This is a genomic window from Streptococcus sp. SC1, from assembly GCF_030272855.1.
GTDB lineage: Bacteria > Bacillota > Bacilli > Lactobacillales > Streptococcaceae > Streptococcus.
On sequence record NZ_JAQCMU010000005.1, the window covers coordinates 57672 to 115342 of the forward strand.

Below are 57671 nucleotides of genomic sequence, written 5' to 3' on the forward strand. Positions count from 1 at the left end.
TCTGACAGAAAATCCAGAGGACAAGTCGGTCACGGTTCAATATAGCTTGGAAGACAAGACAAAATCCTTGCGCTCAGCGACAGCTGAATTGTACAAGGGAGACCAGCTTGTCCGCTCGCTTCCGATTGACAATGTGGCAGGAAGTCTGAAGATTGACGACTTAGACTACTACACAGGCTATACGCTAAAAACCAAGCTGACTTATGAGCTTGATGCTGGCAGCTTGACTGACCTTGAAAAAGATAGCCGCAACTTTGAGTTGCAATACAAGAAGATTTCCTTCCGTGATATTGATTCGGCTGAGTTTTACACTAAAGAAAATGACCAGTTCAAGCGTGTCGTTTCCATGAGCGCTATACCTACGGACCTGTCAAACTACTTTGTCAAAGTCAAATCAAGTGAATCCAAGGACATGCTCCTGCCGGTTCACAGCATGGCAGAAGGGCAGAAGGATGGCAAGGCTGTCTACAAGGTAAGAGTTTCTCTGCCTGAGCTGGTACAAGAGGGCGAAACAGGCTACTACAAGTCTGGCTATGACTTCTATATCAGCAGGACAGTCCCTAGCCAGCAAAATGTTTACACAAGCTTTACTGGTTTGGTAGACGCCATGAAGAAAAATATGGCTGGCAACTTTGTTCTAGGAGCTGATTTGGATGCGAGCGAGGTCAGTCTGGCCCCTGCAGATTATGTCTATCTCCGAGGAAACTTCACAGGCAGTCTGACAGGTAACAACAATGGCAAGCAGTATGCGATTTATAATCTAGCCAAACCTTTGTTTGAAAACCTCAAGAGCGGTTCCTCTATTTCTAATTTGGACCTGAAAGAGGTCAATATTGTCGGGACCTATGACTCTGCTGCCTTGGCTCGTAGTGCAGATAATGCGCAAATCACGGATGTTTCTGCTCAAGGTAGAGTGTCGGTAGTGGGCAATGCTTCGCAAGTGGCTGGTTTGGTCGTTGTTGCAAGTAATAGCCAAATCACCAACAGCTCCTTTACAGGAACTATCCAAGCCAATGACAAGCAGTACAAGGCTTATAATGTCGGCGGTTTGGTTGCCAACCTCAAGGGAGGAAATTCCTTGCTGAGTCAGAGCAGGGCGGATGTGACCATTCTAGCAGGTGCTCGAACAAACGAGCAGCGCTTCGGCGGTCTGGTCGGTCGCTTGGAAGACAATGCCCGCATCAGCCGTTCCTATGTGACTGGAAAGATCCAAAACTCTACGAAGAATGGTCAAATCGGTGGAGTAGTCGGTTCCAATTACTTCAATGGCTTGATTGACAATGTTATCAGCAATGTCAGCGGTACAAATGTCTACAGTATTTCTGGCGACCAAGATTACAAGAATGATCGCATTAAAGAAGCCTATGCCGTTGAAGGAAACGAAACTCTAGGCAATGATCAGTTTGTCACGTCTACTCTGACTTTGGACGAGGCTGAAGAGAAGCTGGCGAGCCTAGACATTAGGACCACGCTAGAAGACAGCAATCTCAATCTTCATACTGTTGACTACAGCAAGGAAAAGAATACTCGTGCAGACCGTCTGATAGCCTATGCTAATATGGAAAAACTTCTGCCATTCTACAATAAGGAAACCATCGTTGCCTACGGCAATAAACTTCCAGATAATCACAAGCTTACTAGAGAGTATTTGCTGGATGTGGTTCCGATGAAGGGCGACCAGATGATCATGGATATCAATAGCAACAAGACTACGATTAACCGCCTGATGCTGCACTTTGAGGATAAGACGGTTGATTATCTAAATCTGACCTATAAAGGAGACTTCAAACATCAAGCTATCGCAGAGTACACTGTGAATGGCTTAGACCTCCTTTATACACCAGAAACCTTCCTATCAGACTATAGCAGGGTTCTTAACCAAGTGCTGCCAGAGTTGAACAAGGTTGTCCTTGACTCACCAGCCATGCGAACTGTTTTAGGCGTGAATGCGGATGCTTCTCTGGATGAGCTCTATCTGGACACAGCCTTTGACCAAGTCAAGACCAAGTTGGCAGAAGAGTTGCGCAAGGTTCTGGCTATGGACAAGTCCATCAATACTGAAGGCGATGTTGTAGCTGACTATGTAGCTCAGAAGATTAGAGCCAATAAGGAAGCATTACTGCTGGGTCTGACCTATCTCAACCGCTGGTATAATATCAACTATGACAAGACCAATGTCAAGGATTTGTCGGCCTATAAGTTTGATTTCTTTGGTAATCATAAGGCTTCGACGCTAGATACCATCATTGCACTCGGTCAGTCTGGTTTTGAAAATCTCAAGGCCAAGAATAACCATCTGGCCTACGATAACTCGCTCTCTGAAGCAACTGGTAAGCGTGGCCTTTTCAACTATCTGGAAAGCTATCGCCAGCTCTTCCTGCCAGACAAGACCAATAACGAGTGGCTCAAGACCAATACAAAAGCCTACATCGTTGAGGCTAAGTCGGATGTGGCAGAAGCTAGACAGCTTCAAGATACAGCTAAGGCCAAGAGCAAGTATTCTGTCGGCGTTTACGACAAGATTACTGCAGATAACTGGGAACACAAGGGCATGCTTCTGCCGCTCTTGACCATGACTGAGAAGGGTGTCTACGTCATCTCCAATATGTCCACCGTCTCCATGGGAGCTTATGATCGCTACCGCCTTGATGCCAATAACAGGGTGCGAACAGATGCAGAATTGGTTGAGTATGTCGAAGACCGAGTTAGAAAGTCAGCTGAATGGCAACGTGACCACTATGATTTCTGGTATAAGATTTTAAGTCCTGAAAGCAAGGACAAGCTCTTCCGTTCTGTTCTAGTTTACGATGGATTCTCATTGGTTGACAAGGATGGTAAAAGATATTGGGCTCCAGCTAATGACAAGAAATCACTAGCTATGCAGGAATTCTTCGGACCAGCCGGCAAGTGGTATCCAAGCAAGGGATACAATGCCTATGCTACGGGAAGTGTCACCCACTTTGATGCTGCTCGCTTGTTAGAAGACTATGGGAACTCTGTCTACACCCATGAGATGACGCATAACTCTGATGGTTCGATCTACTTTGAAGGTTATGGTCGCCGCGAAGGACTGGGGGCTGAGCTCTATGCGCGTGGTCTCTTGCAGTCCACACCAAGTCCAAATGAACCTACCATTACCCTCAATACCCTCTTCAAGACGGACAAGGACTCTAAGACACGGATGCATACCTACAACTTCAAGGAACGTGTCCAAAATGCAGCAGATTTGCAGCACTATGTCCATGGCATGTTTGACATGATTTATACGTTGGATTACCTAGAGGGGACATCGATGGTCAAGCAGAGCGATGCAGCCAAGCTCCAGTGGTTTAGAAAGATGGAGAATTACTATATCACTGATAAATATGGCAAGCAGACCCATGCTGGCAACCAGACCCGCAGCTTTACTGCCGAGGAAATCAAGCAGCTGAAGAGCTTCGAGTCCCTGATTGACAATGATGTCATCACCCGTCGGGAGAATAAGGATAGCGGACAGTATCCACGCAATGGCTATCTCAGTCTCAGCCTCTTCTCGCCAATCTACTCAGCCTTGAGCAATCCAAATGGGGCGCCGGGTGACGTCATGTTCCGTCGCACAGCCTATGAATTGCTGGCAGCCAAGGGCTACCATGAAGGATTCGTCCCTTATGTTTCAGGGAAATTCTCCGAAGAGGCTGCTGCAGAAGGCAAGACAACTTGGGATGGCTGGCTCAGGAGAGATGTTGGTCTGGTGACAGACCAGAAGGTCTTGGAAAATGTATTCAAAGGTGAGTATGCTTCGTGGGCAGCCTTCAAGAAGGCTATGTACCAAGAGCGGATTGACCAGCTAACCAAGCTCAAACCCATCACCATCGAGTACGAACTCAGAAATCCTAACAGTACCAAGCAAGTAACCATTCGCTCGTATGCAGAGATGCAGAAGCTGATGGATGAAGCAGTCGCGGAGGATGTGCGCAACATTACCAATGCGACAAATCGTGTTGAAGCTAGCTGGGTCAACCTGCTCAAGAAGAAGATTTACAATGCCTATCTTCGTGAGACAGACGACTTCAGACAATCAATCTTTAACAAATAAGTCTTAGGTTGCTTGTCGAAAATAGTAAAAAGCTCATGAACCTGCTGAAAAACTGGGTTCATGAGCTTTTTATCTGTTGAAATTCTAGATGGCTGCTTCAATCAAGAGCTTAAGATTGTCTAAGAGGCTATCCAAGGCTAGGACCGCTTTCTGTTGCTGGTCTGGCTGGTAGAGATGTTGGAAGTAGTCTTGGACATTGGCTTCAAAATCCTGAGGCAGGCGGGAGCAATTTTCTTTGGCATACTGGAGCATGCGCTTTTCGCCTGGATGGAGCTGCTCATTGAGGGCAAAGAGGGCATCAAAGTAAGAGGCGAAAAACTCGCTGCTGCGGTGATTAATGCTGAGCAGGTCCTGGCGCTTGAGGGTCTTTTTGATCTGTCTTGAAAAAGCTGGCATAGCTTGGTCGAGAAGTAGGAGCTGCTTACTGATGATATTCCTTTTCAGCTCAGCCGGATAGGGCAGACTGTACTTGCTCTGGAGAGCAGCATAGCGGCCGTCTCGATCGTAGAGAATCTTGCTGTGGATCAGATTGTACCACATACAGGTAGTGTAAGAATTCTGGGCTTGGTGCTCTAAAACGACAGTTCGCAGGTCTTGGTCAAAGTCGTCCAGCGAGCGGTAAATCAGCTCAATCTCGATACCATTATTGAGGACGCAGTCGTCTTCCAGTTCCCAAAATTGATTGCCGATTTCCATATAGGAGCAGTACTTGCTGAGGATTTCCTGGCGGATGGCTGGCTCGAGAGGAGCGCTCAGGTAGACATAGACATCATAGTCTGAGTCTTGGTCAAAATGTTGGCCGGCCCGTGATCCTCCGAGAGCCAGAGCTTCAACTTGCTCCAGTTGAGCTAATTCTTTAAAGAGATTTTGTGGCATAATTTTGTCCTTCTTAATTTTTTGACATCATTCTAGCAAAAAGTGAAAAGGTTTGCAAGGGGGTAAATGGGATCTTTTCTTTCTTTTAAAAAACGTGATGAAGTGGAAGTGCCTAGAGTATTATTTTGATCAGAAAAGCCTTGGTCTTTCTAGGCGGTTTGTGATGTGATTTAGTTGTTTTCTATAAATCTTTCTATTGATTTAATTTATACTTTTCAGTAAGGTAGGTAGGATTTTTCCTAAAAAACTCCATAATTCCTACAATAACTTTCCCTACTACAACAATTATAGAGTATATGATATCGGATACGAACAATAGGAGGTCGGGATGTCCCAGCCTCCTATTCTCCCTTCATCTGTTCAAAGACATAGAGAAAAAATTCTTTCGAAATTTCAAAATGTCCATAACGTAGTTGAGAAGCATATTGACGCCATTCGGGATGTGGCCGTACTTTCTCAATGGGGCAGTCTTTGACAGGGTGGTAGTAGCTGACATTTCGCCGAAATGGTACAAAGCCTTCGAACATCTCTACTTGATAAGCTGTGTCATCTAGAATCTTGCCAACTGCTGTAAAGGCCTGCAGCTTTTCCTGACCATTCAGCTGATACTTGGGGCTGTAGTACAAAAGGTAATCTCCTTTTTTCATTCGGTTCAGCGGTGCTTTCTTTCCATGGCAGACTTGGCAAAAGCCTCCCTCTACACCTCTTAGGACGTGTTCTTTTGATACGACACCCACCCAAAATCTAGTCATTTTCTGCCTCCAGTTTCATTAAGAGTTGATTCAATATTTCTGTTTTATTTCCTAATTTTCCAAAAAATGCCTGATCAATGCTTTCTACCAGAGGAAGAGCTTGGTTAACCTTTTGCAGCCCCATATCTGTTAGAAGTATGATGTTGGCGCGGCTGTCTTTGGGATGGACTTCCCGCATGATCAATTCTTTTTTGACCAAGAGGCGGATGATTTGGGATACGGTCATGACATCCATGTCAGAAAATCGGGCAATATCGGTCTGACTCACCCATTCTTGCTGACGCAGAAGCGCTGCAAGAGTGGTCAGAACGACAAACTGGGGATGGGTCAAATCAATGGTTTTCAGCTCATTTTTAATCAGCCCATGCCACTTGTGGTAGGCGCGGATAAAGAGTAGACCGGTTGATTTTTTATATTCATCCTTGTAGATGGAGTTAAACTGCGATGTTTCCATTAGCTTTCCCTCTAAATATTTTATAAGTACACTTATTATATTCCGACATCTTATTTTTGTCAATAAAAACCCAGTTTAGACTAAAAAGTCCGAACTGGGTTCTGTTTATAGTTTTTCCACATAAATCTGCTGGGCAATCATAGGACTAACCTGGATTGCTCGGCCGTCCACTTCTAGTTGATAGAGCTGGCTGTAGTCGTCATACTGGAGGAAATTGATTTCTTGGTTTATGTTCAGATTGTGCTTTTCCAGATAAGCCAAAAGCTCAAAGTCGTCGTGGACACGGCGGATGAGGTAGCTACCAGGCTCTTGAGCGGAGGCCAGAGTTTGATGGTATTTTTCTTTCAGCAGCTGGTGTTTGGCTGGGATTGTGCCACCATGAGGGCAGGTCTCTGGGAAATCCAGCATTTTTTCCAAGCCTGCGACAAAGCGCTCAGAAACGGTATGTTCCAGAATTTCGGCTTCCTGATGGATTTCGTCCGTGGTGTAGCCCAGCTTTTGGACCAAGAACACCTCAATCAATCGGTGCTTGCGGTAGAGGTCAGAGACCAGTTGCAGGCCTAGGTCGGTCAGCAGGTAGCCGGCCTTTTTGTCCTTGATTAGGAGTTCTTCAGCCAGCATTTTCTTCATCATCTCCGTCACGGCCGGCGGAGAAACCTGCATGTGTTGGGCGATTTCTTTATTGGTGATTTTTCCCTGGCGCGTGCCAATCTCGTAAATACATTTTAAATAGTCTTCTTTATTTGGCGTCATCTTTTGTCCTCGTTGTTTTCCTAAGACTAGTATAGCAAAAAATGCTGAAAGAATACAATTTGAGGCCGAAAGTTCCTTTGTACGTTGACTTTTACATGAAATTTTGGCATATTTAGAGATAAATAGGAGAGGTCTCAAGGATGCATGAGTCTGCTAGCGAAGCTCCGAACGGTGCTGAAGAAATTTCATATGATGGATGTGGATGGTGATGAAAGTAGAAATCAAGCAATACTGCCTAGAATTACAAGCGCTCGGCTGGTCCCAAGCTGCTCTTGATAAAGTTTTTCTAGTAGAAATGGCGTCATTGCCGCATGAATCAGCTTGCCAAGGTCTTTTTGAGGAGGCCCTTATATTTGGCAGTCCGCTCTTTCAGAAGCTATGGTCTTTTGAATGTCGAGCAGTCCAGCCCCAGCAAGCTGAGCAGTTGTTAGAGCTAGCTATGTTCTATATGGACATGCCTGACGAATTGAGTGGGGAAGCAGCAGAAATCACCCACTTGCTCTCACGTATACATCCGGACTTATCGCCACACGCTCCCTTTTGGCGCCAGTTTTCTCAAACGGTTCGGCAGGCTTTTTTTCCAGCAGACTTTATTGCAGACAGTGGCAATCAAAGGTTAAAAGGTCAGTTGCACCAGTTTCGCTACGTCATTTCCAGTCAGCAGGCCCAGTGGATTAGAGAGCATTTTCGTAAGCCGGGGATGACAGATGGCCAGGCTCTCCTAGCCTATTTTCAGGCGCATCCTGATCTGGATTGCCAGCTCTGGGAATCTTCACGGCTGCACAATAAAGCCTTTGTCAATAAGGGCAAGGTGACCTACCCAGACCAGCAGCCCTATCAGGCCAATATCAAGATTCTCCATCGTTTTCATACCGAGTTTATTCTGGATAGGGGAGGGCAGTTTCTCAATATCCTAGATCCAGAAAAGAGCAGTCAAAATGGGCTAGTCAATGGAGCTAGTTTTAATTACGGGGAGAAACCCTCGCTTTTCAATCACAGTTCCCATTATTATTACGATGTCAAAAGTCCAGTCCAGTGGGATCCCCAGTTTCGCAGGCTGGCGATTCGGAATGGCGGGCAAGCTTTCAAAGCTCCTCAGAATAATCGCGGCTTGGCTGGTTACCATACGGCTAAGGGTTGCTATGCAATTGCGGGGAAAAGCGCTAAAAGTCAAGTTGATGCCCAAGTAAAAAACTTTGAAAAATCATTAGTCGAAAAGTTAAAAGGAAAAAATCATCTCAAATATTTATGGAATAAAGTAAAAAATAAGTATCTGAGATTATAGAAGTGAGGTAGGAAGATGCCGATTAAAATGATCGCTACGGATATGGACGGCACCCTTTTGGATCCGAGAGGCGAGCTGGATTTGCCACGCCTGACAGCAGTTTTAGACCAGCTGGAGGAGCGGAACATCAAGTTTGTCATTGCGACGGGCAATGAAATTCAAAGAATGCGTTTATTGTTGGGCGATTTGACAGAGCGTATGACCCTGATCGTCGCCAACGGCGCTAGAATCTTTGAAAAGAATGAAATGTTGCTGGGCACTTTCTGGCAGTCTGATTTGATTGCGGATACGCTGGCTTATTTTCAGGGTCAAGAACGAGAGGTGCATCTGGTGGTTACTTCTACTAAAGGTGGCTTTGTTCAGGACGGCACTGATTTTCCGATGATTAGCAAGATTATGACAGAGGAAATGGCGGCCCATTTCTACAAACGAATGAATTTCGTACCCAATCTGCAAGATCATCCGTTTGAAGAAGTGCTAAAGATGAGTGTTATGGTAGATGAAGCGCAAGCAGCAGAGATTACGCAGCAGATCAATACAGCATTTGCTGGAAGATTGAGTGCTGTGACCAGTGGCTATGGTGCGATTGACATTATCCAAGAAGGTCTTCACAAGGCTTGGGGACTTCGCCAGCTCATGGATCGGTGGCAAATCAAAAGCAAGGAAATCATGGCTTTTGGCGACAGCGAAAATGACTTGGAAATGCTGGAACTAGCGGATTTCTCCTATGCTATGGAAAATGGGGATGAGAAGATTAAGCGTATTGCCAGTCGCTTGGCACCAGCCAATGCAGAGGCCGGCGTTTTGCAGGTGATTGAGCAATACTTAGAAAAAGGAGTCTAAATGGCAGTTCAACTATTAGAACAGTGGCTTTTAAATGAGCAGGCAAAGATCCAGAAAAATTATCGGGATCTGAATCAGCTCGCGGTAAAAGAGCCAGCGATTATTTTTATCGGTGATTCGATTGTGGAATATTTCCCGCTGCATGAGCTATTGCAAAGTCCTAAAACCTTGGTCAATCGTGGCATTCGTGGCTACAAGACTGATTTGCTTTTAGAGAACTTGGATGCCCATCTTTTTGGGCAGGCTCTAGACAAGGTCTTTCTCCTGATTGGAACCAACGACATTGGCAAGGAGATGCCTCAAACTGAAACACTGGCCAATCTGGAGGCAGTTATTCAGGAGATTTCCCGTGACTATCCTTTAGCTCAGATCCAGTTGCTGTCCGTCCTTCCTGTGAATGAGAAAGAACAGTACAAAGGGACGGTTTATATCCGGACGAATGAGAAAATCCAGGCCCTCAATCGTGCCTACCAAGACCTAGCAAGCATTTATACCAATGTCCATTTTATTGACCTTTATGATAACTTCCTGGATGAGAGCGGTCAGCTGCGGGAGGATTTTACGACGGATGGCTTGCACTTGACTATTGCTGGCTATGCGATGCTGTCCAAGGCTCTGCAACCGTATCTCTGAGAAAATCTTTTTCTTGACCAGCTTAATCAAACAGTTAAAACTGACATTTCAAAACGAGTGTGACTTTGTTATCACACTCGTTTCAGACTGAAGACAAAGTTCTTAGAACAGAAGTTGCTAAGGGCTTTGTCTTCAATCTGAAAGAACAGTTTCAACTGTTCTTTTTTGTTTCTTTTTATGAATCAACTACGACTACTTTCTCTTTACCAATCTTCACGCCGATGCCGAGACTTGACTTCAAAACCACTCTTAAAAAATATCGAAAAGAAGCTTGATATTAAGAATGGTTAAGATAATTGAAATTGCATAACCTAGGATTGTGTTCCACTTGGCATTAGTAAATTCTCCCATCAGTGACTTCTTAGAGGTAAGATAAATCAAAGGGAAAATTGAAAACGGAAGAGCGATTGAAAGAAAGACCTGTGAATAGACCAATAACTGATCCAAGGTTTTTTCTTGATGCCCAAACAAGACGGCGACTATAATCACAGGGAGTAAGGCAAAAATCCGTGTACCGATACGGATAATCCACTGAGGTAATTTCAGATGCAAGAAACCTTCCATGACAATCTGTCCAGTCAATGTACCTGTAATAGTTGAATTTTGCCCACTTGCTAAGAGGGCCAGAGCAAACAAAGTTGACAGAGTTGAGCTGGCTATCGCTCCTGCTATTGTCGAATCTTGTAAAGCATTGTACATTTGAGAGAATGCCGAAATTTCAGACGCATGACCAAAAAAGAGAGATGCTCCTAAAATGAGAAGTAAGGAATTGACAATAAATGCTAAGGACAACTGAAGATTTGAGTCCCAGGTCATAAAACGCACAGCTTTTCGAACGTCCTTCTTATCTTTGTGGTTGATTTTCCTTGTTTGGGATAGGGACGAATGAAGATAGAGATTATGGGGCATGACTGTCGCACCTACAATCCCTAGAGCCAAGGTCAGTTGACTCTCATGTCCTGGCAGGGGACTTTCAAATAAAGTTGAAGTCGGTAAATAACCACCAAATATCCCCTGAATACTTGGATTGGATAAAGCCACTAGATAAGCAAAGATACCTAATATGGTTAAGATAAGAGTCGTAACGATGGCTTCAATTTTTTTGAAGCCAAATTTCATCAATAACAACAAAAGAAATACATCTAAAACGGTTAGGAGGATAGCAACCATAATCGGTATTTTAAACAAAAGATTTAAGGCAATCGCTGAACCTAAAACCTCAGCCAAGTCTGTCGCCATTAAAGCTAATTCTAAAATCACCCACAGACTATAACGGAGCCACTTGGGAGCATGATGAGCTGTTGCCTGCGCTAAGTCCATCCTCGTCACGATACCAAGCTTTCCAGCCATTTGTTGTAACTGCATAGCAATGATGGATGAAATCAAAATAACAAATAAAAGGCTATACTTGTAGGAAGCACCACCAACCACACTGGTGATCCAATTTCCAGGATCCATGTAGCCAACTGCCACAAGTGCACCAGGTCCTAAGAATGCTTTTAGATTTTGCCAAAAATGATTGTTATTTGGAGTCTCAATAGATTGATTGATCTCAGAAAGAGAGACTTTTTTATAAGAGGACATAGTGATTTCCCACTTTCTAATCTGTCTTTACATATTTCTTAATAGAATATTTTTTGAAAGAATGATGAAAATAGTTTACCTATTTCCAATTCACCGTTATTATATCACATTTTAGAATGATTACAAATAAAAAAATGATAGTTGAAATAAGCAATATCAGTATTGCAAAAGCCAGCGTAGTAAAACGCTGGCTTCAGATTGAAGACAAAATCCTCAGAACAGAAGTTTCTAAGGACTTTTTTGTAAAGTCGTATAATAATGATAAGAAAAGTTATGAGGTGCTCGCTATGTTTCACAAAGAAAAACCAGATTATAATCGCTGCCAATATGGCTTCTATACGATAGACGAATTGGTTCCCAAAGATCACTTTCTTCGACAATTGGAAGCAGAGGTTGATTTCGACTTTATCTATTCTATATTTATTAAAGATTTTTGCTTGCTTTAGTCTAACCACTGGTTAAAGGCAGTTTTATCATGATGATTGTAACCTGCCCGCTTATAAAAATTCCAGGTGCTTTCTTTCTGGGAGCCCGTCAGCAGCATCATTTTGTAGCGATTGGTTTCGGTCGCTATTTTCTTAGCAAAATCAAGGCATTCACTAGCATAGCTCTTGCCTCTAAAGTCATGATGAGTAACGACATTTTCGATCAGGGCGTAGGGACGTAGTCCTCTCGTGAGATTGGGAATGACGACACAAATACAAGAAGAAACAATCTTTCCGTCAAGCACTTTGACAATGATATGGTGGTCTGGATCTTCTATCATCCGCTGCCAGACTTTTTGTAGGGTTGGGCTTTTTCTGGAATGGCCGTCTCGTGCAAGGAGAGGTACAAATTGAGTAATTCATCTAGGTCGTGTGGACTGGCTTCTCTGATCATCTTTTCACCTACTATTGTGGAATATTTTCGTTTACCTAGCAATATTATAGCATGTTTAGCCCTTAAATTTCTAATTTACTCTGAATTAAAATTTTGCACAGTTTCAAAGGTTAGCGAGAGCCACTTTCACCTTTTTCCGAAATCTATTATAATATACATTTCAAAAGTCAGAAAAATCTCATAATTGTTATGTAATAGTTCTAAAGCAATCCTGAGCATATTCTTATACAAGAGTTGGAAAAAGTGATAAATTTGTAGAGTAAGTTTATTGAAACGTTTTCATTAACCTATCTGAAAGTTTTCAATAAATAATTTAATTTTGAAGGAGAGTTATTATGACTCAAGGGAAAATTACTGCATCTGCAGCAATGCTCAACGTATTGAAAACATGGGGCGTAGACACAATCTACGGTATCCCATCAGGAACACTCAGCTCACTCATGGATGCTTTGGCTGAAGACAAAGATATCCGCTTCTTGCAAGTTCGCCACGAAGAAACAGGTGCTCTTGCAGCGGTCATGCAAGCTAAATTCGGCGGCTCAATCGGGGTTGCAGTTGGTTCAGGTGGTCCAGGTGCAACTCACTTGATTAACGGTGTTTACGATGCAGCTATGGACAACACTCCATTCCTTGCTATCCTTGGATCACGTCCAGTCAATGAACTCAACATGGATGCCTTCCAAGAATTGAACCAAAACCCAATGTACAACGGTATCGCTGTTTACAACAAACGTGTCGCTTACGCTGAGCAATTGCCAAAAGTAATTGACGAAGCTTGCCGTGCTGCAGTTTCTAAAAAAGGTCCAGCTGTTGTTGAAATTCCAGTAAACTTCGGTTTCCAAGAAATCGATGAAAATTCATACTATGGTTCAGGTTCATACGAGCGTTCATTCATCGCTCCTGCTTTGAACGAAGTGGAGATCGACAAAGCGGTTGAAATCTTGAACAATGCTGAGCGTCCAGTTATCTACGCTGGTTACGGTGGTGTTAAAGCTGGTGAAGTGATTACTGAATTGTCACGTAAAATCAAAGCACCAATCATCACAACTGGTAAAAACTTTGAAGCTTTCGAATGGAACTACGAAGGGTTGACAGGTTCTGCTTACCGTGTTGGTTGGAAACCAGCCAACGAAGTGGTCTTTGAAGCAGACACAGTTCTTTTCCTTGGTTCAAACTTCCCATTTGCTGAAGTTTACGAAGCATTCAAAAACACTGAAAAATTCATCCAAGTGGATATCGACCCTTACAAACTTGGTAAACGCCATGCCCTTGACGCTTCTATCCTTGGTGATGCAGGTCAAGCAGCTAAAGCAATCCTTGATAAAGTAAACCCAGTTGAGTCTACTCCATGGTGGCGTGCAAACGTGAAGAACAACCAAAACTGGCGTGATTACATGAACAAACTCGAAGGTAAAACTAAGGGTGAATTGCAATTGTATCAAGTTTACAATGCAATCAACAAACATGCTGATCAAGACGCTATCTATTCAATCGACGTAGGTGACACTACTCAAACATCTACTCGTCACCTTCACATGACACCTAAGAACATGTGGCGTACATCTCCACTCTTTGCGACAATGGGTATTGCCCTTCCTGGTGGTATCGCTGCTAAGAAAGACAATCCAGATCGCCAAGTATGGAACATCATGGGTGACGGTGCATTCAACATGTGCTACCCAGACGTTATCACAAACGTTCAATACGACCTTCCAGTTATCAACGTTGTCTTCTCAAATGGTAAATATGCCTTCATCAAGGACAAATACGAAGACACAAACAAACACTTGTTTGGTTGTGACTTCCCTAATGCTGACTATGCGAAAATCGCTGAAGCGCAAGGTGCTGTTGGATTTACAGTTGACCGTATCGAAGACATCGATTCAGTTGTTGCAGAAGCTGTTAAATTGAACAAAGAAGGTAAAACTGTTGTTATCGATGCTCGCATCACTCAACACCGTCCACTTCCAGTAGAAGTACTTGAATTGGATCCAAAACAACACTCAGAAGAAGCCATCAAAGCCTTCAAGGAAAAATACGAAGCAGAAGAACTCGTACCATTCCGTCTCTTCTTGGAAGAAGAAGGATTGCAATCACGCGCAATTAAATAATTCCTCCCGTGGAAAATCAAAGAATAAACTGCGTTATCTTCACCTTGCCGTACTCCAGTACTGCCTGCGGTTCGATGCCTTGTTTATTCATTGATTTTTATAGAGAGAAACTTGAAAAGATCGGAGCAATCCGGTCTTTTTGCTTGTTTTGCTTCATATGTCTTTTTGGAGGAGGGCTGAGGCTTATTATCTGGGTAAATGATAGGAAGCCTAGAAAGAGTAAGATTAGAAAACAGACAGGGAGAAACATAGGATAGTATCACTATTCCGCAGTATTTCACAAGTAAAGGTCTGGATATTGGGGTATAATATAAGTAAATGAAGAGATAAAATAAGAAAGTGAGTAGAATTATGACTGAAAAACTGACTTTTCCTGATGGTTTCTTGTGGGGCGGAGCGACAGCTGCCAACCAGTGCGAAGGCGCTTATGATGAGGATGGTCGCGGGCTGGCCAACGTAGACGTGGTGCCGATTGGTGAGGAGCGTCTGGCCATTATCACGGGTAAGAAAAAGATGTTTGACTTTGAGGAAGGCTATTTCTACCCAGCTAAGGAAGCTATTGACATGTACCATCGCTTTAAGGAGGACATTGCCCTCTTTGGCGAGATGGGTTTTAAGACCTATCGTCTGTCCATTGCTTGGAGCCGGATTTTTCCTAAGGGGGATGAGATGGAGCCCAATGAAACTGGCCTGAAATTTTACGAAGACCTCTTTAAGGAATGCCACAAGTACGGCATTGAGCCCTTGGTGACTATTACTCACTTTGACTGTCCCATGCACTTGATTGAGCAATATGGTGGGTGGCGGAGCCGTAAGATGCTGGAATTTTACGAGCGTCTCTGCCGCACTCTCTTTACCCGCTACAAGGGCTTGGTCAAGTACTGGCTGACCTTTAATGAGATTAACATGATTCTTCATGCACCATTTATGGGGGCGGGGCTCTGCTTTGAAGAAGGCGAAAATGAGGAGCAGGTCAAGTATCAAGCAGCCCATCATGAGCTAGTCGCGTCAGCTATTGCCACCAAGCTGGCTCATGAGATTGATCCAGAAAATAAGGTCGGCTGTATGTTAGCGGCGGGTCAAAATTATCCTAACACCTGCCATCCACGCGATGTATGGGCTGGTATGGAGGAAGACAGGAAAAATTATTTCTTCATCGACGTGCAGGCGCGTGGTGAATATCCTAACTATGCCAAGAAAGCTTGGGAGCGCGAGGGCATCACTGTCGAAATGACAGAAGAAGACCTGCAGCTGCTCAAGGAGCATACGGTGGACTTCATTTCCTTCTCTTACTATGCGAGCCGGGTAGCTTCGGGCGACCCTGAGGTCAATGAATTGACAGCGGGCAATATCTTTGCTTCTCTGAAGAACCCTTATTTGGAAGCTTCTGAGTGGGGCTGGCAGATCGACCCTCTGGGCTTGCGCATTACGCTTAATACCATCTGGGATCGTTATCAAAAGCCCATGTTTATCGTGGAAAATGGTCTGGGTGCAGTGGATAGTCCGGATGAAAATGGCTATGTAGCTGATGATTACCGGATTGACTATCTGGCGGCTCATGTCAAGACCATGAGGGAGGCCATCAATGAGGACGGCGTGGTGCTGTGGGGCTACACGACCTGGGGGTGTATCGACCTGGTATCAGCCGGCACTGGTGAGATGAAGAAGCGCTATGGCTTTATCTATGTCGATCGGGACAATGAAGGAAAAGGAACTCTAGCCCGTTCGCGCAAGAAATCCTTCTATTGGTACAAAGAAGTCATTGCGACTAACGGAGCATCTGTGAAATAATATCAAGGAGGCTGGGACAAAAGTCCTAGCCTCTCAATTGTCTTTGGATTGTCGAGCAAGACGCAGTGGTTGAGTGGGCTCTATTACGCTAATTTCATCAGCTTTTACAGCCCTACTCAACTGTGCGGAGGTGGGACGACGAAATCGAATTCTAACGAATTACCGATTTCTGTCCCACTCTCTTTCTTTTGCATCGTTTATATTTGATTGACTTGCTGGCTCATCCTTGCTACACTAGTTTTATCAAGCTATTGGAGAATGAGAATGGCCAATCTTTTACTAATTGAAGACAACAATGATATTCATGAGATTTTGAAAAATCTCTTTACGCAGGAGCATGTCGTGTTTTCAGCTTATTCTGGGACCGAGGGACTGCGGATTTTTGCGGAAGAAGAGATTCATCTAGTTCTGCTGGATATTATGCTGCCGGGAAAAAATGGCGATGAGGTGCTGAGGGAAATTCGCAAGACCAGTCAGGTGCCAGTAGTCATGCTGACCGCCCTGGGCGAAAAGAGTCTCGTGAGCCAGTATCTGCTGGACGGTGCCAATGATTATATTGTCAAGCCTTTTAATCTAGACGAAGTGGCGGCGCGTGTCACTGTCCAACTACGAGGTAGTCAGAAGTCTCAGTCCAAGCCTGCTGGGGAGACCTTGATCAAAAACATCCGCCTCCTGCCAGATACCTTTGAAATTGCTTCTGGTGACCAGTCCATGCGGCTAGGGAAAAAGGAATTTCAGATCTTCCAGACCTTGCTGGCTCATCCTAAAAAGATTTTTACTAAGGAGGAGCTGTATGAGTCGGTCTGGGAGGAGACCTATCTGCCAGGCGATAATACGCTCAATGCCCATCTCAGTAACCTCCGTAAGAAATTAGCCCAGTTGGATAGTTCGACAGACTATATCGAGACCATTTGGGGTCTGGGCGTGCGGCTCAAGGAGGATTAGCTATGTGGTTGATTATAGCCTTTGTGCTCATACTCTTCTTGTCAATCATGCTGGTTCGCTATCATCTGACGATTCGTAGTCTGACCAGCCAGATCCGTGACAAACGTCGTACAGGGAGTCAGATTCGGCTGACTTTGAGAGATCAATCTCCGAGCCTAGTGGCTCTGACTGACGAGGTGGAGCAGCTTTTTCAGGAAATGGATAAGATGTCCTTTGTGACCCAGCAGGAAAAGAAAACCTTGGACATGGCTATCAGCAATATTGCCCACGATATCCGAACGCCACTGACCATTGCTAGTGGCTATACGCAACAGCTACTCAAAGACGCTGATAAGGAGCAGATGGACCAGCAGTTGCAAAAGATTGCGGATAATCTAGGCATGGTATCCAGACGCTTGGAGGCTCTGATGGAATACCGTCGCTTGATGGAAGGAGCTATTCGACCGAGCCTTCAGCGGGTAGACCTATCCCAGCTGGTCACCCAGCAACTCTTTGCCTATTATGATGCCTTTCAGCGAGCAGGGATTGATTTAGATGTGGATCTCTCTGAAAATCTGTTTCTGGAAACAGACAGTGACATCTTTGATCGAATCGTCCAGAACATGCTCAGCAATGTCCTCAAACATGGTCGAGAAACAGCCAGCATCAGTCTGAAAAATGAAGGGCAAAAGGTTATTTTTCAGGTCAAAAATAAAGTTCAGCAGCCTATCTTGCATCTGGATAAGCTGACCAATCGCTTCTATTCTGAAAATCTCTCCAGTAGTGAGGAATCCTCTGGACTGGGGCTTTATATCACCCAGCAGCTGGTCGAAATCTTAGGTGGTGACTTGACCATTCAAGCAGAGGGAGATTGGTTTGAATTGATTGTGGCTTTATAAAAAAAGAATCAGCTAGTCAGAAGATTAGCTGATTGCTTGGTTTTAGAGATCTTTTTTCTTGAAAATGAGGAGGCTGTTGCCTAGGAAGAAGACTGCTATGCCAATTGCTACTAAACTAGCTTGCAAAACGACAGCGGGATCCGCAGCCATTTCTATTCCAAATCGTAAGGTTAAATAGCGGAACAATTCTACATGGGGATAGAGTAAGACTGGAAAGGCAAGCAGGGCGCTTCCGATAAAATAGGTAACAAAGACCGCAGCAATGGAATGGCTGAGATAGAGGACGAAGGACACGATGCCAATCCAAGCAATGGTCACAATGAGTTGGACGAGAATGGTTACTAAAAATTGGCCAAAGAAACCTGCCGGAGCTGTTCCAATTCCGTTGATAGAGCTAGCGATGATGAAGGATAGTCCTAGTAAGAGGATGAATTGGAAGATGGCAACAACAAAGGAGACCAAGGTTTTAGATAAGAAGAACTCTGTCCGTGAAATGCCGTGAGCGAGGCTGTTTTTATAAAGCTTGCGAGACAAGTCCACACCTAATAAGAGGCAGACGACAATGAGAGTGAAAAATATAATACTGTCAGAATTTCCAGAGAAATGGGCAAGAGCATTGATACCCGTCATTTTTTCTGGTACTTGCTGAGCGACATCCTGGCTATCCGTTGAGATGGATGTTCCAAATCTGCTGGTAACCTTATAGATGACTCCGAGCAGAATATTGGCTAGCAAAACGAACTCGGTAATCCAAAATCCCTTGGAGTGGAAGAGGCGGTAAAAGTCAGCGCGAATTGTTTGAATCATGATAGACCTCCCTGGTTTTGATCAACTAAATCTGTAAAGAAGTTTTCGAGATTTTGCCGTGCATAGTAGATTTCTTGAATGACTAAGTCAGCTGTGACCAACTCTTTTACGATATTGTTGATGTTATGTGAGTGAGTAAAGACATGGATCTCATTGAGAGCATTGACAACCTTGATGCGGTAGCCCAATTGATCTTGGAGCAGCTGGCTGGCTTCCTCCAAATGATCCGTTTTCAAGACGATATAGTCTTCGCTTTGCTCTTCAAATTCAGCTTTGGAAATTTCCTTGATCATATGACCTTGGTCGATGATGCCAAAGCGCGTAGCGACTAGATAGAGCTCGGATAGGATATGGCTGGAAATAACAAAGGTCATACCCAGCTCTTCATTGAGCTTTTGGACAAGCTGGCGGAATTCCTTGATGCCGACGGGATCTAGTCCGTTGATAGGTTCGTCTAGAATCATCAAATCTGGCTTAGACAATAAGGCAATGGCAATTCCCAAACGCTGCTTCATACCGAGAGAAAAATCTCTGAATTCCTTCTTGCCAGTATCTGTTAAGTTCACGTATTCCAAGGTTTCTTGGATGGCCTTCTCGGCATTAGGTATCTGGCGGAGTTTGCAGTAGTAGCTGAGATTTTCGTAAGCGGTCAAGTGGTTGTGGGCAACGGGCGTTTCAATGACCGAGCCGACCCGCTTGAGGGCTTGTGTCCATTCGGCCTGGTTGCTGGAACCAAAGAGAGACACGGTTCCGTTGCTGGCATGCATCAGCTGGGTCATGATTTTGATCAGAGTGGTTTTACCAGCTCCGTTTTTACCGATGAGACCGTAGATATCCCCTTTTTTGATGGTCAGATTGACATCGCTCAGAGCTTGCTGCTGGCCGAACTTTTTGCTGACCCCTTGTAAAACTAAAATATTTTCCATGGTTTTACTTCTCCTTTTTGAATTATCTTTGGAAATCCTTTCCTCACCATCTAGTATATCGGACACTTATTAAGTATTCATCAAGCATTTCTAAAATATTTCTAAAATCTTGAAATAGCAGGCCTACTTCTTGTCTTAGCGGACTGAGGCCTATAGAAAACGAGGCTGGGACAAAAGTCCTAGCCTCTCAATTGTCTTTGGATCGTCGAGCAAGACGCAGTGGTTGAGTGGGCTCTACTACGCTGATTTCATCAGCTTTTACAGCCCTACTCAACTGTGCGGAGGTGGGACGACGAAATCGAATTCTAACGAATTACCGATTTCTGTCCCACTCTCTAATTATCTATTTCCAATTCATAAAGGCCTCGCAGTGCGTTGCAGGCGTAGATTTTTTCTGCTGATTTTAAGTCGTCTAGGCTGAGAATTTTTTCTGTGGCTTGACCTGTTGCCAATAGATGCTGGCGGTAGATGCCATTCAAAAGGCCTAGCTCGACTGGTGGTGTGTAGAGGTGGCCCTCCAATAGGAGGACTAGGTTACCGATGGAGCTTTCTAGCAGCTGCCCTTGGGCATTGTAGTAAATCTGCTCCTGCTGACCTAGGTTTAAATGTGGCCGATAGCTGGTTTTGAAGTAGGTGAAAGGCTGCTGCAAGTTGGCATTTTGCGGAACGAGAATAGCCTTACAGAAAGCTTCTGGGAGTGCTTGCAGCTCTTCTAGCTGGCAGGTCACTTTTCCAGATTTGGCGATGGAGATCCGCAGGCGGTAGTCCGTACTTGGCTCTAGTTCTGCTAGGCTTTGGTTTAACTCTGCCTTCAGTTTTTCTTCATCAAATGGATAAGCAAAGTAACGAGCGGATTCCCGCAGTCGCTTCAGATGTTGGGCTTGGAAGGTCAGGCGACCTTGCTCAATCTTCCCTGTCGTAATCAGGTTAAATTGCGGATTTTTCCGATAAAGAACAGCGGATTTTTGCTGGGTTTCGATGTACTCGGATTCCCATGTGCTATCCCAAGTGATGCCGCCGCCGACACCGTAGATAGCCTTGCCAGCTTCTAGCTGAATGGTGCGGATGGCCACATTGAAAATCCGTCTCTGGTCTGGCAAACAGATGCCAACTGTACCGCAGTAGACACCGCGGGCGGCTTTTTCGGTCGCCTTGATGATAGCCATGGTCGAAATCTTTGGAGCACCAGTGATAGAGCCGCACGGAAAGAGGGCATCAAAAATGTCTCCTAGGCCAATCTCGGGCCGCAGTTGGCTCTTGATGGTGGAGGTCATTTGCCAGACAGTGGAATACTGCTCGACCTGACACAGCTGCTCGACCCGCTCGCTGCCAATCTCTGAAATGCGATTCATGTCGTTGCGCAGTAAGTCAACGATCATCATATTTTCCGCTCGGTTTTTAGGATCCTGGCGCAGCCAGTCCGCCTGTTCCAAGTCCACAGCGACTGTTAGACCGCGATTGGTAGTCCCTTTCATCGGTCGCGTTGTCAGCTCGCCTCGGTGCTCCTCGAAAAAGAGCTCAGGACTGATGGATAAGACTGCTTGATGATCGTGCTCTACGTAGGCATTGTAGGCGGCGTTTTGCTCAACGACCAGACGGTTGTAAATAGCCCAACTGTCCTGTGGATTAAGCTCTGCGCCCAGCTGCACCGTGTAGTTGACCTGATAAGTATCGCCCTGACGGATATGATGGTGAATGGTTCCGATGGCTTTTTCATACTCTTGCTCAGTCGTCAGGCTCTGCCATTGCGCCGGCATATCTACCTCGTCGTAAGCCAAAGGGAAAGGGGCTTCATCAGCTCTATCATGAATGGTAAAGTAAATCAGGTACTCGCCCAGCAGAGGGGCTTTGTGGACCTGGAGTTTTTCCTCAAAAGCAGGAGCCGCTTCGTAGCTGACATAGCCGACTGCATAAAATCCCTTTTTCTGCCAGTCCTCGACTTCTTGCAGAATCGCTCTGACTTCGACCAACTCGCGCGTTTTGAGCTCTTTGATGGGCTGGCTGAAAATCAAGCGCCGACCCAGTTCTTTAAAATCAATAACTGTTTTCTTGTGCATGAGTTTATTGTATCATAAGATAATTTGAATGAAAACGGATTTATCGGATGAGACACTCATTCTTTTACAATAGTTGACAGATTAGAGAGTGACTCGGTATACTAATTTAAAAAAGAAAGAATGAGATGCTTATGAAATCAAACAAATTGCTATGGATAAATGGAATTGTTGGCATTTTAGGAGGCCTTCTGATCATTTACGCTTCTTCTAATAGATGGCACTGGGAAATTATTAATTTAGTTCCTAAACTAATCGAAAACCCTGGCTGGGGTGATATGGTTATATTGACCAGCTGGCTGCTCTTGGGGCTTTCTATAGTTGGAATGTATCATTATAGCAACGACCCAAGAGTCAATAAGACGAGTCATGAGCTTCTTTTCTGCGCCTCCATCATGGGCTTTATCTCTTTTCTATTTACTTTTTCAGGTCTTCTGTCTATCATCTCAGGAGTTCTATATCTTCGAGATTTGCCAAAATTTAAGAACGACGAAAAAGTTGATTGACAAGTGTGGCGACTAAGTTTCTCCTGCTCGAAAGGCCTTGAAAATTATGATAAAATAAGGAAATGACAAAACTGTAAAGGAAGCCTTATGAAAAAAATCAATGAATCCTATAAACTCATCGTCTTTGCGGCGCTTGCTCTGGCTCTGGTTCTCTATATCGGAAACATTTGGTCGGGCCTGCAGAGCCTGACGTCAGTATTTTCACCTATTATACTGGGCGGAGTATTGGCTTTTATCTTTAATGTTCCGATGAAAAAGCTGGAAGACCTCCTAGACAAATGCCAAGTCCCTCAGAAGCTGCAGCGCAGTATGGCCTTGGTTTTGGAGGTGCTGATTTTAGCTCTCATCATGACGGGGATTGTCTCCATCGTCGTACCGACTCTGACCACAGCGGTCAATCAGCTGAGCGCGACCATCGGAAAGGTAGCACCGCAGCTAGCCAAGTGGCTGCAGCAGTCTGGCTTGCTTTCCTCTAGTCAGCTGAAAGATTTGACCAAGCAGCTGCAAAACAGTGGCATTGTCAATCGAGCCATCTCTCTTCTGGGCAGCCTGACAGGCAATATCTCTGCCATCTTTGGCAATTTCTTCTCTGTCATCATGTCTATCTTTCTCATGTTTGCTTTCTTGAGCAGCAAGGAGCATTTGCAGACGATTACTAGCCGTCTCTTGCAAGTCCTGCTTCCTGAGAAGGTTGTGAAGCGCCTATCCTATGTCGGTTCTGTCATTGTTGAGACCTATGATAAGTTTCTGATGGGGCAGATGATAGAGGCCGTCATTGTTGGGATTTTAGTCTTTATCGCCTACTCTCTGACAGGCCTGCCTTATGCTGCCTTGACAGGAGTTTTGGCTGGAGTGCTCTCTTTCATTCCCTACATTGGGCCTTTCTCTGCTTGTGCTCTGGGTGCTATCTTTATCTTTACCGACAGCCCTTGGAAAGCCCTTCTATCAATCGCAGTCTTTCAGCTGGTGCAGCTGATTGAGGGCAATATCATCTATCCGCGTGTGGTCGGCCAGTCCGTTGGTCTCCCAACTCTCTTTACCCTTGCCGCAGCCCTGATTGGGGGTAACCTCTTTGGCTTGGTCGGCATGATTTTCTTTACGCCTATCTTCGCAGTTATCTACCGCTTGGTCAGAGAGTTTGTTGTGGAGAAGGAGGAGAGGAATGCCGAAGGGGAGACAGATAGATGAAAAAATGAAGTTTATGGGCTTCATTTTGATGACTGCTCTGTTCTTGCCTTATACTAGCTACTTTTTAACAAGCTCCTCAAAGAAAGTGTCATAATAACCGTTTGTTCCAAAGTCCATCAACTATTAAATGATTGTAAGAGAAAAGAAATTGTCTTTGACAATGTTTCTGCAGTTTGCTTTTCTTTATCTGGAGACTTCTATTTAGGTATATTTAAAAAGTTTATAAATGCCCCCAAAAAGTTAGATACAAAAATCTAACTTTTTGGGGTGTTTTATTATGACATTTACTTATCTTATAAGGACAAAGGTCGACCTATAGTCTACGAAAACAAGGAATCGGCTCTTAGATACTTAATCCGATTTATGAAACGTCACGAAATAGAAAATGTTAAGAATGGGGAAATTCTCACTATTCTTCTGAATTGAAGAAATAAATAATAGACGAAAGATTTGACTTGCTACAGAAGGGGAAGTAGATGATGGGATTCTAACTTTAAATGTGTTACAATGAGATTAGTATAGAATTTGGGAATATCATGATATGAATATTTTAATTAAAGTATAAGAAGGTTTTTAATGGCAAAACGAAAAGATTTTTCTGAATTAACGAGAGTACAAATCCCAGCAGCACTGCACTTGATGCGACTGGGTTATACTTACCTGCCTCACAATGGTAAGATTTTAAATGAAAGAGATCCTGAAACAAATATTCTGGTATCTGTTTTTAGAGACCAATTTTTAAAATTCAACAATTATGCAACTGATGAAGATGTTGACCGAGAACTGAGTAATATTAAGTTGGAACTAGATCAAAATGATTTGGGGCGTTCTTTCTTTAAACGATTGCAAGGTCAGGAAAATACCGTATATATTGACTGGGAAAATCCAGAAGCTAACACCTTCCATCTGGCACTGGAAGTGACCTGTCACAATGGTCAGGATGAGTTCCGTCCAGATGTAGTTGTGTTTATCAACGGACTCCCCCTTTCTTATATCGAAGTCAAACAGCCAAATGCTATCCGAGATGGCAAGACGGGGATTCAGTCAGAGCAGGATAGAACCCGATATCGTTTTGAGAATCGCAAGTTCCGTCGCTTCAATAACATTACTCAATTGATTGCGCTCTCTGATAATTTGCCTTATATCAATGGACAGGGACAGCAAAAACAGGGTTCCTATTACGGTTCAAACGCCTATTCAAAAACAAAATTTAATGCTTTCAAGGAAGAAAGAGAAGTAGATTTTCTGCATTCAATTGGACCTTTAACAGACGAACAAATTGACTTCGTCCTTGAAGATATGAAGCGCTTTGCCCTCAAATCTCAACCCGAGTTTACAACAAACCTAAACCATGATACACCGTGTAATGCCTTTCTCTCATCTTTGTATACCAAAGAACGCCTGCTCTTTCTACTTCGTTTTGGTCTGGTCTATGTAGAAGAAGAGAGCAAGGATGGCCAGATGCAACTACAGAAGCATGTCATGCGCTATCCTCAGTATTTTGCGACCAGAGCTATCGAGGAAACGATCGCAAAGGGTATCAAGAAAGGGGTTATCTGGCATACACAAGGTTCAGGTAAGACTGCCCTCGCTTTCTTCAATATCCGCTATCTAACCAACTATTTTTCAAAACAAGGAATAGTCCCTCAGTTTTACTTTGTCGTGGATCGTTTGGATCTGGCAGACCAAGCCTTTAAAGAATTTACCAAACGAGGGCTCAAGGTTAAGCGAATCAAAAGCCCTCAAGAGCTCAATCAAAAACAAGATGGCTATGACGTAGCCGTTGTTAACATCCAGAAGTTCAAAGACGATTCTGACCTGACAGACCGCTCTGGTTATGATCTAAATCGCCAAAACATATACTTTATTGACGAGGCCCACCGTTCCTACAATGAGCATGGTTCCTATCTACCAAATCTCTATCAAGCAGATACCAATGCTATCAAGATTGCTTTGACGGGAACGCCTCTCATCACCTATAAGAAAGACGGAAAAACAAAAGAAAATCATGCGACAACACGCGATATCTTTGGAGATTACATCCATAAATACTACTACAACCAGTCTATCGATGATGGCTTTACCCTACGCTTGATGCGAGAAGATATCGAGACTTCTTATAAAGACAATCTCAGATCCATCAATGAAGAGATCCAACGTGGCGGGTTGTCCAAGGAAGATATCTTTGCTCATCCCCACTATGTGGAACCTATGCTTGATTTTATCCTTGAGGATTTTAATCGTGCACGTGATATAATTTTTGATGATCAGACCATCGGTGGGATGATCGTCTGTGACTCTTCCAAGCAAGCCCGTGAGCTCGAAAGACAGTTGGAAGAACGCAGACAAAATGGCAGTACCCAGCTGACTTCTGTCCTTATCCTCCATGACGAAGGAGACAAGGAAGAAAAGAAAGACAAGGTAGATGCCTACAAGGAGGGCAAGATTGATCTCATCATCGTCTATTCCATGTTATTGACTGGTTTTGATGCTCCACGCCTCAAGCGGCTCTATCTGGGGCGTAAGATCAAGGCCCACAATCTCCTTCAAACCTTGACACGGGTCAATCGTCCTTACAAGGACTATCTCTTTGGCTATGTCATCGACTTTGCGGATATCTCAAAAGAGTTTGACAAGACCAATCGTGCTTATTTGGAAGAACTTAACCAAGAATACGATATCACTCTGACAGGAGAAAATGGCGAGGATATCTTTGGTTCTCTCTTTGTGCCAGCAGATGAGATTGCGCAAGAGTTGAGCAAGACCAAGCATGTCCTCCTGGACTATCCGACGGGAAATCTGGAGTTCTTTTCACAGGCTATCAATGACATCAAGGATAGAAAGCAGTTAAATGAGCTACGGAAAGCCCTAGAGTCGGTCAAGCAGTACTATAACGTTGCACGCTTACTGGGCTATGATCAATTGCTCCAGCAGATCGATATCGCACAGATTGCAACCCTGCTCAATATCATCTCTAGACGCTTGCTGACCCTGTCCTTGATGGATAAACCAGACGAGTTTTCAAGCCGTACCCTTCTAAACTTAGCCATGTCTGAAACTAGTTTTAGCTTTATCAAGATTGCTGAGGAAGAGCTCCGTCTTGCTGCCAATGACTTGGACGGCTTAAAACGCCGAGTCGCTGGAGGAATCCAAGGCCAACGTGATGAAAAAGATCCCGAGTGGGTCTCTCTCTACGAAGAATTCCAGCGCATCATGAAAAAACACTTGATCCATGGGCAAGAAGGCTTCACCATGGAAAATATCAAGGAAACCCAAAAAGACTACGAAGAACTCTTTAAGTCCGTGGAGGACTATCGTACTCGTATGAGACGCCTAACCATGAACTTTAACGGAGATGAGATGGCAGCGCGTTCCTACAAGCATGTGACCCACTCGACCATGGTCAGTGACTTCCCTGCTATCTACCATGTCATCAAGGGTTCTAAAGTCAGACTAGACCGTAAAATCGGTCAAAACCAAGGAGTGCTCGATAACGAGGACTTCCTCAAGAAAATGATTCGAGAAGAAGCTCGGATTGAAATGAAAACCCACCAATCTGCAAGTGGTTTGACAAGAGAGGATTTTAACTATATCGTTGAGTCACTATTTGAAGGATATGAAGAGGAATACCAACACTAATGAATGAAACGTACAAAGTCCAAGTCCAAGACTTGGTAGATGATTTAAAAGCCGTCTTTACCCACGCAGGACTGGGCGGAGAAGCGGGTGAGTACAAACTCCTCACCCAGTCTTTCCTCTACAAATTTTTAAACGACAAGTTTTTGTATCAAGCTAAGATCCTAGATGAGTCTAACACATATGAAAATTTGTTGGCTATGAGTGAGGAAGACTATGACTGGCTTTTGGAGGATATCGGTACCAGCACCGCTTGGCTCAAGCCAGACCAGTTGATCGAAACCCTCCACCGTCAGCAAAATGAGTCGACTTTTTACGAAACTTTTGAAATACCCTCAACCAAATCGCCATTGATAATAACGATATCTTCTCCGTTCACACAGACGGGGATACGGCCATTCGTCTCTTTGATGAGCGTTTGATTACAGATACCATCTCAGATAGCAGCAAGCGTAACGAAGTGGCAAAAGCTATCATCAATCTCCTTGCACGCGTCAAGTTTGATGAGACCATTTTTTCACAAGGTTTCGACTTTTTCTCCACTCTCTTTGAGTACATGATCAAGGACTACAACAAAGACGGTGGTGGCAAGTATGCCGAGTACTACACACCTCACTCTGTAGCTAAGATTATCGCCGATATTTTGGTAGGAAATGACCAACCATCAAACGTGCGGATCTACGACCCGTCTGCCGGTTCGGGGACCTTGCTTATGAATCTGGCTAGTCGCATCGGTGTGGATAAGACCACTGTTTACAGTCAGGATATCTCGCAAAAGTCATCCAATCTCCTTCGTCTCAATCTAATTTTGAATGGACTGCAACACTCTATTCACAATATCGTACAGGGAAATACCATCATCGCAAACCGTCATCCTGAAAAGATGGACTATATCGTGTCTAACCCTCCTTTCAAACTGGATTTTTCAGAGTGGCGTGACCAAGTGGAGACTTTGCCAGAAGCTAACGAGCGATTCTTTGCAGGAGTGCCAAAAGTTCCAGCCAAGTCTAAGGACAAGATGGCAATCTATGAGCTCTTTGTTCAGCATATCATCTACTCCTTGAAGCCGGATGGTCAGGCGGCTGTTGTCTTGCCGACAGGCTTTATCACTGCCCAGTCAGGGATTGACAAGACCATCCGTCAACACTTGGTGGACAATCAAATGCTGGCAGGTGTCGTTTCTATGCCGTCCAATATCTTTGCGACAACAGGTACCAATGTCTCCATCCTCTTTATCGATAAGAAAAACAAGGGTGATGTCGTCCTCATCGATGCCTCAAGCCTCGGAAGCAAGGTCAAGGAAGGCAAGAACCAAAAGACCGTGCTCTCTCCTGAGGAAGAGCAGAAGATCGTCGAGACCTTTATCAAGAAAGAAGCCGTCGAGGACTTTTCAGTTACAGTCTCTTATGAGGATATCAAGGAGAAAAACTATTCTCTCAGCGCAGGCCAATACTTTGACATCAAGATTGACTATGTAGACATCACAGCAGAAGAGTTTGACGCCAAGATGACCGCCTTTCAAAACAAACTCTCAGACCTCTTCCAGCAATCGCATGCACTGGAGCAGGAAATCGAGAAGCAGATGAAGGAGATCAAGTATGAGTGAGTGGAAAAGGTATAAATTAGGTGAGCTGCTTAGGGTGAAACATGGTTGGGCTTTTAAAGGAGAATTTTTTTCGGATACGGGAGTTCAAAGTATATTAACTCCGGGAAACTTTTATGAATATGGTGGATTCAAAGCAAATCCTTCGAAAGATAGGTTTTATAGTGGAGATTATCCGAAAGAATACTTATGTTCAAAAGGGGATTTGGTTGTTGCAATGACTGAACAAGCTGCTGGTTTATTAGGTAGTACAGCGATAGTTCCTGAAGATAATCGATATTTGCATAATCAGCGAATAGGTTTGATTTCTTGTAATGGATCCTTGAATAAAGATTTTGCTTACTATTTATTTATGACACAATCAGTTAGACAGCAGATAAGTCGTTCTGCATCTGGAACAAAAGTTAAGCATACCTCGCCAGAGAAAATTTATGATGTTCAAGTAGATATTCCAAAAATTCAAACTCAGAAAAATATTGCGATTTTTTTGAGTTTACTAGATAAAAAAATCCAAATCAACAACCAAATCAACCAAGAGTTGGAAGCCATGGCTAAGACCCTCTAAGACTACTGGTTTGTGCAGTTTGATTTCCCAGACCAGAATGGCAAACCCTACAAATCATCAGGTGGAAAGATGGTCTATAACCCAGAACTCAAACGCGAAATCCCAGAGGGGTGGGGAGTGGATTCTTTATGGAATATAGCGAATTTTTATAATGGACTAGCTATGCAAAAATATAGACCAGATACAAATGAGGATGATTACCTTCCTGTCATTAAAATTAGAGAAATGATGAATGGCTTCACAAAGGATACCGAAAAAGCGAGATTAGATATTCCTACAGAAGCAGTTGTAGAGAGTGGAGACATATTATTTTCTTGGTCTGCAACATTAGAGATTGTAATCTGGGGGAAAGAAAGAGGAGCTTTAAATCAACATATTTTTAAAGTTACTTCGGACACTTATCCAAAATCCTTCATTTACTTTGAATTGAAAAGTTATTTGAAGGTGTTTAAATCTATTGCTGAGTTGAGAAAAACAACTATGGGACATATTACTCAGGACCATTTAAAGCAGGCTAAGATTGTAGTTCCACAGATTGAAATTATTTCAAAATTAGATGCCAAACTACAACCCATAATGTTAAAACAACAGATTCTAGAAAACCAAAACCAAGAACTCACCCAACTTCGCGACTGGCTCTTACCAATGCTGATGAATGGACAGGTGAAGGTGGGAAATTATACAGATTAAGATATTTTAAGGAGTGCTTATGTTTTTCTTTTATTTTTTTGCAGACAATGAAATTACTGCAGTGAATACAGAGGAATTAGAGGGCTATGACGGCTCAATTAATGCTTCTAGTGTAGATGATTTTTACAGTCAAGTTAAAAGTAATGGCTTAGAAATTTCAGATGAAATTTTAGAAGATGTAGAAGAAGCTTTTGCTGATTTAGATGATGAGGAACAAGATGTTGTTCCTGAAGGATTTAGAATAAAGCACTGGGTAAGTAATCGTTCATTTGGTGAACTAGTTGATATGTTCAAACATAATGAAATTGAGAAACCTGAAATGCAAAGGAAGTTTGTTTGGACATCACTTAAGAGTTCTAGGCTGATTGAATCGATTATACTAGGTCTTCCCATACCCCCTCTTTTCCTTTTGGAAGTAGATGATAATAGATACGAGATTATTGATGGTTATCAACGTTTAACTACATTATATAACTTTATAGAGGGGCACCCATGGACAGGTATTAAAAGCGATAAAAAAAATATAAAAAGTCGATTATCAAGAAAGAATGTTTTTCCTGAAATTGCTGGAAAATCCTTTAAGGAACTACCAGAGGAGTACCAACGAAAAATTCGTAGAAGTACTATATCTCTAGTAGAGTTTAAACAGCTGAACCCAGGTGATTTTAGTTCAAAATATTTAATTTTTGAAAGAATTAATACTGGTTCAGAAAAATTAAATGGCATGCAAATAAGAAAGTCGTTAGCTTATGGTCCATTTATAGAGTCATTGTATAGCGCTGCAAGTCGATCAGAAAATTACCTATCATTGTTTACTTCAACTCAGATTAAAAAAGATCTTCATGTAGAAGCGTTCCTTAGAATTCTAGCAATGTCAGATATATACTACGGGAAATTTAAATCTAGCAAACAAGGTATTAAAAATATACTAGATGAATATGGGGAACAAAAGAAATCAGAAAGTATTTCAGAAGAAGTAATTAGCAAATTATTTAGTTCCTTAGATCAGTTGTTAGAATTTTTTGAAGCAAAAAAATTATTTAGAAGAGTGAACGCGAATCGAGATATTGAAGGTATTCTAAATTTTGGTATTTTGGAATCTCTGTTAGGGGTTATGGTATTTGGTGGATATAAACTTCCTGATAATTTTAATGAGAAGTATATCAATCATATGGGACAGTTATTCGATGGTTATCTATTAGATGAATCGCATAATCCATTTTCTACAAGTACTGGGAGTGTATCATCAATTAAAAAGAGATTTGAGATTTTTGAAGGAATGCTAGAAAAGTAAATATAATGATTGATTATAATGAATTTAAAAATCGTTTATTAAGATTAAAGGAAACACTGGAGAGAGTACAGAAAATAGATGGAAGTCTTGCAGATGATCCAGAGAAACATCGGAATTTTGCAAAAGAAATTGAAATTGACTATACAGATTTGAAGACTATATATGAATCGAGTGAATTAAATTTGATGATTGAATACTATACTTTTTCAGAACAACTAGTAAAAGAATTAGTTTTTTCAATTTTGACTGTTGAGTCCTCAAATGATAATAAGCATTTAGAAAAATTTTTGAAAAATAGTTTCCGTAGAAATAAATACAGCCCTAGGTCGCGGTTTGAAGACATAAAAAAAGATGTTTTAGATAAGTATATTCAGACTAATGACAAAAAATTAATTTTCTTGTTATTTAACACTGATGGTGATTTCACTAAGATACATGATTCGTTAATAAAAGCAAGGCATAAATATGCTCATAATAGTATTAGGCCTGATTTTAGTATTTCAGAATATGTTGAAAGATCTTTACCTAGTTTAGATTTTTTATTAAATGAATTTATTAATATTGAAAGCAATTTAGAATCAAGGCTGTCGTTACAAAAACTTATACTAGATTCTGATACGATGAAAAGCCAGTTGGATAAACTTAATATTCGTTCTCCATATTATAAAAATAAATTGAAAGATTTTAAGAACAATTTAAAAAGTATCATGAATTATCAAAGTCAGTTAGAATGTACTTCAAGTGTTTATAATGAAATTTTTGAACAGTCTAAAAAATATCAAACTTTAGATTTGAGGTTATCAAATAACACTTTAAAAGCTAGATTAGAAGAAATTAAATTTGTGTTAAGAAAAAAGGAGTAAATAGAGTCAAGAGAATTTTTGAACTTTTAGAATTTGTGGTTAAAACAATCCCAGCCAAATCAACTTTTGGCTGGTTTTTATTGTCTAAAGATGATATAATTAAATTACCTAAAAGGTAATTTAATTATACGGAAAGGGACATATGAAGCTTATCTATACAAACAAAACTGTTGAGAAGCAGTGCACAGAGCTGAGGCGAGCGAAAAAGGATTTTTCGGATAAGGTTGCTGTAAAGTTGCATCAGCTGATCAACTTTTTGGAAGCGGCAGATTCTTTGGCTAGTGTAACAGCTTTTCCTAAATATCACTTTCACCAACTCAAGGGAAAGAGATAGGGTCAGTTTGCTTTGGATATAGATGGTCGAAGGAGTTCCTACCGTTTGATTGTCGGTTTTCGTGAGGAGGACCTAGAAAAGGTCTTTTCCAGTCCCATTGAAATCGAAACCCTAAAAATAGAGGAGGTCAGCAATCACTATGAGTAATAAAATTGTTGAATACAAAGACCTGATTGCTTTTCATCCAGGTCAGTATGTCAGTGAGTTGATTGAAGATTATAACGTAACGCAGAAAGAATTTGCGGAGCGTTTGGGAGTTTCAGCAAAGACTGTCAGCAAGATCGTCAATGCTGAGGAGTCCATTAGTAAAGAAACGGCTCATAAGTTAGCCAAGCTAAGCGGAGTTTCCATGCAAACTTGGCTCAATCTTCAAAATGCTTATGATGTAAAAGTTGCAGAGATTGTAGAACAAAAAGAGCTAGAAGAAGGTAGCGAGAAAGAAATCTGTGAGATGATTGATTTCAAGTATTTTAAGGAAGAAGGTTACGTTCCAGACAAACGCTATACTTTGAAAGAAAAGATTGTCGAGCTTCGAAAGATCCTAGGTGTGTCGAGTTTAGAAAACCTCTTAACTTTCAATCATCTAGTGAGTTATCGGAATACACGTGAGTTTACGCCTAAAAGTATAGTCAACTCCAATATCATGCTGGAGTTGGCATCTAAAAAGGCGCGTGATAAAACGACTACTAAGCTCAATCGTAGAAAACTAGAGAAAAATCTGCCTGCTTTGAGAGGGTTAACTAGGCAAGATCCAGAAGTCTTTCCTCAACGCTTGTATGATATCTTGCTAGACTGTGGTGTTGTTCTAGTCGGTCTACCTGCTTTGGCAAATGCTAATTTGAATGGTGCTACAAAAAAATTCAGCAATGGTAGTGCCTTGCTATTATTGACAGACCGAAACAAGGCATCCGATATTTTCTGGTTCTCACTTTTCCATGAGATTGGGCACATTCTGGAGAATGATTTTTCATCTGAAGACGGAAACAGTGACTCATACCGACGTTCTGAGGAAGAGGCAGACCAGTTTGCAAAAGATCTTTTGATAAACCCTGAAGACTATCAAACTTTTGTAGAAAAAGGAAACTTTGATAAGTCGGACATCCTTCAATTTGCTGAAGAAATAAATATTCACCCGAGTATTGTTCTAGGAAGATTACAAAATGAGGGCATTCTCAGTTTTGATCGTTTCCGAGAACTAAAAGAAAATTATTACTTTGTATCCTAAGTGTCAGGAAATTTTTAGAAGATGAAAAGATGCTTAAAGTTTAGTATAGTTAGCAGTGGACTCCAATTGATTCGCTCATTTTATTAAAAAGCGATAAGAGAAATCAAAAAGATCAAAATTTAGATAACCTATAGTCTTTTCTAATAACAAGTCATAGTTGTTTATAAGAATTAGCGATAGCCTGTTTTAATCTATAAAGTAGTATGTAACTTAAAAACAAGCAAAAAAAGGATTTGAGACACGTGTCTCAAATCTTTTTCTTTTGTATATAATAGTGATATAGTTTTAAACTATATCAAACTCTGGGAAATTCCAATTATACAGAGGGCGGATTTTCTGTTAAGATAGTTTCAACAACAATTTTTGGAGGACGTTTATGTCAACGACTATCATTGGTTTCCCTCGTTTGGGTGAATTCCGCGAATTAAAATTTACAACTGAAAAATACTTTAGAAATGAAATCTCAGCAGACGAACTCTTGGCAGCAGCGAAAGACTTGCGTGCGAAGCACTGGAACATTGTCAAAGAAAAAGGCATCACTGAAATCCCATCAAATGACTTTTCTCACTATGATAACTTCCTAGATGCAGCTTTCCTTTTCAACGTGGTTCCTGCTTCTGTTCAAAACTTGGATTTGACTGACTTGGAGCGTTACTTTGCTTTGGCGCGTGGTTACCAAGGTGAAAAAGGGGATGTGCGTGCCCTTCCGATGAAAAAATGGTTCAACACCAACTACCACTATATCGTTCCTAAATTTGAAAAAGACACTCAAGTTAAACTTGCAGGTCACAAGATTTTTGATGAGTTCCAAGAAGCAAAAGAACTTGGCCTCAACACTCGTCCAGTTCTTGTAGGCCCATTCACTTTCCTTCAATTGTCAGACTTTGAAGACGGCGTGAAAGCAGAAGACTTCGTAGACAGCTTTGTAGCTGCTTACCAAGAAGTTTTTGCTAAATTAGCTGAACTTGGTGCAACTCGTATCCAACTCGACGAAGCTGCTCTGGTCAAAGACTTGACAGCTGAAGAAAAAGCTCTCTTCTTGAACATTTACAACAAACTTTTAGCTGATAAAAAAGGCCTTGAGGTCTTGCTTCAAACTTACTTTGGGGACGTTCGTGACGTCTACGCTGACCTTGTCAACTTGCCAGTAGATGCGATCGGTTTAGACTTCGTTGAAGGTAAGAAAACTCTTGAGCTTGTTAAAGGTGGCTTCCCAGCTGACAAGACTCTTTATGCGGGTATTGTCAATGGTAAGAACATCTGGCGCAACAACTACGAAAAGAGCTTGGCTGTTCTTGAGCAAATCCCAGCTGAAAAAATCGTATTGACAAGCTCATGCTCACTTCTTCATGTGCCATTTACAACAGCTAACGAAGAATTTGAGCCAGCTATCTTGAACCACTTTGCTTTTGCAGTTGAAAAATTGGAAGAACTTCGTGACTTGGATGCTATCCGCAACGGTCAAGGTGCAGAAGCTCTTGCTGCTAACAAAGAACTCTTTGCGACTGAGCGTGTGGGTGAAAATGCAGAACTTCGTGTGCGTATTGCTGGTTTGACAGATGCTGACTACACTCGTTTGCCAGCCTTTGCAGAACGTGAAGCCATCCAAGAAGAAGCATTCAAACTGCCAGCTCTCCCAACAACAACGATTGGTTCATTCCCTCAAACTAAGGAAGTTCGTGCTAAACGCTTGGCCTTCCGCAAGGGTGAATTGACCCAAGAAGAATATGATGCCTTCCTTGCTGAAACGATTGATGAATGGATCAAATGGCAAGAAGAAGTTGGATTTGATGTGCTTGTACACGGTGAGTTCGAGCGTAACGACATGGTTGAGTACTTCGGTCAAAACTTGTCAGGTTACCTCTTCTCTAAGAATGGTTGGGTACAATCATACGGTATGCGTGGGGTGAAACCACCAATTATCTGGGGTGATGTGACTCGTCTCAACCCAATCACTGTTAAATGGTCTAGCTATGCGCAAAGCCGTACTGACAAACCTGTCAAAGGTATGTTGACTGGACCGGTTACCATCCTTAACTGGTCATTCCCACGTGAAGACATCTCTATCAAGGACTCAACTCTTCAAATCGCCCTTGCTATCAAGGACGAAGTGCTTGACCTTGAAGCTGCTGGCGTGAAGATTATCCAGATCGACGAGGCTGCTCTTCGTGAAAAATTGCCACTTCGTCGTAGTGACTGGTACGAAGACTACCTTGACTGGGCAATTCCAGCCTTCCGCTTGGTACACTCAACAGTAGCGCCTGATACGCAAATCCACACTCACATGTGTTACTCAGAATTTACAGATATCATCCCAGCTATCGACAACATGGATGCGGACGTTATTTCCTTTGAAGCCAGCCGTTCAAACCTTGAAATCTTGGACGAACTCAAAGCGAAAAACTTCCAAACAGAAGTGGGACCTGGGGTTTACGATATCCACTCACCTCGTGTGCCAAACGAAGGCGAAATCGACCACACAATCGAAGCCATCCTTGCTAAAGTTCCAAGCAAGAAAGTTTGGATCAACCCTGACTGTGGTTTGAAAACACGTGGTATCCCAGAAACAAAAGAAAGCTTGATCCGCCTTGTAGAAGCGGCTAAAGCAGCTAGACAAAAACTGAATTAATATTATTTCTACATTTAAACTCAGCTCTGATAAACCTGCAACAAAGCTGTTTGCAGGTTTGTTATAGGCTGATAGTTAGTAGATTGAAAGGAATTTTATCTCTATGGTGAATCGCCAAACTCCTAGTCTCTCATTTGAAGTATTTCCTCCTAATCCGGCAGTAGGCAATGATAAGATTTTTCAGGCGTTGAGGGAGATGCAAGATCTGGCTCCCCACTTTATCAGTGTGACTGCCAGCAATAATAAATTTGATATTGAGGAGACAACGGTTCGTTTGGCTGAGTTCATCTCCAATGACCTTGAGATTCCGACGATTGCCCATTTGCCAGCTGTTTATCTAACCAAGGAAATGGTATCCAATATCTTGCAGGCTCTGGATCGTGTTGGGGTTAATCAGATTTTGGCTTTGCGAGGAGATGTTTTTCCGGATGTGGCGCCTAAGGATGATTTTAAATATGCGACTGATTTGATTGAGTATATCAAGACAGAAGCACCACATTTTGACATCATCGGTGCCTGCTATCCAGAGGGTCACCCAGACTCACCAAACCAGATCTCAGATATTCAGAATCTAAAGAAAAAGGTTGATGCGGGCTGCTCTAGTCTTGTCACTCAGCTCTTCTTTGACAATGAACGTTTCTATGATTTCCAAGATAAGTGTACCTTGGCTGGGATTGATGTTCCGATTCATGCAGGGATCATGCCTATTCTTAACCGAAACCAAGCGCTTCGTCTTTTGAAAACGTGTGAGAATATTCATCTTCCGCGCAAATTCAAGGCTATTCTGGATAAGTATGAACATGATCCAGAATCCCTACGGACAGCTGGTTTAGCCTATGCGGTGGATCAAATTGTTGATTTGGTGACCCATGATGTAGCAGGGATCCATCTCTATACGATGAATAACGCGGCTACAGCTTACCATATCTATAAGGCGACCCATGCGCTCTTTAACCATACCCCATCCGTTCAATCTTTTTAAGATGAATGAAGAAACCACTAATCAGATTCATTTGCTGTTTAGTGGTTTTTGTTTATAGATTTTGATCATTTAGAAGCTGATAAATGATAGAGTCGTTTTTTCTTGCTTGCTAAAATGTCTTATTTTGTTTATATTAGTTTTATAAGCTTTCTTGGAGGCGTTTGCATGTCGAAAAATCTGTTGAGGTTGAAATTACTAGGAAGTCCGAGTATCTTTCTCAATCAAGAGGAAGTCTTTTTTCCTTTTGCTAAAATCAATGCTTTGCTCTATTATCTCCATATCAATGGAACAGTCAATCGGGAGGAGATTGCAGGAATCCTCTGGGAAAACAAGGATAATCAGACCGCCAAAAAGAATCTGCGGAATACCATTTATCAGGCTAACAAGCTATTGGGTGGAGAATGGATTATTGCTCCCAACCGGACTGTGCTATCGCTTAATCCCGAGTGTGCGATTGAAAGCGATGTAGAACTTTTCACGGACCATCCAGCGGAGTATCTGTCGCTCTATCAGGGTGATTTTCTGCAGGGCTTTTATCTCAAGGACAGTGAAGCCTTTGACTATTGGGTGTCCAAGATGCGGACGCGATATGAGCAGCTCTATATCCAGGCTTGCTACCAAAAGTTGGAAAAAGATCCGTCGAATTTGGAGGAATCAGAGCGAAATCTGCGTCGTATGATCAGTATTGATGAGTTTGATGAGAAGAATTATCATCTGCTGATGAAGCTCTATCAGGAGAATGATCGACCTGGTAAGGTGATTGAGACTTATTATAAATTGGTCAATCTCTTGGACAAGGAATTGGGCATTAGTCCGAATGAAGCAATTCAACAGCTGTATCATGAAGTGATGGCCAAGGATCGCAGTGAGCGTAAGATCAAGCAATTTTTACGTAATACAGACCACTTTTTTGGTCGAGTGGATGAAATCAAGCGTTTGGAATCTTATTTTTCTAAGATTTTAGAGAGGCAAGAACTTCGTGCGCTGCTCTTAGTCGGTGGTACTGGCATCGGTAAACGGACAGTGACCCGACAAGTACTGGCTAATCAGACCAAGTATTTCCAGATTGTTATGGCAGAGTGCTTCAAGGAAGAAATGACGGTCGGATTGCAGCCTTGGCGCAGTCTGCTTGATGGCTTGGGCGACTTAGTCATTCAGCATCAGATCCTTTCGACCAGCCAGTGGCAGGTTATTTTGGATAGTTATTTTCCGATGATGGCAGGTGAAGCTTCGGATCTTGAGCTGAATACAGATCGTCTGGCTCGGTTTGTGTTGGATATTTTGCAAAAGATTTCTAAGAAAAAGGCTTTGGTGATCTTGGTTGAGGACTGTCACTGGATGGATGAGGCTAGTGTGGCTGTTTTAGAGCAGGTTATGAACCATTTGAGGGATTATCCAGTAGCTTTTGTGTTGACAAAGCATCTGAGTACGCCACCCTATCTTGGCCGCTTTTTCAATCACTTGTTGCTTCGTAGTCAGCTAGACTGCATTGAACTGCAGCCACTGGATTTTAAGGCAAGTGCGGCTTATTTACAGGCCCAGACTGGACAGTTAGCTATATCTGAAGAACGGCTTGCGGCTATTTATCGGGTCAGTCAGGGCATCCCTTTCTTTCTGTCGGAGTATGCGGAGCAGCTTTTGCGAGGTGAAAAATTCCAGCCATTAACCTCAGTTATTAAAGCAAAACTATCTCTGAAATTAGGCTATTTGAGCAGCCAGGAGGAGGAATTGGTTGACTATCTGGCTTGCTTTAGTTCCCCAGCTTCGGTAGCACTCTTAGCTAAGTTGCTAGGCCTATCTGTGGAAGAAGTGGTCGAAATTGCTGAAGGATTTGGGCAAAAACAGCTTTCAATAGAAGAGGAACAGGAGGAATTGGTTTTACGGTTCAGCCAGGAGCTTTTGCGGATTTATGCTTATGAGCGCTTGCCCCTTGCCAAGAAGCGGATGCTACATCACCAGATTGCCCAAGGCATGGAAGACCAGCTGGGAGCCTCTCTCTATCATGCTCAGCTGCTCAATGATATTGCCTATCATTATAAGTTGTCCAAGCAGCCGATTAAGTCTCTGGAGTATGAGTTGCATTATCTCGAGGCTACCTTGCAGTTTCATCATGAGCTCTTTCCGATTTATTCGCGGGAGTTTGGCTTTATCGAAAAGACGGATGATAGCAATCAGTCCGCAGTTTTGGACCGGTTTGACTGTATCCGTCGGGAAATAGAAGGATTAGAGAGAAAACACCAGAATCACAAAGATTTTCAGTTATTGGTTCTCCGCTTTCTCTATCTGGAAGGGCGCTATGCTATCCGGACGGGGAATTACCAGCAGGGAATGGATAACATCCAGCAGGTGATTGCTTCTGCTAAAGAGCTGCAGCAGATGGAGTTTCTCCTAGAAGGCTATCGGCAGATGATTTACTATTGCATCCAGACGGAGAATATTCCTGAGATGCGCTACTATACGGAGTTGGCCCTAGATGCTTCAGTTCAGGCCAATAATCATGAAGCTATTGCAATGAATCTTCGACTCAAGGGACTTTATCATCTCATGATTGGAGATGAGGAGCAGTCACTCCGCCATCTTTACCAATCTATCGATTGCTTTAGTTTGACGGCTTCGTTGCGCTCTAAGTATTCGATTCAGATTGCGGCGGCTCTAGATTATCTGGCAGAGATTGAACAGATTCGCGGGAATTTCACGACAGCGCTGGCTCATCAGAAGGAAGCCATTGAGCTGACGGAAAATAAAACAGCAGAGCCTTCGATTTTTGCTTTCTATATAGGCTTGGGCCTGACTTATTATCAGTTAAAAGATTATGAACAGGCGGAGCGAATCTTGCTGAAAGCGAAAGCAGCCCTGAGGTCGCTCAGCTTTCCTTGGAAGGAGACCCAGCTGGAAGTTTATTTGGCCTTGATTGGCTGCGAGAAGGGAGATTATCAGCCAGTGCTTGATCTGCTGCGGAAAAAGGATAGTCTCATGAATCGCTATGGCAATCCGCGGGACAAGGGCTTGATCTACTATCTGATGGCTGTGATCAAGTATCGCCAGCTGACTGGCAGCTGGCAAGAAGCTGGTTTTGAAAATTTATTAGCTCAGGACTTTGAAACTTATTATGAAACAGCCAAAAGTCAGCTCAATCCCTACCGGGATCGTCATCAACTAAAGGAATTAGAAAACTTACGCCGTACCTTGTCTTAAGAATTGAACACAAATAAAAGAGGATGAAAGCAATGTTCATCCTCTTTTGATGTTTGTAATGAAGTTTTTAAATGCCCATCAGTCATGTACTTGTGCCCAGATTTGGGTCAGGTAAAAGACAAAACTGGCCGCTAGATTAGCCGTATGGTTGTCTATATCGTGAGGGGGAGAGACTTCGACGATGTCAAAGCCAATTAGCTTGCCTGAAGCAGCGATGTGCTGGAAGACCAGCACAGCCAGATTGGGGTCTACCCCCAGCGACTGGATGGCACTGACACCAGGAGCAGCGCCAGCTGCAAAGCAGTCAATATCAATGGTTAAATAAACCTGCTCTTTATCGGCTAGAAAAGCATCAATTACCTTGCAGACTTCCTTGTGACCCATTTGGTAGATATCCATTCCAGTCAGGAACTGGATAGCCTTAGATTTGGCTACAAAGTCAAAGAGGAAGAGATTGTTATTGTGCTCCTGAATCCCTAGGATGAGGTAGTTAAAGATCTGTTTCTGAGCTAAGGTATCATCAAACATTTGACGAAAACCGGTACCGGAGTTGGGGCCCGTCTGATCGTAGGGGCGTAGGTCAAAATGGGCATCCATATTGATCACAGCTAAGTTTTGGCCAGGATTTAGTGACGACTTAAGACCTAGATAGTTGCCGTAGGCTGTTTCGTGACCGCCGCCTAGAACGATGGGTCGGAGATTAAGCTCTCGCAGGCGTTTGATTGCTCGCGCCAAGCTTTGCTGCAGTTGTTCCAGAGAGCGGTTAGGCCCGTCAATATCGCCAACGTCAAATACTCGAACGTTTCTACCTAGATGCCAAGGAAGCTTGGCCAGCTGAGTTCGGATAGCTTGTGGTCCTTCGACAGCCCCCACTCGGCCGTTATTGATATAGACACCCTTGTCGCTCTTGAAGCCAATCAGGGCAAAGTTCACCCCTTCAAAAGGAGTTAAGTTAGGATCATTTAAGTCCAGAAACTCAATGACCATGCCCCACTTAGCAGTATATAGATTGTCTTCTGGACCTCGCTGATAGTAATGGTTGTCTAGCTGATAGTAATCTTCTAACATAATTTTGTCCTTTTTGATAACGATACTTGCGACTTTATTATAAGAGTTTCCGCTAAGCCTGTCAATGACTTTTGGCGGGAAAAGAAGCCCAGCTGCATGAGAGCGGGCTTCTTATGTTAGCTTTTTACAGAGGCATCAGCTTTAGAACTGAATGCTCAAGTCCACAGCCTTTTCAACGGCTGCTAGGAATTCATCGCTCTCAATCAGCTCAGAAGCCTTGTTGAGTTCTTCGTAGATCTCGATGTCCTTGTCAAACTCAATAAAGCGGACATGCTGACGGAAGAGGTCATAGGCTGGCTTGGTTCCTTTACCAAGTTCATGGTTTTCTGGTTTCAGATCCAGAGCTTGGCAGGCTGCCATGATTTCTGTTGCCACGATGCGGCGAGAATTCTTGAGAATTTCAGCTGCCTTGCGTGCTGCAGTAGTTCCCATGCTGACAAAGTCTTCTTGGTTTTCACAAGATGGGATAGAGTCTACGCTGGCTGGATGAGCCAGAACCTTGTTTTCAGAAGCAAGCGAAGCACAAGCATACTGGGTAATCATAAAGCCAGAGTTGAGTCCTGGATGTTTGACCAAGAAGGATGGAAGCTTGCTCAGTTGGCTGTTGACCAGACGTTCTACACGACGCTCGGCTACATTACCGATTTCAGAAATAGCGATGCCGAGGAAGTCAAATGGCTGAGCCATTGGTTCTCCGTGGAAGTTACCGCCTGAGATAACATGGCCTTCCTTAGTAATGATAGGGTTGTCTGTAACGGAATTGATCTCAATCTCAACCTTGGTCTTGACATAAGCGATAGAGTCCTTGCTGGCACCATGAATTTGCGGAATACAACGCAGGGTGTAAGGGTCTTGGACCCGTTGTTGAGTGGCTACGGTTGTGTTGCCACTGCCTTCTAGAAGGTTGCGGATATTGCGGGCTGTAGCTAGCTGACCGCTCTGAGGTCGAATGGTGTGTAAGTCTTCTTCAAATGGACTGGTAATACCATTGTGGACCTCCATGGAAAGGGCACCAGCGACATCTGACAATTTAAGCAGCTGGATGGAATCGTAGGTAGCCAGAGCTCCGATACCTGTCAGGACAGTCGTTCCGTTAATCAGTGCCAGCCCTTCCTTGGCTGCTAGAGCAATTTTCTCTATACCAGCCTTGTCCAAAGCTTCTTGTCCAGAGAGCAGTTGACCTTGATAGTATGCGTGGCCCAGTCCTAGCATAGGAAGCACCATGTGAGCCAGCGGTGCCAAGTCGCCAGAGGCGCCGAGAGAGCCTTTTTCTGGAATAAATGGCACGACGCCTTTATTGAGCAATTCCAGAAGTTTTTCGACAGTAGAGAGACGGATACCAGAATAGCCCTTGACCAGAGAATTAATCCGAATTAACATGATAGCACGAACTGCATCTTCAGGAAGAGGATCGCCAAATCCTGAAGCATGGGTGCGAATCAAGTTTTCTTGCAGCTGAGTCGTATCTTCTGGCGAGATGCTGACATTGCAGAGGGAGCCAAATCCAGTCGTAACGCCATAGACTACCCGCTTTTCGCGAACGATGTCATCCACGATTTTGCGGGAAGCTTCTACAGATTTCTTAGCTTCTTGGTTGATTTCGCATATAGCTCCATGACGAGCTACTGCAATGACATCTTCTAAAGTAAGGTGTTCGCCATCCAAATTGATTACATGTGTCATAAGATTCATTCTCCTTTTTGTTCAAGAACTTTATTTTTACAAATCAGTACTATATAAATATAGTAGACTGCGCTGGCGACAAGGACACCGATGAGACCATAGACATAGTTCATTGGATTTTCACCCCAAATCATGACGAGGCTGATTAGGACCGCTAAAATTGGGATGACAGGACCAAATGGAACGCGGAAGACCACTTTCTTATCTGGATATTTCTTTCTCAATACCAATACGGCTAGAGCAGTTGGGATGTATTGGAAGAAGCGGAAGACTACGCTGAGAGCCGCTAATGCTTCAAATGTTCCTGTAAAGAGCAAGGCGATGGCCAAAAGTCCGGAGATAATAATGGCAATTACAGGGGCATTTTTAGCATTGGTTTCAGCGATTTTTTTAGGCAACAAGCCTTCATCTGCAATGGCTGCACCATAACGTGGAACCATGATAGATTCCCCGATGTTAAGTCCAGCAATAGAGATCAGCGCTCCAATAGAAACAATCCATGCTCCAGCAGGGCCAATCATTTCGACAAAGGCGTCTTGCACAGATGCATCTGTTTGCAGGATACGGCTGCCTAACATGGCGATAGTTCCTGCGATAATTAGCATATAGAGAACAGAGACAATACTGATAGAGCCCAAAATAGCCCGAGGCACATTCTTTTCTGGGTTGCGCATTTCACCAGCAACGATAGACATGGTTTCAAATCCGATGAAACCGTAGAAAATATAGATTGCTGTACTAGAGATGGCTTTCATGATATCTACGCCAGGTTCTAGCTGAAGAAACGGAGTGAAGTTTCCTTTGTCAATTCCTCCTTTGATGAAGAAAATCGCACATAGACTGAAAGCGACAATTGGGATGAGCTTGGCTACAGTCGCGGTCAATGTGAACATTTTGGAGGTCTTAAGACCTGATATATTCATCAGACTGAGTAGGATAATCAGGCTCACACTGAGCAGAAGTTCATAGGGGGCAAAGGATTTAAAAGTAATGACAAAAAGTCTCGCAAATCCTGCTGCCATTGCTGACCAAGCGATGATGGTAACCGCCCAGCCTAGGAAGCCAACATTAAATCCGACAAAGTCCCCAAAGGCTGCTTTGGAATATTGGAAGGCTCCGCCATTTTTATTAAAATAACCAGCAGTTTCTGCCAAGCAGACGGCTAAGAGAATAACGAGGAGGGCAGTTCCCAGCATGACAGCTAGAGAAGCAGGCCCCAGTCCTTTATAAATCTTTTGAGGCAGGAGGAAAATTCCTGAACCGATAACAGCATTGATACCATAGAGAGTAGCGCCAGAAAAGCTGAATTTCGCATTTTCTCGCTCTTGTTCTTGTGCAGTGAGTTTAGTCGCATTCATAATAATGTTTCTCCTTTAGAGATATGGGATCCTTTCCAAGTAAAGATAGAACGATGATAGGACATCCTTGTATCTTTACTTAGTAGGGATATGGGTCAAACCAGCCCATATAGCAAGGGGCGTTCCCTGTGGCTGGTTACTCGAAAACATTATTTGCAGCTCAGTTTCCTGAGCCTCTTTTTCCACTATCAGAAGTTGCCCTGTCTCTAGGTTAAGCGATGGCAGGCCTGTTCCTGTCACCATCAAATCACTCAAGGCATAGATAAATTGAATTGCTTCATCTTGACTAAGCTCTTCTCTATCTGAGATGGCAAGCATCTGTCCCTGATAATGGTCGCTGTAGATTAAGTTAAAGTCGGTACAAGTCCCACGACTTGTGATAGAATCACTCCCTTCGAAAAAATAGGGGGTAAAGGGAGCTAGAACCGTTTCCTCCTGCCGACTGGCATTGTGGAGATGAAGTGTGTGGTCCAGGCTCATGAGAATGCGGTGAAAGCCGCTGAGGTCAGAAAACTGACTTTCAGCCAACTCCACAGTCGCTGTTGAGAGCCGATAGTCAAAGTCACGCTTGCCATAGTGGCCAGTTGGCGGGGAAAGATAAAGCTGTTTTGTCTTTCCCCCCGACCAATCGGAAACTTGAAAATCGTTTGATTTTAGAAGAGTTATATTTGCCATTTTTTGTAATGATTAGAACAAACCGCTGATATTGCCATCTTTATCAACATCAATCTTTTCGCTGGCTGGTACTTTAGGCAGTCCTGGCATGGTCATGATCGTACCAGTCAGAGCAACGATGAAGCCCGCACCAGCAGAAACTTTAAGCTGGCTGATCGTCACGACAAAGTCTTTAGGAGCGCCCAGTTTTTTAGCATCGTCTGAGAAGGAGTACTGAGTCTTAGCCATACAGATAGGATAGTTGGAGAAGCCCAGCTCTTCCAGTTGTTTGAGTTCGCGTTTAGCAGCAGGAGTCAGGCGAACGCCCTTACCTCCATAAACCTTAGTAACAATTTTGTTCAGCTTGGTCTCAATGGAGTCCTCTTCATTATATACAAATTGGAAGTGATTGTCTCCTTCAGCCAGTTCAACGACTTTTTCAGCCAACTCTTTACCGCCGGCTCCGCCATTGGCCCAGACATCAGAAATCACGACGTCAACGCCACGTTTTTGGCAGGCGTCATAAACTGCTTGCAATTCTGCTTCGGTATCCAGCGGGAATTTATTGATGGCAACGACTGCTGGCAGGCCATAAACATCTTGAATGTTTTCCAGATGTTTTTCTAAGTTCGGCAGTCCGTCTACAACAGCTTGGACATTTTCTTCAGCTAGATCGCTCTTAGCCACACCACCGTGCATCTTGAGAGCGCGGATGGTAGCAACTAGAACTACAGCAGATGGGCGAAGACCAGATGTACGGCATTTGATATCGATGAATTTTTCAGCACCGAGGTCAGCACCGAAACCAGCTTCTGTGACTGCATAGTCGGCATATTTGAGAGCCAGCTTGGTAGCTAGGACACTGTTACAACCATGGGCAATATTGGCGAAAGGTCCGCCGTGAATCAAGGCTGGTGTGTGTTCCAGAGTTTGAACTAAGTTTGGATGGATGGCGTCTTTGAGCACAGCAGCCATAGCGCCACCAGCTTTCAGATCCTTAGCAGTTACTGGCTTTCCTTCAAAGCTGTAACCAATGATAATCTTTTCCAAACGGTTCTTGAGGTCAGTGATATTTTCTGACAGACAGAGAATAGCCATAACCTCAGAAGCAACTGTAATGTCAAAACCGTCTTCACGCGGAACACCGTTGACCTTGCCCTGCAAGCCATCCACAATGTGGCGCAACTGCCGGTCATTCATATCCACTGCCCGCTTCCAAGTGATGCGGCGAGAGTCGATGCCTAAGGCATTTCCATGGTGGATATGGTTGTCAATGAGGGCCGCCAGCAGGTTGTTGGCAACACCGATGGCATGAAAGTCACCAGTGAAGTGGAGGTTGATGTCTTCCATAGGCACAACCTGAGCATGCCCACCGCCAGCAGCTCCGCCCTTGATACCAAAGACAGGTCCGAGTGAAGGTTCCCGCAGAGCGATAACGGCTTTTTTACCGATAGCAGCTAGAGCATCGACCAATCCGACAGAAGTCGTAGTCTTACCTTCTCCAGCTGGTGTTGGAGAAATAGCGGTCACGAGAATCAGTTTGCCGTCTGGCTTGTCTTTTAGAGCTTCTAGTTGGCCGGCACTGATTTTTGCCTTGTAATTTCCATAAAGAGACAAGGCGTCTTCAGCAATTCCTAGCTTTTCTGCCACTTCTTTGATGGGCTTCATTTGAACCGAATTGGCAATTTCAATATCTGATAAAACCATATTGTTACCTCTTGAGAAGAGGAAGTCCATTCACAGGAAAGAGTGAGCTTCTCTTCCGTCTATTTATTAGACAACTTTCAAAATTTCTTGATAAATTTCATCGGCTAGGGCGCAGCCTTTTTGCAGGAGTTCTTCACCCTTGCTGCGGTAGTCTGCGACGAATGCTTCATCCTTGACACCTGACAGGTTGATGAGGACATTGAGCCAAGCTCCTTGCAGGCCAGCCTTAAGGTTGAGAGCTGCAACTCCCAGGTCGCTTGCTGCATTGGTATTGGACTTGCCAACAGCCTTTTGAGTTGTTTGCAGGGCAGCCAAGATGTCTTCCATCATGCCATAAGGTGACTTGGTAGCTTCCTTGAGGGCTTGCTGCATCGCTTCCCGACGGGCAGCCTTGTCTTCCTCTGTTTCCTTAGGCATATCAAAGACGGCGGAGACTAGATTGAAGGCTTCAGTGTCCTTGTCGATAGCTGCGAGCAGGCTTTCTTGCAGGCGGGCACTTTCTGCATGCACTTGAGCAATTTCTGCTTCAAATTCTGCGTATTTTTTCTTGCCTAGGGTTAATTCGCAGACCATCTTAGTCAGGGAAATACCGTTCGCTGCGGAAAGAGCAGCGGCAGATCCACCTCCTGGTGCAGGAGCATCTGAGCCTAGGACTTGAGCAAATTCTGTCAAGCTTAAATCTACTAAGTTCATAGGTTTCTGTCCTCCTAGCCCAGCAAATGGTTTTCCAGAACTTGCTTGCCATAGTCAAAGTCTTCGATTTGCAGATAGTATTCTGCTGCGTCAATCAAAGCCTTGGCTGGAGCCAAACCGATAACTTCTGAGCCGAGGATTCCAACTCCATAGCGTTTGGCTTCAAAGCGAACAGTTTCAAAAACACGATAGAGTGGGAATTTTTCCAGATTGACCATGTTGATAGAAACCTGAGCAATGTTGCGATCTTCCAGCATTACACCGATAGCCTTACAGTACTTGTAACCACCGCTTGAACCACGGATGACTTTGGCAATATTGTTGGCAATTTCCAGATTGTCTGTATCCAAGTTGATGTTGTAGGCGATGAGCGGCATTCTAGCACCAACAGCAGTGACACCAGCAGTTGGGTGAATCTTTCTTTCACCATAGTCAGGCGCCCAGTCAGCTTCCAAGAGTTTTTCAGGCATGCCTTCAAACTGTCCTTTACGAACCTTAGCCAAGTTCTTACGCTCTGGACGAGTCGCTGCATCTTCATAGAGGAAGATAGGGATACCGAGCTCACGATTGATTCGCTCAGATACGGTCTTCGCAATTTCTACGCATTCCTCACTTGTGATGTCCTTGATCGGTACAAAAGGCAGGACATCAGTTGCGCCCATACGAGGGTGTTCACCTTGGTGTTTGGTCAAGTCAATATTTTCAGAAGCATATTTAACCAAACGGAAGGCAACTTCCTGAATGTTTTGGTCATCACCGACCAGGGTAAAGACGCTGCGGTTGTGGCTGGCATCAGAAGAGTGGTCCAAAAGTGTTACGCCTGGCACGCTCTTAGCTACTTCCACTAGACCGTCAATGACCGCTTGATTGCGGCCTTCAGAAAAGTTAGGAATACATTCAACAATTTTTGCCATAAGATATTACCTCGTGTTATATGTTATTAAAATTACAGAGTGAATAAAGTGGAACTTCCGTCTGAGCTAGGTGTGAGGCCTAGCTCAGTTTAGAAGTTGGGGGACAAGTTTTTCCTATTCGAACAATTTCTTAACAGATTCTTTGACCAAATCTTCGTCAGTTAAGTACGGAATGGTAATGTGGTCTGTTCCTTGGTGGAGACGGTTGTACTCGATAGCTGTTTCGATGGCATGCTCATTACGTGCCCAGTTACGACGTGCAACCCCGCCGATTGTATCCCAAGCGATAGCAGATTTAATGATTTCATCAATGCGTTCGCTGCCGTCCAGTACCAAGCCAAAGCCACCGTTGATTGCTTTACCGATACCAGTTCCGCCACCGTTGTGGAGAGCTACCAGACTCATACCACGAGCTGCATTACCAGCGTAACATTGCACAGCCATGTCGCAGGTAACATTAGAACCGTCCTTGATATTAGAAGTTTCACGGAATGGAGAGTCAGTACCAGATACATCGTGGTGGTCACGGCCGATCATGACAGGACCAATCTTGCCTTCGCGTACTAATTCATTGAACTTGAGGGCGATATTGACACGACCCATACAGTCTTGGTAGAGAATCCGAGCCTGAGTTCCAACAACCAGCTGGTTCTTTTCTGCATCGCGAATCCAGTTGTAGTTGTCGCGGTCTTGGTAGCGGCGGTTAGGGTCGATCACTTCCATAGCAGCATGGTCAGTGGCGACTAGGTCTTCGTGCTTACCGCTCAGACATACCCAGCGGAAAGGACCATAACCATAGTCAAAGAGCATTGGCCCCATGATATCTTCTACATAAGATGGCCAGATGAAGCCATCTTTGTCGTCAAAGCCATTCTTAGAAATTTCCTTGATGCCGGAGTCATAGACTGCCTTCATAAAGGCATTACCGTAGTCAAAGAAGTAGGTGCCGTTGCTAGTCAGGGTCTTGATTGCCTTGAAGTGACGTTCCAAGGTTTGGTCAACCAACTTAACAAAGCTTTCCTTGTCTTCAGCTAGGAGGCGAGTCCGTTCTTCAAAGCTGATACCAGCCGGACAGTAGCCGCCGTCGTAAACATTGTGGCAAGAAGTTTGGTCAGATAACAAATCCACATGGATGTTATGTTCGTTGACGTATTCCAAGAGGTCTACGATGTTACCGTGATAGGCAATAGAAGTTGATTCGCCAGCTTCCAGAGCTTTTTGAGCCAAGTCGATTGCTTCTTTTGGACTTTCAGCCAATTGGCTAATCCAGCCTTGGGAGTGGCGAGTTTCAATCCGAGATTGGTCTACTTCAGCTATAATTGCTACTGCTTTAGCGATTTCAGCTGCTTTCCCTTGAGCTCCACTCATACCGCCCAGACCAGAAGAGATGAAGAGTTTGCCAGTCAGGTCGCCGTCGTCAGCTACACCCAGTTTCAAACGTCCAGCATTGAGGAGGGTGTTGAAAGTACCATGGACGATACCTTGAGGGCCGATGTACATCCAGCCGCCAGCTGTCATTTGACCGTAGTTGGTCACGCCCATTTCTTCTGCAATTTCCCAGTCCTTCATATTGTCGTATTCACCGACCAAGAGGCCATTAGTGATGATAACGCGAGGTGCTTCTGGTTTGGATTTGAAGAGTCCGAGCGGGTGACCAGATTCTACAACCAAAGTTTGATGGTCGGTCATGACTTCCAAGTATTTCTTGATCAGGTTGTACTGCATCCAGTTGGCGCAGACAGATCCAGTTTCTCCGTAGGTAACCAATTCATAAGGATAAAGGGCGATTTCAAAGCTCAGGTTGTTGTCAATCATGACCTGCATAGCTTTGGCTGCAGTACAGTTCCCTTTATATTCATCAATTGGTTTACCGTAGATGCGTTCTTTTGGACGCCAGCGGTAGCCATAAATCCGTCCGCGAGTCTTCAGTTCTTCTAAGAATTCTGGAATTACTTCCTCATGGAATCTCTTTGGAATATAGCGAAGGGCATTTTTAAGAGCAATTTCGGTCTGAGCTTGAGTCAAACGGAAGCCCCGGTCAGGTGCTCGACGGATGCCTTCTTGGAAAACCGTTTTTTCAGGTAATACATCGTCTAATTTGACGGTCATTGCTGCTGCAATATCTTGTTCGCTGTAGAATGACATGTTTATTTCCTCCTTGTAAAATAACTTAAGATTTGACCTTATTTTATAACAGCGCCGTCGGTACAAAGTCAAGAAAATATTTCTAAAGATAAAAAATATCAATATATCCAATATATATTGGTTTTTGACTATAATTTGACGATAGTGTATTATGATGAAAAGCGAATAAGTTGGAAAATGAATGGAGGAACAAGCATGACTGCTGATTTACTATTAACTCACTTTGATCAAGTCTTCTGTCCCAAGGATCTCGGACACCCCCTTTTTGGTGAGGAGATGAAGGAAGCTCAGGTCTTGGAGGACGGCTACATTGCAGTCAAAGACGGTAAAATCCTAGCTGTTGGTAGTGGAGAGCCGAATGCCAGTCTAGTTGGACCAGATACTAAGATTCAGTCTTATGAGGGCAAGATTGCTACACCTGGCTTGATCGACTGTCACACTCACTTGGTCTATGGCGGCAGCCGGGAGCATGAATTTGCTAAGAAATTAGCCGGAGTCCCTTATCTGGAAATTCTTGCTCAAGGCGGCGGAATTCTCAGTACAGTCCGAGCGACAAGAGAAGCTTCTTTTGACACTCTCTATGATAAGTCCAAGAGACTGCTGGACTATATGCTGCTGCATGGGGTGACGACTGTTGAGGCTAAGAGTGGCTACGGTCTGGACTGGGAAACAGAGAAGCGCCAGCTGGATGTCGTTGGGGCTCTGGACCGTGACCACGAGATTGATCTCGTTTCTACCTTTATGGCTGCCCACGCCGTTCCACCAGAATACAAGGGACGCTCTCAGGAATATCTGGAGCTTATCGTCGAGGAAATGCTGCCTCGGGTAAAAGCAGAAAATCTAGCTGAGTTCTGTGATATTTTCTGTGAAAAAGGCGTCTTTACAGCTGACGAGTCACGCTACTTGCTTTCTAAGGCTAAGGAAATGGGCTTCAAGCTCCGCATCCATGCTGATGAAATCGAATCTATCGGTGGGGTAGATGTAGCAGCTGAACTGGGAGCAACTAGTGCAGAGCACTTGATGGTAGCGACCGATGAGGGCATTCGCAAGATGGCAGAAGCCAAGGTTATCGGCAATCTCCTGCCAGCGACTACCTTCAGTCTGATGGAAGATACCTATGCACCAGCCCGCAAGATGCTGGAAGCTGGTATGGCCATTACCCTGACTACTGACAGCAATCCTGGCTCTTGTCCGACAGCTAACCTGCAATTCGTCATGCAGCTGGGCTGCTTTATGATGCGCCTGACGCCAGTGGAAGTTCTCAATGCTGTAACTATCAATGCGGCCTACTCAGTTAACCGCCAAGATAGGATTGGCAGCTTTGATACTGGCAAGCAGGCTGACATTACCATCCTAGACGCTAAGAATATTGACTATCCACTTTATTTCTTTGCGACTAACCTGACCCATCAGGTTTACAAGGCAGGCAAGTTGGTTGTTGATCAGGGTAGAATCGTCTAATTTTACAAGTTGGTCTCATTTCCATGTGATAGCAAAGATTTTCTTAGAAGTTCTATTGTTGATTATAGAAAAAGCAGATTTGTGTTCAATAAAGGCCGTGGCTTAAACACCACGACCTTTCTGTTTTTTTATGAGATTAGGACATTGAGCTGGTCCCTTTATTATCTACCCACACACTGCGCGTAAAGACCATGGAGAATAGAGCTAGAGACGCAAAGCCTGCTCCTACATACCAGTAGGGTATGTCCAGTGTCGTGGAGCGTCCAGATAGATTGACAATGCCACGAAAGAGCATGCCGGCTGTCATGGCGGCTACAGCTGAGTTCCAGAGGTTGAGGCTGAGCCGAGAGAGATTGGGAATTATTTTCATGAAGAGCAGGAGGAGGCTGCCCCCAACGAGAGGAAGAGCAAAGAGATAGTGCATGTGGACAGATGTTTCCCCGAAGCTGAAGGATTCATAGATTCTGCTGAAAGCAAAGAAGAAAATCGTTAGCAGCATGTAGGAAACAGCTGTTTTTTTGAAACGTTTTTTGCTGGGATTAGTAACCGATGTAGACAATGTCACTCACCGCCCTTTCTGAAATATTTCCGTTGGTGGTAGGTTTGTTGATGACCTGACCGCTGAAGTACATAGTGGATGAGCCACCGCCATCAAGGTTGTAGGCAGTCTTGACGCCATAAGATTTCATGATTTCTGCCATTTCATAGAGGGAAAGTCCCTGACTTTCTGAAGTGCGTCCGTCTGAAACGATGATGATATAGTGGTTTTCGTCAATGATGCCGATAGATGTCCGTGGATTGGAAGCCATAGACTGGCCAACTTCGGACTTGGTATTCACGACAATTTCGCCATTTTCTACGAGGGCTGGTCCGAAGGCTAGGAGATTGACCACACCGTCTTCGACTAGCTGGTCGGCAGAGATTTCATTTTCGTAAATGATTTTAAAGGAGCCGTCTTTGTAAATGGCCAAGTCCCCATTACTGGCGTCCTCTCGGACGGTATCACGGTAGACGACACCATTGCGGATGACATAGCCGGTAGAATTGGCACCGTAGTAGTCGCCGTTAACCGCTAGGATGGCCTTGTTATTAGCCGCTGTTTCTGAAGTTTTGGCCGTGACATTGGTCCCGTAGGTGTTGTTGGCAAGGGCTGTTTTCAAGTATTCAGCGGAGCTGACGGTCACATCGGCAACGTAGACTTGAGTATTATTGACGGTCTTTTCAGTCAGCGTAACCGAGATGTTATCGTCTGAATAGCTGGTATCTGTCACTGTTGCTGTTTCAGCGGCCTTGCTGGCAGCCTCGGCATTGGACGACGAACTTGCGCTTGAAACCGTGGAAATGGTCTCTGCAATGACGAAGGTTTTCAGCATGGAGTAGCTGAAAGAAGCTGTCAGAAGTAGCCCGAAAATCGAGGCGTAGGCATAGCTTTTCTTTAAAAATTTCATGATGCAGTGTGTGTCCTTTCCTTAAAAATAAATCTCTTTTGTACCATCCAAGAGACGGTGAAAAGCAGCAGTCCGACGATGATCTTGACAATCAGAAGATTGAGACCAAAGACAGCGTAGAAGAGGCGAATCAGCAGTGTGTCTAGGATAAAGAGCACCAGAGCTAGGCTGAAATAGCCAGTTCCTGTCTTGAGTATACTGTCGTCGTTCTTAAAGACCAGTTTTTTATTGGTCGAGTAGTTGAAGACCGAACTGGTCACGCGGGCAATCCCATTGGCTAGGAGAATTCTCAGACTGGTTGGGGCAGCAGCTAAAAATAAGAGAGCCAGTGCGTAGACAATGTAGTCCACGACGAAGCTGCTGAGAGAGGTCAGGGCAAATTTAAAGATATTTTTATAAATCATGAGCCCATCTCTAACAGGTCGGAAGTGCGATCCTTGATTGTCATTGATATAGACCGTCTCAATGGGCACTTCCAAAATGGGATATTCTTTGCTGGCTTCTAAGAGCATGTTCATTTCGTACTCATAGCGCTGGCCTTCTACCTTCAGCATAAAGGGAATCATGTTAGTCGTAAAGGCCCGTAAACCGGTCTGCGTATCGGAGACACCCACCCCAGTCTGGGCTTTGAAGAGAGACCGAGTTAGGCTGTTGCCGAAGCGGCTACGCAGAGGTATCTTGCCAGTAAAGGCGCGTGCGCCCAGAATCAGCTGATTGGGATTTTCAGAAGCTTTGCTCGCTACATGGAAAATATCCCAGACCTTGTGTTGGCCATCCGCATCTGCTGTGATAACCGTTCCGTATTGACCCAGAGACTGGATGTAGGTGAAGGCAGTTTTCAGCGCTTGCCCCTTGCCTTGATTGTTCTCGTGATGGAGGACAGTCGCATATTGTCCAGCCTTTTCAAAGACTGTCTGGCGCTTGGCTGAGCTACCGTCATCGATAACAATGATATGAAAATCACTCTTGCTCTGAATTTTTTGAATCAGTTTGATCAAATTATAATCGGGCTCGTAAGCCGGAATCACTAGATAGTCCATATCCATACCTCTTTCTTAGATGATTTGTAGAAAGTATACAGATTGCGGCTTAAAGCTAGCTGATATCAGTTATCTTTAAGAAAAAGTTAAATCTTCTTTAAGGAAAAAGTGGGGAAAATATCTCGTAGGACAAAATAAAAAAACTGAGAGTGGGACAGAAATCGGTAATTCGTTAGAATTCGATTTCGTCGTCCCACCTCCGCACAGTTGAGTAGGGCTGTAAAAGCTGATGAAATCAGCGTAGTAGAGCCCACTCAACCACTGCGTCTTGCTCGATAATCCAAAGACAATTGAGAGGCTAGGACTTTTGTCCCAGCCTCAGTACTTTGTTTAATAACGTTTTTCTTTGGGCCAGGTGCTCATTTCAGCAACAGCTGTAAAAAGCACATCTGTGGATGAGTTGAGGGCAGTTTCGCAAGAGTCTTGGATGACACCGATGACAAAGCCAACGCTGACGACTTGCATGGCCAGATCATTTGGGATGCCAAAGAGGCTACAAGCCACTGGGATCAAGAGAAGCGAGCCTCCAGCCACTCCAGAAGCCCCGCAGGCAGAAATGGCCGCAACGATACTGAGCACCAGTGCTGTTCCGAAATCCACCTGAATGCCCAGTGTATTGGCCGCTGCAAGGGTAAGCGTGTTGATTGTCACTGCAGCCCCTGCCATGTTGATAGTAGAACCGAGTGGGATAGAGACCGAGTAGGTTTCGGGATTAAGACCCAAATCTCGACAAAGTTTCATATTAACAGGGATATTGGCAGCCGAACTACGAGTGAAAAAGGCAGTGACGCCACTGACTTTTAAGCAGCGCCAAACCAGTGGATAAGGATTTTTCCGAAGCATAATGAAGACAATCAAGGGGTTAACGACCAGCGCAACAAGAGCCATGGAACCTAGTAATAGGAGCAGGAGCATGCCGTAGCTCTTAAGTGCCTCAAATCCTTTGCCAGAAATGGTCGTGTACACCAGCCCTAAAATACCAAAGGGAGCCAGATTGATAATCCATTCGACAATCTTCGAAGTAATATCTGCCAGTGTTTTCAAAAGTTCTTTACTTTGCTGACTTGCTTCTCGCATGGCCACTCCAAAGACAACTGCCCAAGACAGAATGCCGATATAATTGGCCTTGGTCAAAGCGTTGATCGGATTATCGACAAGGTTGAGGAGGAGATTGCTCAGAACTTGGCCGATGCCTTCTGGTGGACTGACTTCCGAGCTAGCTGCGGTCAGCTCGATGGTCACAGGGAAGACATAATTAGCAAGAACAGCGACAAGGGCAGCTGCAAAAGTCCCGATTAGATAAAGGATAATGACGGTTTTCATATTGCTTTTCTGCTCTTTTTGGTGCTGAGAGAGGGCATTGGCAACGAGGGTGAAAACGAGCAGTGGTGCGATAGCTTTTAGACCGCCGACAAAGATTTGGTCGAGTAGGCTAATGGCGCTGGCTTGTGGAAAGATGAGGGCCAGCAGGGCGCCTGTGACAATCCCAATAGAAATCCGTTTGATAAGATTGGCACGATTCTAAGCAGAAAGAATTCGATGAAACATAGTAGATTCCTTTCTAAAATAAACTGCTTTCCATTATATTCTAGTGGTCGTATAAAATCAATGTTTTTTAGTATTCGCTATGCGGAATAAGGGTGCTTTGATGCCTATCTGTCGCCCTTTGTGGTATAATGAATAAGATTTTTGTATCTCATAGGAGGAAAGAATGACAGCTAATGGGAATGTTTTCACACGCTATTTCCAGCAATTCGACTGGTCAGCTATTCTGGATGATGTGTTTTCAAAATTCGTCTCCTTGGTCTTTTTGTGTGTACTATTTTGGGTGGCTAAGAAAATTCTCCATCTTTTTGTGACTAGACTGATTGCGCCATCTTTGAAACTATCTCGGCAGGATGCAGCTCGGCAAAAGACCATTATGCGCTTAATTGAGAATTTACTCAATTATGTACTTTATTTTCTCTTGTTCTACTGGATTTTATCCATTTTGGGCTTGCCAGTCTCAAGTCTTTTGGCTGGGGCAGGGATTGCTGGTGTGGCCATTGGGATGGGAGCGCAGGGCTTTCTGTCTGACCTAGTCAACGGTTTCTTTATTCTCTTAGAGCGTCAGTTGGATGTAGGGGACAATGTCCGTTTGACCAATGGTGCTATCAAGATTGCAGGGATAGTTGTCAGTGTCGGGATTCGGACTACGCAGGTACGCGATGCGGACGGAACTCTTCACTTTGTGCCTAACCGAAATATCACCGTTGTCAGCAATCTTTCTCGTGGCGATATGCGGGTTTTGATTGATATTCCTATCTATGCCGAGACGGATTTGGATGAGATCTATCGGATTATCGCTGCTGTCAATCAGGAAGCTGTGCCTGAACATCCAGAAGTTTTGAAGGAACCTGATATTCTGGGACCGCAAATGACTGCGAGCGGGCAGTTTTACTTTCGGATTAGTTTAATCGTTGCAAGCGGTATGCAGGCGAGTCTGTACCATGTTTTCTACAAGCTCTACCATGAAGCCCTGCTAAAAGAGGGGGTGGCTTTGCCAACATTTGCTCCTGTCACGGGAAATAATGGTAAAGCTTAGTAGTGGTCAGGGAAACAAAGACAAACAACATCTATCGGAAATAAGGTTTCTAATCACTAAAAGAGGCTGGGGCGAAAGTCCTAGCCTCTCAATTGTCTTTGGATTGTCGAGCAAGACGCAGTGGTTGAGTGGGCTCTACTAGGCTGATTCCATCAGCTTTTACAGCCCTACTCAACTGTGCGGAGGTGGGACGACGAAATCGAATTCTAACGAATTACCGATTTCTGTCCCACTCTCTTTTTCATTACAGCTTATCCTAGGTCTAACCTGCCTAAATATGACATGCTATGGCAAGTATTGTATAATAGGAAGAGGAGAAGGAGCAGGCATGCAGAATAATCGACTATTTCAGATATTGTACTATATTTTGGAGAGAGGAAAAGTAACTGCAACGGAGCTGGCCGAAAAATTTGAGGTCTCGGTCCGGACCATTTATCGAGACGTGGACTCTCTAAGCAGCGCTGGGATTCCGATTTATACCACGCAAGGAAAGGGTGGCGGCATAGAAATCGCAGAGGATTTTGTCTTGCGGAAGTCTCTGCTGACAGCGGAGGAGAAAG

Annotated in this window: 41 protein-coding genes and 4 pseudogenes (2 of these 45 cut by a window edge); 24 read left to right on the plus strand and 21 right to left on the minus strand. The window is 43.9% G+C overall.

Annotation, left to right across the window (positions count from 1 at the left end):
* A protein-coding gene (locus PAN94_RS07920) for an SIALI-17 repeat-containing surface protein (protein ID WP_285875403.1) crosses the window boundary here: on the plus strand, positions 1-4075 show its 3' portion. The gene continues 4640 nt to the left of window position 1, outside the view; 4075 of the gene's 8715 nt are visible here — the last part of the coding sequence; the start codon falls outside the window, past its left edge; it ends in the stop codon at positions 4073-4075.
* 84 nt (positions 4076-4159) lie between these two features.
* Here the strand turns inward: PAN94_RS07920 and PAN94_RS07925 are convergent, their stop codons facing one another.
* The 4 genes from PAN94_RS07925 to PAN94_RS07940 form a co-directional block, all read right to left on the minus strand.
* Positions 4160-4951 (minus strand): nucleotidyltransferase domain-containing protein, encoded by a 792-nt coding sequence (locus PAN94_RS07925; protein ID WP_045498059.1) that lies wholly within the window; start codon positions 4949-4951, stop codon positions 4160-4162.
* Positions 4952-5292: 341 nt separating this feature from the next.
* Positions 5293-5703: an EVE domain-containing protein gene (locus PAN94_RS07930; RefSeq protein WP_045498056.1), complete on the minus strand. Its 411-nt coding sequence runs from the start codon at positions 5701-5703 to the stop codon at positions 5293-5295.
* Entirely contained in the window at positions 5696-6157 is a 462-nt protein-coding gene (locus PAN94_RS07935) for a MarR family winged helix-turn-helix transcriptional regulator (RefSeq protein WP_045498053.1), read from the minus strand. The genes PAN94_RS07930 and PAN94_RS07935 overlap by 8 nt, the downstream gene beginning before the upstream one ends.
* Positions 6158-6262: 105 nt before the next feature.
* Positions 6263-6910 (minus strand): metal-dependent transcriptional regulator, encoded by a 648-nt coding sequence (locus tag PAN94_RS07940; protein ID WP_061910568.1) that lies wholly within the window; start codon positions 6908-6910, stop codon positions 6263-6265.
* Between the two features lie 202 nt (positions 6911-7112).
* On the opposite strand from PAN94_RS07940, the gene PAN94_RS07945 reads away from it, so the two are divergent.
* The 3 genes from PAN94_RS07945 to PAN94_RS07955 are packed head-to-tail and all read left to right on the plus strand — an operon-like array spanning position 7113 to position 9671.
* Positions 7113-8195: a DUF3114 domain-containing protein gene (locus tag PAN94_RS07945; RefSeq protein WP_285875404.1), complete on the plus strand. Its 1083-nt coding sequence runs from the start codon at positions 7113-7115 to the stop codon at positions 8193-8195.
* A 15-nt stretch (positions 8196-8210) separates the two neighbouring features.
* Entirely contained in the window at positions 8211-9038 is an 828-nt protein-coding gene (locus tag PAN94_RS07950) for a Cof-type HAD-IIB family hydrolase (protein ID WP_125380248.1), read from the plus strand.
* Positions 9039-9671, plus strand: a complete 633-nt coding sequence (locus PAN94_RS07955; RefSeq protein ID WP_285875405.1) for an SGNH/GDSL hydrolase family protein — start codon at positions 9039-9041, stop codon at positions 9669-9671.
* Positions 9672-9920: 249 nt separating this feature from the next.
* Here the strand turns inward: PAN94_RS07955 and PAN94_RS07960 are convergent, their stop codons facing one another.
* Complete coding sequence (locus PAN94_RS07960; RefSeq protein ID WP_285875406.1) at positions 9921-11255, minus strand: Nramp family divalent metal transporter; 1335 nt, start codon at positions 11253-11255, stop codon at positions 9921-9923.
* Positions 11256-11697: 442 nt separating this feature from the next.
* Positions 11698-12134 (minus strand): annotated as a pseudogene (locus tag PAN94_RS07965) (GNAT family N-acetyltransferase).
* A 335-nt stretch (positions 12135-12469) separates the two neighbouring features.
* Here PAN94_RS07965 and spxB point away from each other — a divergent pair.
* The 4 genes from spxB (at position 12470) to PAN94_RS07985 (ending at position 17859) form a co-directional block, all read left to right on the plus strand.
* A complete protein-coding gene (gene spxB, locus PAN94_RS07970; RefSeq protein ID WP_285875407.1) occupies positions 12470-14245 on the plus strand; it encodes a pyruvate oxidase in 1776 nt (591 codons plus the stop codon).
* A 351-nt stretch (positions 14246-14596) separates the two neighbouring features.
* Positions 14597-16036 (plus strand): 6-phospho-beta-glucosidase, encoded by a 1440-nt coding sequence (locus PAN94_RS07975; protein WP_285875489.1) that lies wholly within the window; start codon positions 14597-14599, stop codon positions 16034-16036.
* A gap of 264 nt (positions 16037-16300) precedes the next feature.
* On the plus strand, positions 16301-16981 hold the full coding sequence (locus PAN94_RS07980) for a response regulator transcription factor (protein WP_285875409.1): 681 nt from the start codon (positions 16301-16303) through the stop codon (positions 16979-16981).
* A gap of 2 nt (positions 16982-16983) precedes the next feature.
* A complete protein-coding gene (locus PAN94_RS07985) occupies positions 16984-17859 on the plus strand; it encodes a sensor histidine kinase (RefSeq protein ID WP_285875410.1) in 876 nt (291 codons plus the stop codon).
* A 42-nt stretch (positions 17860-17901) separates the two neighbouring features.
* On the opposite strand, the gene PAN94_RS07990 is transcribed toward PAN94_RS07985, so the two are convergent.
* From PAN94_RS07990 to pabB, 3 genes are all read right to left on the minus strand, one after another.
* Positions 17902-18666, minus strand: a complete 765-nt coding sequence (locus tag PAN94_RS07990) for an ABC-2 transporter permease family protein (RefSeq protein ID WP_285875411.1) — start codon at positions 18664-18666, stop codon at positions 17902-17904.
* Positions 18663-19592: an ATP-binding cassette domain-containing protein gene (locus PAN94_RS07995; RefSeq protein ID WP_285875412.1), complete on the minus strand. Its 930-nt coding sequence runs from the start codon at positions 19590-19592 to the stop codon at positions 18663-18665. Before PAN94_RS07995 ends, PAN94_RS07990 begins: the two co-directional genes overlap by 4 nt.
* 335 nt (positions 19593-19927) lie before the next feature.
* A complete protein-coding gene (pabB, locus tag PAN94_RS08000) occupies positions 19928-21649 on the minus strand; it encodes an aminodeoxychorismate synthase component I (RefSeq protein WP_285875413.1) in 1722 nt (573 codons plus the stop codon).
* Positions 21650-21780: 131 nt separating this feature from the next.
* Between pabB and PAN94_RS08005 the strand changes: the two genes are divergently transcribed.
* From PAN94_RS08005 to PAN94_RS08065, 13 genes and pseudogenes are all read left to right on the plus strand, one after another.
* Complete coding sequence (locus PAN94_RS08005) at positions 21781-22152, plus strand: insulin activator factor (protein WP_285875414.1); 372 nt, start codon at positions 21781-21783, stop codon at positions 22150-22152.
* A gap of 87 nt (positions 22153-22239) precedes the next feature.
* Positions 22240-23340: an AI-2E family transporter gene (locus PAN94_RS08010; RefSeq protein WP_285875415.1), complete on the plus strand. Its 1101-nt coding sequence runs from the start codon at positions 22240-22242 to the stop codon at positions 23338-23340.
* A gap of 576 nt (positions 23341-23916) precedes the next feature.
* Complete coding sequence (locus PAN94_RS08015; protein ID WP_125383572.1) at positions 23917-26979, plus strand: type I restriction endonuclease; 3063 nt, start codon at positions 23917-23919, stop codon at positions 26977-26979.
* A pseudogene (locus PAN94_RS08020) lies at positions 26979-28582 on the plus strand (HsdM family class I SAM-dependent methyltransferase). The gene PAN94_RS08015 and the pseudogene PAN94_RS08020 overlap by 1 nt, the downstream one beginning before the upstream one ends.
* Positions 28575-29274: pseudogene (locus PAN94_RS08025) on the plus strand (restriction endonuclease subunit S); the annotation flags it as partial. The pseudogenes PAN94_RS08020 and PAN94_RS08025, both read left to right, overlap by 8 nt.
* Positions 29275-29306: 32 nt before the next feature.
* Positions 29307-29834 (plus strand): restriction endonuclease subunit S, encoded by a 528-nt coding sequence (locus PAN94_RS08030; protein ID WP_502963017.1) that lies wholly within the window; start codon positions 29307-29309, stop codon positions 29832-29834.
* A 19-nt stretch (positions 29835-29853) separates the two neighbouring features.
* Positions 29854-31128: a DUF262 domain-containing protein gene (locus tag PAN94_RS08035; RefSeq protein WP_125383574.1), complete on the plus strand. Its 1275-nt coding sequence runs from the start codon at positions 29854-29856 to the stop codon at positions 31126-31128.
* A 5-nt stretch (positions 31129-31133) separates the two neighbouring features.
* Positions 31134-31991 carry a hypothetical protein gene (locus tag PAN94_RS08040; protein WP_125383575.1) on the plus strand — a complete coding sequence of 286 codons (858 nt, stop codon included), beginning with the start codon at positions 31134-31136 and terminating at the stop codon, positions 31989-31991.
* 142 nt (positions 31992-32133) lie between these two features.
* Positions 32134-32472, plus strand: a pseudogene (locus tag PAN94_RS08045) (addiction module toxin RelE).
* The gene (locus PAN94_RS08050) at positions 32465-33550 is read left to right on the plus strand and encodes a HigA family addiction module antitoxin (RefSeq protein ID WP_285875420.1); all 1086 of its coding nucleotides are present in this window, start codon (positions 32465-32467) and stop codon (positions 33548-33550) included. Before PAN94_RS08045 ends, PAN94_RS08050 begins: the two are co-directional and overlap by 8 nt.
* 376 nt (positions 33551-33926) lie before the next feature.
* The gene (gene metE, locus PAN94_RS08055; RefSeq protein ID WP_285875422.1) at positions 33927-36179 is read left to right on the plus strand and encodes a 5-methyltetrahydropteroyltriglutamate--homocysteine S-methyltransferase; all 2253 of its coding nucleotides are present in this window, start codon (positions 33927-33929) and stop codon (positions 36177-36179) included.
* Positions 36180-36282: 103 nt separating this feature from the next.
* Positions 36283-37161, plus strand: coding sequence for a methylenetetrahydrofolate reductase [NAD(P)H] (metF, locus tag PAN94_RS08060; protein ID WP_125446353.1), 879 nt, complete (start codon positions 36283-36285; stop codon positions 37159-37161).
* A gap of 165 nt (positions 37162-37326) precedes the next feature.
* Positions 37327-40356 (plus strand): ATP-binding protein, encoded by a 3030-nt coding sequence (locus PAN94_RS08065; RefSeq protein WP_285875425.1) that lies wholly within the window; start codon positions 37327-37329, stop codon positions 40354-40356.
* A 78-nt stretch (positions 40357-40434) separates the two neighbouring features.
* On the opposite strand, the gene hutG is transcribed toward PAN94_RS08065, so the two are convergent.
* The 8 genes from hutG to hutU all read right to left on the minus strand — a co-directional run bounded on the left by hutG (position 40435) and on the right by hutU (position 50578).
* Positions 40435-41424, minus strand: a complete 990-nt coding sequence (gene hutG / locus PAN94_RS08070; RefSeq protein WP_285875426.1) for a formimidoylglutamase — start codon at positions 41422-41424, stop codon at positions 40435-40437.
* Positions 41425-41565: 141 nt separating this feature from the next.
* Positions 41566-43107: a histidine ammonia-lyase gene (hutH, locus tag PAN94_RS08075; RefSeq protein WP_285875428.1), complete on the minus strand. Its 1542-nt coding sequence runs from the start codon at positions 43105-43107 to the stop codon at positions 41566-41568.
* Between the two features lie 5 nt (positions 43108-43112).
* A complete protein-coding gene (locus tag PAN94_RS08080) occupies positions 43113-44465 on the minus strand; it encodes an APC family permease (RefSeq protein ID WP_285875429.1) in 1353 nt (450 codons plus the stop codon).
* A 75-nt stretch (positions 44466-44540) separates the two neighbouring features.
* Positions 44541-45140, minus strand: coding sequence for a HutD/Ves family protein (locus tag PAN94_RS08085; protein ID WP_285875430.1), 600 nt, complete (start codon positions 45138-45140; stop codon positions 44541-44543).
* A gap of 12 nt (positions 45141-45152) precedes the next feature.
* Positions 45153-46826, minus strand: coding sequence for a formate--tetrahydrofolate ligase (locus tag PAN94_RS08090; protein WP_285875431.1), 1674 nt, complete (start codon positions 46824-46826; stop codon positions 45153-45155).
* A gap of 66 nt (positions 46827-46892) precedes the next feature.
* Complete coding sequence (locus PAN94_RS08095; RefSeq protein WP_285875432.1) at positions 46893-47519, minus strand: cyclodeaminase/cyclohydrolase family protein; 627 nt, start codon at positions 47517-47519, stop codon at positions 46893-46895.
* 14 nt (positions 47520-47533) lie between these two features.
* Complete coding sequence (gene ftcD, locus PAN94_RS08100) at positions 47534-48433, minus strand: glutamate formimidoyltransferase (RefSeq protein ID WP_045634096.1); 900 nt, start codon at positions 48431-48433, stop codon at positions 47534-47536.
* 114 nt (positions 48434-48547) lie between these two features.
* Positions 48548-50578 (minus strand): urocanate hydratase, encoded by a 2031-nt coding sequence (hutU, locus tag PAN94_RS08105; protein WP_285875434.1) that lies wholly within the window; start codon positions 50576-50578, stop codon positions 48548-48550.
* A gap of 195 nt (positions 50579-50773) precedes the next feature.
* On the opposite strand from hutU, the gene hutI reads away from it, so the two are divergent.
* Positions 50774-52039: an imidazolonepropionase gene (gene hutI, locus PAN94_RS08110; RefSeq protein ID WP_285875436.1), complete on the plus strand. Its 1266-nt coding sequence runs from the start codon at positions 50774-50776 to the stop codon at positions 52037-52039.
* Between the two features lie 136 nt (positions 52040-52175).
* Here hutI and PAN94_RS08115 read toward each other — a convergent pair whose 3' ends face one another.
* The 4 genes from PAN94_RS08115 to sstT all read right to left on the minus strand — a co-directional run bounded on the left by PAN94_RS08115 (position 52176) and on the right by sstT (position 56033).
* Positions 52176-52598, minus strand: coding sequence for a hypothetical protein (locus PAN94_RS08115; protein WP_285875490.1), 423 nt, complete (start codon positions 52596-52598; stop codon positions 52176-52178).
* Positions 52579-53487, minus strand: coding sequence for a phosphodiester glycosidase family protein (locus PAN94_RS08120; RefSeq protein ID WP_285875437.1), 909 nt, complete (start codon positions 53485-53487; stop codon positions 52579-52581). Before PAN94_RS08120 ends, PAN94_RS08115 begins: the two co-directional genes overlap by 20 nt.
* Complete coding sequence (locus PAN94_RS08125) at positions 53484-54533, minus strand: bifunctional glycosyltransferase family 2/GtrA family protein (RefSeq protein ID WP_285875438.1); 1050 nt, start codon at positions 54531-54533, stop codon at positions 53484-53486. Before PAN94_RS08125 ends, PAN94_RS08120 begins: the two co-directional genes overlap by 4 nt.
* A gap of 324 nt (positions 54534-54857) precedes the next feature.
* On the minus strand, positions 54858-56033 hold the full coding sequence (gene sstT, locus PAN94_RS08130) for a serine/threonine transporter SstT (protein WP_285875491.1): 1176 nt from the start codon (positions 56031-56033) through the stop codon (positions 54858-54860).
* Between the two features lie 205 nt (positions 56034-56238).
* Here sstT and PAN94_RS08135 point away from each other — a divergent pair, with 205 nt between their 5' ends.
* Positions 56239-57111 (plus strand): mechanosensitive ion channel family protein, encoded by an 873-nt coding sequence (locus tag PAN94_RS08135; RefSeq protein ID WP_285875440.1) that lies wholly within the window; start codon positions 56239-56241, stop codon positions 57109-57111.
* A gap of 328 nt (positions 57112-57439) precedes the next feature.
* Positions 57440-57671, plus strand: the start of a protein-coding gene (locus PAN94_RS08140) for a helix-turn-helix transcriptional regulator (protein ID WP_285875441.1). Its footprint extends 668 nt past the window's final position; only the first 232 of its 900 coding nucleotides appear in the window; the start codon lies at positions 57440-57442; its stop codon lies off the right edge, out of view.

What these genes read in the sequence shown, in the direction of transcription:
- PAN94_RS07925 (WP_045498059.1), bottom strand. Translation starts at nt 4,951, where the DNA reads ATGCCACAAAATCTCTTTAAAGAATTAGCTCAACTGGAGCAAGTTGAA.
- PAN94_RS07930 (WP_045498056.1), bottom strand. Translation starts at nt 5,703, where the DNA reads ATGACTAGATTTTGGGTGGGTGTCGTATCAAAAGAACACGTCCTAAGA.
- PAN94_RS07935 (WP_045498053.1), bottom strand. Translation starts at nt 6,157, where the DNA reads ATGGAAACATCGCAGTTTAACTCCATCTACAAGGATGAATATAAAAAA.
- PAN94_RS07940 (WP_061910568.1), bottom strand. Translation starts at nt 6,910, where the DNA reads ATGACGCCAAATAAAGAAGACTATTTAAAATGTATTTACGAGATTGGC.
- PAN94_RS07945 (WP_285875404.1), top strand. Translation starts at nt 7,113, where the DNA reads ATGGTGATGAAAGTAGAAATCAAGCAATACTGCCTAGAATTACAAGCG.
- PAN94_RS07950 (WP_125380248.1), top strand. Translation starts at nt 8,211, where the DNA reads ATGCCGATTAAAATGATCGCTACGGATATGGACGGCACCCTTTTGGAT.
- PAN94_RS07955 (WP_285875405.1), top strand. Translation starts at nt 9,039, where the DNA reads ATGGCAGTTCAACTATTAGAACAGTGGCTTTTAAATGAGCAGGCAAAG.
- PAN94_RS07960 (WP_285875406.1), bottom strand. Translation starts at nt 11,255, where the DNA reads ATGTCCTCTTATAAAAAAGTCTCTCTTTCTGAGATCAATCAATCTATT.
- spxB (WP_285875407.1), top strand. Translation starts at nt 12,470, where the DNA reads ATGACTCAAGGGAAAATTACTGCATCTGCAGCAATGCTCAACGTATTG.
- PAN94_RS07975 (WP_285875489.1), top strand. Translation starts at nt 14,597, where the DNA reads ATGACTGAAAAACTGACTTTTCCTGATGGTTTCTTGTGGGGCGGAGCG.
- PAN94_RS07980 (WP_285875409.1), top strand. Translation starts at nt 16,301, where the DNA reads ATGGCCAATCTTTTACTAATTGAAGACAACAATGATATTCATGAGATT.
- PAN94_RS07985 (WP_285875410.1), top strand. Translation starts at nt 16,984, where the DNA reads ATGTGGTTGATTATAGCCTTTGTGCTCATACTCTTCTTGTCAATCATG.
- PAN94_RS07990 (WP_285875411.1), bottom strand. Translation starts at nt 18,666, where the DNA reads ATGATTCAAACAATTCGCGCTGACTTTTACCGCCTCTTCCACTCCAAG.
- PAN94_RS07995 (WP_285875412.1), bottom strand. Translation starts at nt 19,592, where the DNA reads ATGGAAAATATTTTAGTTTTACAAGGGGTCAGCAAAAAGTTCGGCCAG.
- pabB (WP_285875413.1), bottom strand. Translation starts at nt 21,649, where the DNA reads ATGCACAAGAAAACAGTTATTGATTTTAAAGAACTGGGTCGGCGCTTG.
- PAN94_RS08005 (WP_285875414.1), top strand. Translation starts at nt 21,781, where the DNA reads ATGAAATCAAACAAATTGCTATGGATAAATGGAATTGTTGGCATTTTA.
- PAN94_RS08010 (WP_285875415.1), top strand. Translation starts at nt 22,240, where the DNA reads ATGAAAAAAATCAATGAATCCTATAAACTCATCGTCTTTGCGGCGCTT.
- PAN94_RS08015 (WP_125383572.1), top strand. Translation starts at nt 23,917, where the DNA reads ATGGCAAAACGAAAAGATTTTTCTGAATTAACGAGAGTACAAATCCCA.
- PAN94_RS08030 (WP_502963017.1), top strand. Translation starts at nt 29,307, where the DNA reads ATGCAAAAATATAGACCAGATACAAATGAGGATGATTACCTTCCTGTC.
- PAN94_RS08035 (WP_125383574.1), top strand. Translation starts at nt 29,854, where the DNA reads ATGTTTTTCTTTTATTTTTTTGCAGACAATGAAATTACTGCAGTGAAT.
- PAN94_RS08040 (WP_125383575.1), top strand. Translation starts at nt 31,134, where the DNA reads ATGATTGATTATAATGAATTTAAAAATCGTTTATTAAGATTAAAGGAA.
- PAN94_RS08050 (WP_285875420.1), top strand. Translation starts at nt 32,465, where the DNA reads ATGAGTAATAAAATTGTTGAATACAAAGACCTGATTGCTTTTCATCCA.
- metE (WP_285875422.1), top strand. Translation starts at nt 33,927, where the DNA reads ATGTCAACGACTATCATTGGTTTCCCTCGTTTGGGTGAATTCCGCGAA.
- metF (WP_125446353.1), top strand. Translation starts at nt 36,283, where the DNA reads ATGGTGAATCGCCAAACTCCTAGTCTCTCATTTGAAGTATTTCCTCCT.
- PAN94_RS08065 (WP_285875425.1), top strand. Translation starts at nt 37,327, where the DNA reads ATGTCGAAAAATCTGTTGAGGTTGAAATTACTAGGAAGTCCGAGTATC.
- hutG (WP_285875426.1), bottom strand. Translation starts at nt 41,424, where the DNA reads ATGTTAGAAGATTACTATCAGCTAGACAACCATTACTATCAGCGAGGT.
- hutH (WP_285875428.1), bottom strand. Translation starts at nt 43,107, where the DNA reads ATGACACATGTAATCAATTTGGATGGCGAACACCTTACTTTAGAAGAT.
- PAN94_RS08080 (WP_285875429.1), bottom strand. Translation starts at nt 44,465, where the DNA reads ATGAATGCGACTAAACTCACTGCACAAGAACAAGAGCGAGAAAATGCG.
- PAN94_RS08085 (WP_285875430.1), bottom strand. Translation starts at nt 45,140, where the DNA reads ATGGCAAATATAACTCTTCTAAAATCAAACGATTTTCAAGTTTCCGAT.
- PAN94_RS08090 (WP_285875431.1), bottom strand. Translation starts at nt 46,826, where the DNA reads ATGGTTTTATCAGATATTGAAATTGCCAATTCGGTTCAAATGAAGCCC.
- PAN94_RS08095 (WP_285875432.1), bottom strand. Translation starts at nt 47,519, where the DNA reads ATGAACTTAGTAGATTTAAGCTTGACAGAATTTGCTCAAGTCCTAGGC.
- ftcD (WP_045634096.1), bottom strand. Translation starts at nt 48,433, where the DNA reads ATGGCAAAAATTGTTGAATGTATTCCTAACTTTTCTGAAGGCCGCAAT.
- hutU (WP_285875434.1), bottom strand. Translation starts at nt 50,578, where the DNA reads ATGTCATTCTACAGCGAACAAGATATTGCAGCAGCAATGACCGTCAAA.
- hutI (WP_285875436.1), top strand. Translation starts at nt 50,774, where the DNA reads ATGACTGCTGATTTACTATTAACTCACTTTGATCAAGTCTTCTGTCCC.
- PAN94_RS08120 (WP_285875437.1), bottom strand. Translation starts at nt 53,487, where the DNA reads ATGAAATTTTTAAAGAAAAGCTATGCCTACGCCTCGATTTTCGGGCTA.
- PAN94_RS08125 (WP_285875438.1), bottom strand. Translation starts at nt 54,533, where the DNA reads ATGGATATGGACTATCTAGTGATTCCGGCTTACGAGCCCGATTATAAT.
- PAN94_RS08135 (WP_285875440.1), top strand. Translation starts at nt 56,239, where the DNA reads ATGACAGCTAATGGGAATGTTTTCACACGCTATTTCCAGCAATTCGAC.